At 42.6% G+C, this 57,671-nt stretch carries 50 protein-coding genes (2 of these 50 running past the window's edge); 19 read left to right on the top strand and 31 right to left on the bottom strand.

What is annotated here, in order from left to right:
* The 9 genes in view from JF50_RS02670 to JF50_RS02630 are tightly spaced (at most 40 nt apart) and all read right to left on the bottom strand, a layout consistent with a single transcriptional unit that may run on beyond the window.
* Window positions 1–249 carry the 5' end (the start) of an SDR family NAD(P)-dependent oxidoreductase gene (locus JF50_RS02670; RefSeq protein WP_039607953.1) on the bottom strand. The gene continues 471 nt to the left of window position 1, outside the view, so 249 of the gene's 720 nt are visible here — the first part of the coding sequence; its start codon is at window positions 247–249; its stop codon lies beyond the left edge, outside the window.
* Window positions 242–661 carry a 3-hydroxyacyl-ACP dehydratase FabZ gene (fabZ, locus tag JF50_RS02665; protein WP_039607952.1) on the bottom strand — a complete coding sequence of 140 codons (420 nt, stop codon included), beginning with the start codon at window positions 659–661 and terminating at the stop codon, window positions 242–244. Before fabZ ends, JF50_RS02670 begins: the two co-directional genes overlap by 8 nt.
* On the bottom strand, window positions 658–1,758 hold the full coding sequence (locus JF50_RS02660; protein WP_039607951.1) for an ABC transporter permease: 1,101 nt from the start codon (window positions 1,756–1,758) through the stop codon (window positions 658–660). Before JF50_RS02660 ends, fabZ begins: the two co-directional genes overlap by 4 nt.
* Complete coding sequence (locus JF50_RS02655; protein WP_039607950.1) at window positions 1,751–2,524, bottom strand: ABC transporter ATP-binding protein; 774 nt, start codon at window positions 2,522–2,524, stop codon at window positions 1,751–1,753. Before JF50_RS02655 ends, JF50_RS02660 begins: the two co-directional genes overlap by 8 nt.
* A 2-nt stretch (window positions 2,525–2,526) precedes the next feature.
* A complete protein-coding gene (locus JF50_RS02650) occupies window positions 2,527–4,764 on the bottom strand; it encodes a beta-ketoacyl-[acyl-carrier-protein] synthase family protein (RefSeq protein ID WP_039607949.1) in 2,238 nt (745 codons plus the stop codon).
* Window positions 4,751–6,289, bottom strand: coding sequence for an AMP-binding protein (locus JF50_RS02645; RefSeq protein ID WP_039607948.1), 1,539 nt, complete (start codon window positions 6,287–6,289; stop codon window positions 4,751–4,753). Before JF50_RS02645 ends, JF50_RS02650 begins: the two co-directional genes overlap by 14 nt.
* Window positions 6,286–6,765, bottom strand: coding sequence for a MaoC family dehydratase (locus JF50_RS02640; protein ID WP_039607947.1), 480 nt, complete (start codon window positions 6,763–6,765; stop codon window positions 6,286–6,288). Before JF50_RS02640 ends, JF50_RS02645 begins: the two co-directional genes overlap by 4 nt.
* Window positions 6,766–6,779: 14 nt before the next feature.
* Window positions 6,780–7,052, bottom strand: a complete 273-nt coding sequence (locus JF50_RS02635) for a phosphopantetheine-binding protein (RefSeq protein ID WP_039607946.1) — start codon at window positions 7,050–7,052, stop codon at window positions 6,780–6,782.
* 40 nt (window positions 7,053–7,092) lie between these two features.
* The gene (locus tag JF50_RS02630) at window positions 7,093–8,712 is read right to left on the bottom strand and encodes an HAL/PAL/TAL family ammonia-lyase (protein WP_039607945.1); all 1,620 of its coding nucleotides are present in this window, start codon (window positions 8,710–8,712) and stop codon (window positions 7,093–7,095) included.
* Between the two features lie 1,221 nt (window positions 8,713–9,933).
* Here JF50_RS02630 and JF50_RS02625 point away from each other — a divergent pair.
* On the top strand, window positions 9,934–10,818 hold the full coding sequence (locus JF50_RS02625) for a pirin family protein (protein ID WP_039607944.1): 885 nt from the start codon (window positions 9,934–9,936) through the stop codon (window positions 10,816–10,818).
* A 32-nt stretch (window positions 10,819–10,850) separates the two neighbouring features.
* Window positions 10,851–12,065 (top strand): alpha/beta fold hydrolase, encoded by a 1,215-nt coding sequence (locus JF50_RS02620; RefSeq protein WP_039607943.1) that lies wholly within the window; start codon window positions 10,851–10,853, stop codon window positions 12,063–12,065.
* A 56-nt stretch (window positions 12,066–12,121) separates the two neighbouring features.
* Here the strand turns inward: JF50_RS02620 and JF50_RS02615 are convergent, their stop codons facing one another.
* The 9 genes from JF50_RS02615 to JF50_RS02575 form a co-directional block, all read right to left on the bottom strand.
* Window positions 12,122–14,176, bottom strand: coding sequence for an alpha/beta hydrolase family protein (locus tag JF50_RS02615; RefSeq protein ID WP_152614441.1), 2,055 nt, complete (start codon window positions 14,174–14,176; stop codon window positions 12,122–12,124).
* Between the two features lie 238 nt (window positions 14,177–14,414).
* Window positions 14,415–14,948, bottom strand: coding sequence for a hypothetical protein (locus JF50_RS02610; RefSeq protein WP_039607942.1), 534 nt, complete (start codon window positions 14,946–14,948; stop codon window positions 14,415–14,417).
* 246 nt (window positions 14,949–15,194) lie between these two features.
* Complete coding sequence (locus tag JF50_RS02605) at window positions 15,195–15,956, bottom strand: SDR family oxidoreductase (protein WP_039607941.1); 762 nt, start codon at window positions 15,954–15,956, stop codon at window positions 15,195–15,197.
* A gap of 24 nt (window positions 15,957–15,980) precedes the next feature.
* Complete coding sequence (gene mmsB / locus JF50_RS02600) at window positions 15,981–16,871, bottom strand: 3-hydroxyisobutyrate dehydrogenase (protein WP_039607940.1); 891 nt, start codon at window positions 16,869–16,871, stop codon at window positions 15,981–15,983.
* A 10-nt stretch (window positions 16,872–16,881) separates the two neighbouring features.
* Window positions 16,882–18,021 (bottom strand): enoyl-CoA hydratase/isomerase family protein, encoded by a 1,140-nt coding sequence (locus JF50_RS02595; protein WP_039607939.1) that lies wholly within the window; start codon window positions 18,019–18,021, stop codon window positions 16,882–16,884.
* Window positions 18,021–18,797: an enoyl-CoA hydratase gene (locus JF50_RS02590; RefSeq protein ID WP_039607938.1), complete on the bottom strand. Its 777-nt coding sequence runs from the start codon at window positions 18,795–18,797 to the stop codon at window positions 18,021–18,023. Before JF50_RS02590 ends, JF50_RS02595 begins: the two co-directional genes overlap by 1 nt.
* A gap of 11 nt (window positions 18,798–18,808) precedes the next feature.
* On the bottom strand, window positions 18,809–19,966 hold the full coding sequence (locus JF50_RS02585) for an acyl-CoA dehydrogenase family protein (RefSeq protein ID WP_039607937.1): 1,158 nt from the start codon (window positions 19,964–19,966) through the stop codon (window positions 18,809–18,811).
* A gap of 128 nt (window positions 19,967–20,094) precedes the next feature.
* Window positions 20,095–21,585 carry a CoA-acylating methylmalonate-semialdehyde dehydrogenase gene (locus JF50_RS02580; protein ID WP_039607936.1) on the bottom strand — a complete coding sequence of 497 codons (1,491 nt, stop codon included), beginning with the start codon at window positions 21,583–21,585 and terminating at the stop codon, window positions 20,095–20,097.
* A 74-nt stretch (window positions 21,586–21,659) separates the two neighbouring features.
* A complete protein-coding gene (locus tag JF50_RS02575) occupies window positions 21,660–22,838 on the bottom strand; it encodes a thiolase family protein (protein WP_039607935.1) in 1,179 nt (392 codons plus the stop codon).
* Window positions 22,839–23,194: 356 nt separating this feature from the next.
* Between JF50_RS02575 and JF50_RS02570 the strand changes: the two genes are divergently transcribed.
* The 10 genes from JF50_RS02570 (at window position 23,195) to JF50_RS02525 (ending at window position 35,112) form a co-directional block, all read left to right on the top strand.
* Entirely contained in the window at window positions 23,195–23,590 is a 396-nt protein-coding gene (locus JF50_RS02570; RefSeq protein WP_023400459.1) for a MerR family transcriptional regulator, read from the top strand.
* Window positions 23,591–23,686: 96 nt separating this feature from the next.
* Window positions 23,687–24,862, top strand: coding sequence for an isovaleryl-CoA dehydrogenase (locus tag JF50_RS02565; protein WP_039607934.1), 1,176 nt, complete (start codon window positions 23,687–23,689; stop codon window positions 24,860–24,862).
* 11 nt (window positions 24,863–24,873) lie between these two features.
* A complete protein-coding gene (locus JF50_RS02560; protein WP_039607933.1) occupies window positions 24,874–26,481 on the top strand; it encodes a carboxyl transferase domain-containing protein in 1,608 nt (535 codons plus the stop codon).
* A 9-nt stretch (window positions 26,482–26,490) separates the two neighbouring features.
* Complete coding sequence (locus tag JF50_RS02555) at window positions 26,491–27,273, top strand: enoyl-CoA hydratase/isomerase family protein (protein ID WP_039607932.1); 783 nt, start codon at window positions 26,491–26,493, stop codon at window positions 27,271–27,273.
* Between the two features lie 10 nt (window positions 27,274–27,283).
* On the top strand, window positions 27,284–29,236 hold the full coding sequence (locus JF50_RS02550; RefSeq protein ID WP_039607931.1) for an acetyl/propionyl/methylcrotonyl-CoA carboxylase subunit alpha: 1,953 nt from the start codon (window positions 27,284–27,286) through the stop codon (window positions 29,234–29,236).
* Window positions 29,229–30,137, top strand: coding sequence for a hydroxymethylglutaryl-CoA lyase (locus JF50_RS02545; RefSeq protein WP_039607930.1), 909 nt, complete (start codon window positions 29,229–29,231; stop codon window positions 30,135–30,137). Before JF50_RS02550 ends, JF50_RS02545 begins: the two co-directional genes overlap by 8 nt.
* A 34-nt stretch (window positions 30,138–30,171) precedes the next feature.
* Entirely contained in the window at window positions 30,172–30,870 is a 699-nt protein-coding gene (locus JF50_RS02540; RefSeq protein ID WP_039607929.1) for a CoA transferase subunit A, read from the top strand.
* Window positions 30,871–30,880: 10 nt separating this feature from the next.
* Window positions 30,881–31,540 (top strand): 3-oxoacid CoA-transferase subunit B, encoded by a 660-nt coding sequence (locus JF50_RS02535; protein ID WP_039607928.1) that lies wholly within the window; start codon window positions 30,881–30,883, stop codon window positions 31,538–31,540.
* A gap of 319 nt (window positions 31,541–31,859) precedes the next feature.
* Window positions 31,860–32,708, top strand: a complete 849-nt coding sequence (gene htpX / locus JF50_RS02530) for a protease HtpX (RefSeq protein WP_039607927.1) — start codon at window positions 31,860–31,862, stop codon at window positions 32,706–32,708.
* Window positions 32,709–33,120: 412 nt separating this feature from the next.
* Window positions 33,121–35,112: a methyl-accepting chemotaxis protein gene (locus tag JF50_RS02525; RefSeq protein ID WP_039607926.1), complete on the top strand. Its 1,992-nt coding sequence runs from the start codon at window positions 33,121–33,123 to the stop codon at window positions 35,110–35,112.
* 21 nt (window positions 35,113–35,133) lie between these two features.
* Here JF50_RS02525 and arsJ read toward each other — a convergent pair whose 3' ends face one another.
* Window positions 35,134–36,342: an organoarsenical effux MFS transporter ArsJ gene (gene arsJ, locus JF50_RS02520; protein ID WP_039607925.1), complete on the bottom strand. Its 1,209-nt coding sequence runs from the start codon at window positions 36,340–36,342 to the stop codon at window positions 35,134–35,136.
* Window positions 36,343–36,346: 4 nt separating this feature from the next.
* Window positions 36,347–37,357: an ArsJ-associated glyceraldehyde-3-phosphate dehydrogenase gene (locus tag JF50_RS02515; RefSeq protein WP_039607924.1), complete on the bottom strand. Its 1,011-nt coding sequence runs from the start codon at window positions 37,355–37,357 to the stop codon at window positions 36,347–36,349.
* A 323-nt stretch (window positions 37,358–37,680) separates the two neighbouring features.
* Between JF50_RS02515 and JF50_RS27100 the strand changes: the two genes are divergently transcribed.
* The 4 genes from JF50_RS27100 (at window position 37,681) to map (ending at window position 40,767) form a co-directional block, all read left to right on the top strand.
* Entirely contained in the window at window positions 37,681–37,839 is a 159-nt protein-coding gene (locus JF50_RS27100) for a hypothetical protein (protein WP_023400447.1), read from the top strand.
* A 129-nt stretch (window positions 37,840–37,968) separates the two neighbouring features.
* Window positions 37,969–39,420, top strand: a complete 1,452-nt coding sequence (rsmF, locus tag JF50_RS02510) for a 16S rRNA (cytosine(1407)-C(5))-methyltransferase RsmF (RefSeq protein ID WP_039607923.1) — start codon at window positions 37,969–37,971, stop codon at window positions 39,418–39,420.
* Window positions 39,421–39,797: 377 nt separating this feature from the next.
* Window positions 39,798–40,004 (top strand): ParD-like family protein, encoded by a 207-nt coding sequence (locus tag JF50_RS02505; protein ID WP_039607922.1) that lies wholly within the window; start codon window positions 39,798–39,800, stop codon window positions 40,002–40,004.
* Window positions 39,985–40,767, top strand: coding sequence for a type I methionyl aminopeptidase (gene map, locus JF50_RS02500; RefSeq protein WP_039607921.1), 783 nt, complete (start codon window positions 39,985–39,987; stop codon window positions 40,765–40,767). The genes JF50_RS02505 and map overlap by 20 nt, the downstream gene beginning before the upstream one ends.
* Window positions 40,768–40,785: 18 nt before the next feature.
* Here the strand turns inward: map and JF50_RS02495 are convergent, their stop codons facing one another.
* Complete coding sequence (locus JF50_RS02495) at window positions 40,786–41,511, bottom strand: hypothetical protein (protein ID WP_039607920.1); 726 nt, start codon at window positions 41,509–41,511, stop codon at window positions 40,786–40,788.
* A gap of 324 nt (window positions 41,512–41,835) precedes the next feature.
* Here JF50_RS02495 and JF50_RS02490 point away from each other — a divergent pair, with 324 nt between their 5' ends.
* Window positions 41,836–43,029 carry a CobW family GTP-binding protein gene (locus tag JF50_RS02490; protein ID WP_200890372.1) on the top strand — a complete coding sequence of 398 codons (1,194 nt, stop codon included), beginning with the start codon at window positions 41,836–41,838 and terminating at the stop codon, window positions 43,027–43,029.
* 42 nt (window positions 43,030–43,071) lie between these two features.
* On the opposite strand, the gene JF50_RS27465 is transcribed toward JF50_RS02490, so the two are convergent.
* The 10 genes from JF50_RS27465 to JF50_RS02435 form a co-directional block, all read right to left on the bottom strand.
* Window positions 43,072–43,449: a calcium-binding protein gene (locus JF50_RS27465; RefSeq protein WP_080760076.1), complete on the bottom strand. Its 378-nt coding sequence runs from the start codon at window positions 43,447–43,449 to the stop codon at window positions 43,072–43,074.
* 93 nt (window positions 43,450–43,542) lie between these two features.
* On the bottom strand, window positions 43,543–44,646 hold the full coding sequence (locus tag JF50_RS02480) for a HEAT repeat domain-containing protein (protein WP_039607919.1): 1,104 nt from the start codon (window positions 44,644–44,646) through the stop codon (window positions 43,543–43,545).
* Window positions 44,647–44,807: 161 nt separating this feature from the next.
* Window positions 44,808–45,266 (bottom strand): RDD family protein, encoded by a 459-nt coding sequence (locus JF50_RS02475; RefSeq protein WP_080760075.1) that lies wholly within the window; start codon window positions 45,264–45,266, stop codon window positions 44,808–44,810.
* Window positions 45,267–46,007: 741 nt separating this feature from the next.
* A complete protein-coding gene (locus tag JF50_RS02470) occupies window positions 46,008–47,576 on the bottom strand; it encodes a methyl-accepting chemotaxis protein (RefSeq protein ID WP_235423389.1) in 1,569 nt (522 codons plus the stop codon).
* A 581-nt stretch (window positions 47,577–48,157) separates the two neighbouring features.
* On the bottom strand, window positions 48,158–48,985 hold the full coding sequence (locus tag JF50_RS02465) for an alpha/beta fold hydrolase (protein WP_039607918.1): 828 nt from the start codon (window positions 48,983–48,985) through the stop codon (window positions 48,158–48,160).
* Window positions 48,986–49,135: 150 nt separating this feature from the next.
* The gene (locus JF50_RS25890; protein ID WP_052262094.1) at window positions 49,136–49,963 is read right to left on the bottom strand and encodes an alpha/beta hydrolase; all 828 of its coding nucleotides are present in this window, start codon (window positions 49,961–49,963) and stop codon (window positions 49,136–49,138) included.
* Window positions 49,964–50,097: 134 nt separating this feature from the next.
* Window positions 50,098–51,798, bottom strand: coding sequence for an ATP-binding protein (locus tag JF50_RS02455; protein ID WP_052262093.1), 1,701 nt, complete (start codon window positions 51,796–51,798; stop codon window positions 50,098–50,100).
* A 604-nt stretch (window positions 51,799–52,402) separates the two neighbouring features.
* Window positions 52,403–53,767 (bottom strand): serine hydrolase domain-containing protein, encoded by a 1,365-nt coding sequence (locus JF50_RS02445; RefSeq protein WP_039607916.1) that lies wholly within the window; start codon window positions 53,765–53,767, stop codon window positions 52,403–52,405.
* A gap of 169 nt (window positions 53,768–53,936) precedes the next feature.
* The gene (locus tag JF50_RS02440) at window positions 53,937–54,659 is read right to left on the bottom strand and encodes a L,D-transpeptidase family protein (protein WP_039607915.1); all 723 of its coding nucleotides are present in this window, start codon (window positions 54,657–54,659) and stop codon (window positions 53,937–53,939) included.
* A gap of 261 nt (window positions 54,660–54,920) precedes the next feature.
* Window positions 54,921–55,367 (bottom strand): DUF4174 domain-containing protein, encoded by a 447-nt coding sequence (locus JF50_RS02435; RefSeq protein WP_039607914.1) that lies wholly within the window; start codon window positions 55,365–55,367, stop codon window positions 54,921–54,923.
* A gap of 131 nt (window positions 55,368–55,498) precedes the next feature.
* Between JF50_RS02435 and JF50_RS02430 the strand changes: the two genes are divergently transcribed.
* Window positions 55,499–57,502, top strand: a complete 2,004-nt coding sequence (locus tag JF50_RS02430) for a protein-disulfide reductase DsbD family protein (protein WP_039607913.1) — start codon at window positions 55,499–55,501, stop codon at window positions 57,500–57,502.
* A protein-coding gene (locus tag JF50_RS02425; RefSeq protein ID WP_039607912.1) for a thioredoxin family protein crosses the window boundary here: on the top strand, window positions 57,486–57,671 show its 5' end (the start). The gene runs 423 nt beyond the window's last position; the window shows 186 of its 609 coding nt (coding positions 1–186); the start codon lies at window positions 57,486–57,488; its stop codon lies off the right edge, out of view. The genes JF50_RS02430 and JF50_RS02425 overlap by 17 nt, the downstream gene beginning before the upstream one ends.

The raw sequence follows: 57,671 nt of genomic DNA, 5'->3' as shown, positions 1-57,671 counted from the left end.
TGCGTTATTAACCAAAATATCAATCCGTTTATCTCGCGCTTGAATGGACGCGATGCTGTCTAACACAAAGCCACTGTCAGATATCGACCCCTGTAGCCACATAAAATTAGGGTTAGATTGCAATTCACCAGGCACACTTGAGCGTGCAATCCCATAGACTTTTGCTCCTTCAGCGAGATACTGGCGGCAAATTTCCAACCCGATGCCTTTGGAGCAGCCGCTCACAATCACGACTTTCTCTTTAAACATCCTTTTCTCCTATTTGCTCTAAATATCGAATGGCTATGCGTGCACTTGCAACTTCTTGCTCATTAACCCAAGCTGCAACCTTAAACTTCACCAGCTCACCTAACGCAATCTCTACCAAGGCGCGAATTTCTAAAACTTGGCCAGGTAAAACAGGGGTGAGAAACTTAACCTTATCAATGCCAGCGATAACCCCTTTAGATTTTCCGGTAATGCAAAGGCCACTGGCTTGAGCCATCGCCTCCACAATCAAAACACCAGGGAACACAGGCTCATCTGGAAAGTGCCCTTCTAAACAGGGCTCGTTATAGCCAATAAACTTTTGTGCGATGATAGATTCATTCGGCTGTACCTCGACGACTCTATCAACAAACTTAAATGGCGGTTTATGCGGTAAATTATCCGGTGAAATCATTTTTCATCTCCCCAGTCGAATAAAAAGTAAATCATCACTAATAGCACCACGGTAAACCCTGCCAAGGTTTGCACTTGCACAGAGACGTCTGCAAGCGATGCACCTTGATTGGCCGTTAAACGAAATGCATCTAGAAATGCCGTAGATGGTAACCACTGAACGATGTTTTGAATCGTCTGTGGGAAGTTAGAGGTGTCAAAATAAATCCCTGATAAAAACATCAGTGGGAAATACAGTAAGTTAGAAATACCTGTGGCCACTTCCACTTTTTGACTGCGCGCACCGACCAACACACCGATTAAACACAATACAACAGAGCCCAATAACAGCACGGTTAAAATACTTAACCAATTGCCAAGAGGTTGATAGCCAAATAAAAAGTAGAAAGTCGCAAACAACGCAACCAGCTGGAATATCAATAAAAACACTCTGGCGAAGACAATCCCAATCACATAATCTAAGCGGCTAAACGGAGATAACTTCAAGCGCTTAAAAAAGCCCTGCTGGCGGTCCGAAACCAATCCATTTGAGATTGATGTGATACCAATACCGATGATCTGCAGCACGATGATGCCGGGGATCAGCCAGTCGATGTACCTAAACCCCTGAAGGTCAATCACCCCATCCAGATAAGGCTTACGAGCTTGGTCCTGAAGTGCCATGACATGGCTAAAGGCAATTGCTTGCTCATGACTATTGCGTGTTGAAAACAAACCGCTAGGCGTCAAAATCAGTACATCACCATGATTTGAAAGAATGGAAGATAACCCTTCACCCGGAGACACTTCTGAGCTTGGCTCAGCAAAATGCGCATTGATCCGTGCGATCAGTGCTGCATCTTCGATAGTGAGTATGCTGACTTTGTTATCTTTCTCAATGGCTTGATACCAATCAGCATCTATTTTTTCTTGTTCAATGACCACCACATTCACTTCTGACATTGGCTTCTCACCCGAGAAGGCTTGCACTAATAGCAAGGCCATAAAAATGGGGAAGCCAAAAGTCCAAAACAGGGTGGCTGGCTCGCGGAAAAACGGTCTGATATTAAGCAGCATGAGCTGCCAAAATGGCTTTCTTGTCAGTACATTACTAGGCATGACTTGTTTCCTGCTTAAGAATATCGTGGCCAGTGAGTTTTAAAAACACATCATTGAGCGTGGCTTTGCGCGGCTCTCTGATAACCGGATCGGTAAACGTACGGTGGATAATGGCATCAGGCGTACCTGACTCAATAACCTTGCCCTGCTCGATGATAAGTAGCTCATCACACAGGTAATCCGCCTCATCCATATAATGCGTGGTGAGAATGACCGTCATGCCTTCTTCTTTGAGTGATTTGATGATCTCCCAAAAACTCTGACGGCTGGTTGGATCAAGACCCGTGGTCGGCTCATCTAAAAAAATCAGTTCCGGTTTGCCCACTATGGTCATCGCTAAAAAAACCCGTTGCTTTTGACCACCGCTGAGGCTATCTAGCCACGCATTCGCTTTATCAGTTAAGCCAAAACGTTCAATCAACTCATCGACATCCATCGGATCTTTGTAAAAGCTGGCAAATAACCGGACCGCTTCTTTTACTTTGGTTCTGCCGTATAGGCTATTGGACTGTAACAGTCCACCGATTTTCATGCGGATCTGCTTTTCGTTGTCCTTCCAATCCATACCAAATAAGCTGACTTTGCCAGACGTTGGTTTTTTCAGACCTTGTAATATTTCCAATGTGGTTGACTTACCCGCCCCGTTTGGACCGAGTAACCCAAAGCATTGTCCCTTCTTAACTTGGAAAGATAACCCCTTTAAAACAAGCGTATTATTCTTGTTATAAGACTTCTTTAAGTCTGCTACATCAATGACCGCTGACATCTCTATTTCCCTTTTACTGTCGACACCAAACATGTCGTTGCACTGAGCTGTGTATTCACACTCATTACCAATACGGACTCAGGCTTACTGGTATTTTGCAGTGCCACTTCACGGCCCATAAACATGCGTCCGTTCAGTGCACAGGTAGCAAGGCTGATTGCATCAAGACTTTGGCACGCAATGCCCGACTCTTTATATGCTCTACCATTAATCACTTGAGTAGTTGAAAACTGTGCTTGTAGCGCTTTTGAAATCGCCTCAAATTGTCCAGCGTTAACCATTGAAAGGACTATCAAATCTGGTTTGTCAGTGAGTTGTGCTAGCGCTGCACAGTCCCATTGTTGGCTGTCTTCATCAAACACCCAACGACCTGCATTAAATTCATCCACTTGCGCAAGCGCTCGGCTCGCACGCGGGTCTTGTTCATTGACCGCGACCAGCGCATTGGCTGAACTTGCCAACCTTTGACCTGCCACTTGCATTTGCTGCCAAACTAAATCAGATGTATTGCTCTTATCCTCTGCGCTACACACTAAAGCACAGGCAATTTTGTCTTCTCTTAAATCCATGAATGCATGCCACAGTGCGTGCATACCTTCATTACCTAAGTCGCTAAAATTGGCAGAACAGCCTTTTAAATCAAATGCCAAAGCGAGGTTTCCAAGCGGCGCATTAAGCACGGTATCTGGGAACAAAGTACTCTTAACCCCTGTCGGACCATATTCTTGCAAGTCGGACAAATTACGTTGCTGTACTTGAGATGCCCCCAAAGTAGTGCCAAAGTACGCACCCATCGGCGGCTTTTCAGCGTCACTGTAGTCCACATCCGCTCCGCTAAACGCAAGGTATGATGCGCCAATGGCATATTGGCCTATGGTGCTCATGCGACGGCGATATAGCTTTGATTGGAACGGCTTTAAAGCAAACTCTCCCTCATAGCTAAGCAAAGGCTGATCCGCCCCATTGCTATAACCACCTTGCTCAGCAATACTGCCGTGGCCGAGGATATAAACTTTCTTCCCTTCAGCTTTAGGGATAGCTGTAACAGATTTACGCGCCAGCATGGTGGTATTGTGTCCACCAAACGCGGAATTGGTCGCGCCGATGCACGCAACATTGTGATCAATCAGTCCATTCACAACGATATGGTGACCTTGGCAATCTTCGCGAATATCATCGCCATTTAAGGTCGAAGGCAGTTGGCCCTTTTCGATAGCGACCAATGCAGAAATAAATTCAATGGCGCCCGCAGCACCGAGTGTGTGACCAAAATACGATTTGGAACTGGATACTGGGATAGAGGTTTTATCCTGTGGGTTCAGCGCAGCAAAAATGCCCTTTAATTCAGCACCATCATTGGCAGGTGTACCAGTCCCATGGGTATTGACGTAATCTAGGTCTTCAGGAGTAACATCACTAGAGCGCAAAGCCGTTTCAAATGAGCGCCTTACACCTGCCCCCTGCGGCTCAGGTGCGGTCGCATGATATGCATCTAAACTAGAGGCTGTGCCCGCCAATTGCATTATAGTCGGTTGATTTCGAGCCTCGGCATGATTGTAATTCTCTAGCACAAGGAAGCCTGCGCCCTCTCCTAGGCTTAAACCCATTTTTACGTCATAAGGAGAGCAAACTTCGGGCGCGACTGACTGTAAAGAATGAAAGCCGGCATAAATTGTTTTCGCCAAGGCATCGGTGCCACCGGCTATCACAATATCAACCACATCATTGTCTAAAAGCTGTTTTGCAAAGCCCAGTGCACTGCTGCTTGATGTACACGCACTGGTGAAGGTTAATACAGGACCGAGCACGCCAAAATGTTTGGCGATATTGTCACTTTGCTTGTGCGCTGGGTACTCAACAAGGCCTTCATGCTGATTTTCCATGATGCCTTGCTCAAGCTTTTCCATCCCAGTGTTGGCGTTGCCAACACATAATGCAACACGCTTGTTTACCAAGATATGACGAGAGAGATTTGCTGCACTCAGTGCCTCTTCTATCGCTTCAATGGCAAACAGGGTTGAAAAATCAGGTAAATCAGTTTGTTTATCTTGATGCTTTTCTCGCACTGAGCGAACAATACCCGCAATATCACTCGGCAAGCCAGTGACGTCAAAACAGCTTAGTGGTACAACTCCTGAGCGCTGTGATTGCATTGAGTTATATAACTCTTGTGCATTATCACCACACGAAGAAATTACACCATATCCGGTTATCACAACTTGTGATTTACACTCTGGCATTTCTTACTTTCTCCTGTAAACCCTGCAATGTCACTTTGCCCATTGCATTGGTAGGTAACTCATCAATGAATTCTATTTTGGGGATGGGTAAATCTTGGAATAGCGCTCTGACTTCATCTGTGATGTCAAAGTGCGAAGATTCTTTGGCAACAAAGGCTATCAGCTCTCCGCCGCGCACACTGTCTGCTTGCTCGATGAAATACACCCGCAAAGCATGCCCTAAAAACAACTGAGAGAGCTTGTCTTCAATGGCCTTCAATGAGTAGCGTTTGCCCTTGAACTTAAACACACTATCCTTTCGGCCCAGATGTAAAATCTTGTTATTGGCAAGTATCTCAATCTTGTCATCCAGCGGCGCACATTCGACGCCCAATGGTAAAAAGTCAGAATAAATGAGATGTTCACCATCCGATGGTTGTAAACTGACTGTCGGCAGCAACTGGTATGTTTGAATATGGTCTTGGCCCATCATGCGATAGGCTATGGCACCCGTTTCAGTGCTGCCTAGCACATCAATACCTTGCAGATCTGGCAGCTTACTTTGTACTCGCTCGGCAAACTGTGCATCCCTTTGCTCACCGAACTTCCCTCCTGAGTTAACGATATAGCAATATTGAGCCGTCAAGGCGTCTGACAAGCTTTGCCAAATACTGGGTACAATCACCGCCATCACATGATTCACTGTCTCAGGCGCTGGTCTTAGTAACGTATTTGACTGATACAACACGGGGATCTCAAGTTTGAGGGGTAACAAAAAGCTCCAAATGAACCCATACATGTGCACAGGTGATACATAGGCATCAATTAAATCAAGGCCACTAAAATCAAATAAAGTCGTCAGCTCTTCAACCTCTTGCACCATGCTTGCTAACGACTTTTCAATGCGCACAGGCACCCCTGTGCTGCCTGACGTTTCAAAGAAAATCACAGCCTTTGACGGCAAAGTCGCTAACTGCTGAAAAATGCACTTTGCGTCCAACATCGACGATGCCTCACCTTGCTTGGATAGCAATTGCGCAAAGCTCACCGCGTTTTCACCTTGTGGTTGTGCACTCATCAACGGTTTATAACCACTGAATACCGCCGCAACCGCAACCATCATCATTTTGACCGGATCCACATCCAGTACTCTTAATGGCTTGGTTTTATCAAACCCTGCGCTTTGCAGTACTGTGATCAAGTGCGCGATATGCTGCTTAAACTCTGCGCTGCTATAATGTTTACCATCTGAGGAGTAAAACTGTGCACTGTCCGTACTTGTACTTTTAGTCTCTTTTGCCGATATCGTTCGAGTCACAATACTACTCACTGTATGCGTGCCCTCGTAGTCGGCGTTATTAAACACAACACCAAATTTACGCTGACAATCAGCGTAAATTTGTAATAAGTCGACTGAATCAAGAAATAAAGGACTGCCCAATAAATCATCATCATCTGATAGCTGTGCTATTTCTGACTCTTCAAGTTCAACCGAGATTACGATTTGTCGACGTACCTGATTGACTAAGCCTTCAAAATCCTTCATTCACTTACCAATTCCTGTAATTCAATTGCTGCAACGCGTTTTTTGAACGACGCTTTAGGCGGCACGACTTCAACTTCACCACTGCAAATCAGCACTTTGTTCTGATTTACAATGGTAATGGCCAAACGTACGTGCCGATTTGGCAATTTTTCAGACACTTTAACTTGCGCATAAATGGTGTCACCGATATACAAAGGAGCATGATGGCTTACAGTCATATTGGTAACCATTGAGCCCACACCAGGCAGCTTCATGCCAATAACTTGCGCAACCATGGCTGGCGCTATCCCTGCATGGGCGATTCTGCCTGCTAACCCCATTTGCTCTGCAAATACGGTGTCGACATGCAGCGGGTTAAAATCCCCGGTGATCCCAGCAAAACTATATACATCTGCTTCGGAGATGGTTTTAGAATGTACTGCACTATCTCCTTCGTTGATTTCCCTATACGTTTTGCCAGCCGTGTAAAGAGTCATAACCACCTCAACATTTATGCTGCTAATTGCTCAGAAATAAATTCACTTAGCGTATGAATTGACGACATTTTTTGCTGTACGAGCTCACTTGGAAACTCTTTAAACTTCAGGCCATATTTTTTCTCAACCGCTGAGACCAAGTCCAACAGCTCAATACTGTCTAAATCTAAACCTGCACCGACTAGCTCTGCATGTTCATCAATTTCTTCTAGTGAGTCAGCCACTTCAAGCTCTTCAATTAAGATGTCAGTTTTAATAAAAGTGATGATGTCTTGTGTACTATTCATTGTTCTTCCTTTGCTTATAAAAAGTGAATTTAATCAGTGTTTAATCGAATAAAAAGGCAACCATTTCTTCGATTTCACCATCCAATGCGCGGTCTTGAATAACAGGTGAAAAGGTCGCCGCAAGCGAATCAAAGAAAGGACGAGACAAGGTGTTAAGCTTCTCTGCAGATTGGTCTTTATCCAGTACGTAGTAAGCCTGACGAATTGCCATCGCTTGAATCGCAATCACGGACTTCACAAGCGATAAAATAGTTTGTAAGTCACGCGCGGCAATGGTGCCCATGCTCACGATATCTTGGTTCAAGGCTTCGGTAGTACGGGAAAACACTGACATAGGGCCAGATTGTTTGAGTGCTTCAGCAACCAGTGCCGATGCGCTGATCTGCATCGCTTTAAAACCATGATTGATCCACGCTTTATCGCCTAAGTCATCAACAGCCACTAAATTATTTGGAATGCCCCCATTTAATCTGTCATCTACAAGAATGCCCAGCTCTCGCTCTAGCAATGCGCCCATATTGGCTACTTGCGGCTTAAGCGCATCACAAATTGCAGCAACATGACCGCCATAGAAGTGACCTGCGTTGAGGATTAAATCACTTTCATGATCAATCAATGGATTGTCATTAACAGAGTTGATTTCTACTTGAAGCACTGACTTTGCCCAATTCAACGTGTCTACCAAAGAACCTAATACTTGTGGAGAGCAACGAATTGAATAACTATCTTGTAAGCGGAATTTCTCTTTTAAGCCATGTTCAATCACTTGATCATCGGTTCGCTGCCTGCGTCCAAGTCTTTGCTCAGGATGAGATAAACGCTTGTAAATTAAATCAGCACAGTACCTTTGTCCTTGGTGTGGCTTTAATTCATGGACTTTAGGGTGGAATGGTGACGCTCTACCATCAATCAGTTCAACAAATAGCGCTATCAATTTACATGACACATCGATGGCAGTATCCACTTCATTAATGGTATTTGCAGCAATTGCACTCATTACTGAGGTGCCATTCATGATAGCCAAGCCTTCTTTGGCTTTGAGTTCATATGGCGCAATATTGAGCTCTTCTAGCACTTCAGCAGTAGGTCTAATCACGCCTTGGTAATATACATTTCTTTGTCCATTTAATGCTGCACCAATGTATGAAAGTGGCGTTAAATCACCGCTTGCACCCACGGATCCTTTCGCTGGGATAGCAGGAAAAATGTTGTGTTGTAAAAACAGCTCCATCTGTTTTAGCAATTCCCAACTTACCCCAGAATAACCACGTGCATTACAGTTTAAACGGATCAGCAATGTCGCCGCACAATCGCGCTCACTAAGGTACTCACCCACACCACAACCATGGTACGCCATTAGGTTCTTTTGTAGCTCTTGCGACATGATTGGTGAAATTCTATTACTCGCAGAATTACCGAACCCTGTCGTTACGCCATAAATGTCATCCCTATCAGAAATACGCTGATCTATATATCGGCGGTTATTCTCAATGAGTGATTTGTGAACCTCTCCATTCAACTGTACTTTTGGATAGTTTTCCTTGATAAATTTTTTGATATCCTCAAGTGTTAGTTGGCTTATTAAGTCTATATCTATCGTTGATACTACTTTACTTTCAGACTCAACTTTTGATTCTGAAAAAGAGAGTTCATTACTCATTTTTATTGCTTCCTTTAACAATTAAAAAAACGGTCATTTTTAATTTATATTCAAGACTTATAATCAGATTAAATATAAATAACACATGCATCATTGGGCATTATAAATAATGATCTCTGATGCAAACTTTAAGTCACTCACATAGCTCGTTACTGATCTTGATCAACTGAAAAAGCAATCATCAGTAACTGAACCATCCACCTCAAAGCGTGTGTGTCATTTTTTACACCATTACATTTAATCAATCAATAGTACCCACAAGAATTACACCAAATACATTTATTGCTATAAACTTTTACAAAATAGTGGATAAAACGATCGCTTTTAACAAAAAACATACAAGCGCTGATGGGGAAAGTTCTTCTAAAAAACGTATTCAAAGTGAAAGGCTAAGTTGAGATTTCTCTGTTCAAGCGGGTTCGTGCACTTTCAATCATGTATTAATTATTACAATAAATTTTAAAATAGAAGGTGTGTTAAGATTAATATCAAATTAATAAAAATAAGTTTGACATTTGAATTTACCGCATAAACAAACCCACAAATAGAAATTTAGAATATATACTCAATATCAACAACTAAAAAAGAAAAGACACCGTACCTATTACGGTTAATTTATTATGTCATTTACATGAATACATAACGTAGAATATTCGAGATGAAAAAGGGCGAGCTTGGCATAATTTTATATTTTTATGAATCGATACTTTTTTGTGCAAACATTTTCATTTTTACAAGTAACCATAGAAGGTACGTTCCAATAAATCCGCACAAAGTGCCGATTTTATCAACAATTAAGTTTTCATGACGCATAAAAAAAAGCTAAATAATCTCTTTATTTTTCTTTATTTATTATTTCAAGCTAAGCAACTAAAGTTTAATTATTGATCAAAAAAACCTGTAATCTGGATATTTGAGTCATATTCTAGTCATAATTCATACTTTAGGTCAGAGTAAAGCCCATTAAAAACATCACAACTCTGTCACTTTAGTGACATAATACAAAACCGCTCAGCTCACTTTATTGCACACAATGCTTAACTCACGCTCTGACGCATTATTTCTCCCTCCGTCACCAGTAGAAAACAGCAATACAATTAAGAAGAACACTCTAAAAATCCGAACAATCCATCCCAATTTTTAAGTTTTACGCCAGGGTACTTTGAAACTACTATCTGACTTATCTATTTATCACTGCTCACCTTCATGGAGTTTCAATCTGTGGCTCAAATACTTAACGCAACCACCCACGACATTGGCGGATTGACAGTCAACCGACTACTGCCACATATGAAAAAGCGTATGGTTGGTCCATTTATTTTCTTCGACCATATGGGCCCAACCCATTTTCCTGCTGGGCAAGGGATTGAAGTTCAACCTCACCCTCATATCGGCTTATCCACTTTAACTTACTTGTTTGAGGGACGTATCCTGCACCGCGACTCTCTGGGTAATAAATTAGAAATAGCCCCAGGTGACGTAAATTGGATGACCGCAGGAAGCGGCATTGTGCACTCCGAAAGAGAAAGCTTTGAAGTCCGAGGAGGTGCCCATGCCATCAATGGCTTGCAATCATGGATAGCCTTGCCAGAACAATACTCTGACATCGACCCAAGCTTTGAACATATTGGCCGACATGACCTGCCACAGATCACACATAATGGTGTCATGACGCGAGTTATAGCTGGTGAGGCTTATGGCCTTAAGTCCCCAATAACAACCTATTCAGAGATGTTTTATGTCGATGTCATTTCACCAATTCAACGTACCATCACAGTGCCAAACCCAGATCAAGAAACCGCTTTATATGTAATTTTTGGGGAAGTTACTATCTCTGGTGCCTCCTACTCGCCGGGACAATTAGTACTTTTAGAGCAACAGGACACACATATAACGACCACCAAAGATGCTCGCCTGATCTTACTGGGCGGCGATAAATGGGAAAATGTACCTTATATACACTGGAATTTTGTCTCCTTTAGTAAAGCGCGTATTGAACAAGCCAAGCAAGATTGGCGTGAAGGCAACTTTCCGTCCATACCCGATGATGACCGTGAATTTGTTCCGCTACCAACAGGCAAACCAAAAGCTCAGCCACTGCGCTAACAATTTAGCTTTAATTAATTTGAGGAAAAGTAATGAGAGAAAAAATTGAATTCGTCAGTAATGAAAACACACTTGCAGGGCTATTGGAGCGTCCAGCTCAACATATCAAAGCAGTCGCGCTGTTTGCACATTGCTTTACTTGCGGTAAAGACATTGCGGCAGCCTCCCGTATTTCAAGAGCTTTGGTAAAGCATGGCTACGCCGTGCTGCGCTTTGATTTTACAGGGCTTGGCAATAGTGATGGGGATTTTGCCAATAGTAATTTTTCATCAAATCTAGATGATTTGTATGCAGCAGCAGACTATTTGCGTCAAAACCTGCATGCACCTCAACTACTTATTGGCCACAGTTTGGGCGGCGCAGCGGTATTAGCGGCGGCGGATCAAATTGAAGAGGTTAAAGCAGTGGTTACCATTGGCGCACCTGCGAACGCCAAACATGTCGCGCACAACTTTTCAGCTCAAATTGAGCAAATAAAGCAAACTGGAGAAGCACAAGTTCAACTCGGTCGACGTACTTTTAACATCAAAAAACAGTTTTTAGACGATTTAGATACGCATAGTAAGATGCAACACACGTTAAAGAATAAGGCACTGCTTGTTATGCACAGCCCAATTGATGATGTAGTTAGCATTGAGCAAGCAGAAGCGATTTATATGGCATCTAAGCACCCTAAAAGCTTTATTTCTTTAGACAATGCAGATCATCTATTGAGCAAAACGCAGGATGCTGAATACGCTGCAACTGCAATTTCTGGCTGGGCCAGTAAATACGTTGATCCACACCCAGAAACCGAAACTGAAGCGGTTCAAAATGGCCACCTTGTTGTCAGCGAGAAAGACCATAAATTTACCTTGAATGTTATCAGTGACAGTCACAGCTGGATTGCTGATGAACCAACCCAAGCCGGCGGAAAAAACCTCGGCCCCGATCCTTATGAGCACTTACTAGCTGCTTTGGGTACATGCACCGTGATGACAATGCGCATGTATGCGACCCATAAAAACTTGCCACTCAAGCACATAAAAGTGACGTTACAGCATCAAAAAAACCATCATCAAGATTGTGACACCTGTGAGCAAAAAGACAGTTATGCTGAACTCATTACTCGCAAAGTTGAGATTGAAGGTAATTTGACACTAGAGCAAGAGCAAAGGCTGCTGGCCATTGCCGATAAATGTCCCGTGCATAAAACGCTGCATAATCACATCGAGGTCAATACACAGTTAGTCAATGATGCCCAATAAGTTTGGACACTCACTTGGCGATGCAGTGTGCATCGCCAAGTGAATATTGCAGCAATTTATTTCTCTTCAAGCCTATCTTTATACTTATCGAACCACCATAAGATATATTCTAACTTTTGTTGCAAATACGAAGGTCTTGCTGTGAGCGCGTGACTCATATGTGGCATTCGCACCATGGCTGTATCAACATTCTGTAACTTTAATGCTTGATAAAACTGCTCTGTTTCAGAAATGGGCGTGCGATAGTCTGCCTCTCCGGTGATCAATAAGCTCGGTGTTTTGATGTTATTCATATACGTGATGGGTGAGTGCTTAAGATAATGCTCTGTGTTTTCCCACGGTTTTCCATTAAACCAGTATTTTGGAAACATAGGGTAAAAATCAGAGGTCAGCACAAAGCTATACAGGTTAACCGCCGGCTTCATAATCGCAGCCGCTGCAAACTGCTGTGTTTTACCCAACATCCAAGTGCCAATCATACCACCGCCAGAGCCGCCCATAATGTATTGCCTTGTTTCATCAATAAAGCCACGTTTAATCAAGGCATCAATACCACTGATCAAATCTTCATGCTCATGATTAGGAAAGTTATTATGGATCAACTGAGCAAATTCATTGCCATACGAGTCGCTGCCTCTCGGGTTCATGTAAAGTACAACATACCCACGGGCCGCCAACATTTGCAGCTCAGCAGTAAAATGCGGACCGTAGTTCGCCATAGGGCCACCATGTATTTCCAATACCAATGGATACTTTTTAGATTTATCGAAATTGGGCGGATAGATCACCCAACCATGAATAGGCCTATCATCATATTTTGATTTACTCCACAGCGCTTCCACTTGACCAAGCGTCACAGTATCTAAAAACTTACCATTAAAATTACTGAGTGTGCTGATCTTGCCTTCGCTCAACACAGCCAATTCTGGCGGCCTTTGAGTATTGGCAATAGGAAATGCAACCATACCATTACTCGCCACATCAAACTCTCCTCCCGCGTATGGTCGACCAGAAGTCATGTTACCGAGCCTGTCAGTCAGCACTTTAAAATCACCAGCTAAATCACTATAACCTAGCTGCGTTTTTCCCTGATCATCATAACTGAAATAGATGCCTGCACTATCGTGTCGCCACTGTAAACGCGCCACACTTCTATCGAGCCCTGCGGTTAAAACAGACACTTTACCTGTCTTCAAGTCTTTTACATACAACGCTTTATTTTGATAAATCATGCCATTGTCATCATAACCCGTATAGGCAAGGTATCGGCCATCAGGGGATACGGTCGGCATGTCATCGGGGCCATCACGCTCAACAACGCTTGTTATTGCATGGGTTTTTAAATCTAGATAATGTATATCGGTATTAAAGTGTGAAAACTCAGGGCTGGCATAACGCTTTGCAGAAAAATAAATGCCTCCTCCATCCTGTGCAAAGCTGATTTTTCCGCTATGACTGTGCTCGCCTTTTGTCAGCTGCTGAGGTGCGCTCGCTGTAGTTGATTGTAGAAAAATTTGGATCGCTCCCGGCGTCAAATACCCTGCCCCATTTAAACGATATCGGGTTGACTCAATCAGTTTTGGCGCTGGGGCCCAGTTGGCATTATCTGGTTTGCCCTCCAATGGGATAGGTAGCGTCTTTGGCTGCTCAACAAACATGGTAAAAGCGACCGTTTGATTATCAGGTGACCAAGTAAGATTACTTGGCATACTCGGGTACCATGATGAGTGATGAATATGACCTGTTTGAGTATCTTTAAAATTAATACGTGCTTGACCATCTACCACTGAAACAAAAGCCAATATATTTTGATTGGGGCTTAATAATGGTGTAAAGCTCGCATCCGATTGAATATCGATAGGTTGAAATTTTTCTGTAGCCTGGTGATAAACCCAAACATGGCTAGTTTTTTGATCATTGACTCTATCAAACTGATGTTTAACGAAGTAAATATCATTGCTTACATTTGAGACATCGACCTGATCGACATATTTAAGTTCGAAGTAGTCTTCAGGTTGTAAATACTGTTCATTGGCTGCTTGCACAACATCAGTATTCAACGCACAGGTTGCTGCAACCCATATAGTTGCAATTACATTGGTTTTTTTCATAGTTATTCCTCCTGTGCTTTCTTTGTATAACGACCAATACTATCCAACCAGTGAACAAACCCTTTTATCAGAAAACAGTCAGGAGAAATAAAAGTTAAAAGATTATAAAACAGAAACTTAAGCCACATAAAAAAGTAGACCAAAGTGTAGGCACGTCATCATGACGTTAATTTTAAGTAGAATAATCAACCACGGTGACTTCTAGAAACACCATGTGTTGACCTTAGTACAAACCATATTAGTCGAGGTTAAGTTGCGTTTCGTGCAAATCCAGTGGATAAACTTTAGATATTTTATCTTCTTTGGTACATTTTACGGCAACCTTATTTGACCCTACCGTGGTGGCATTTCGACAAGTAACAAATTGCGCTTTCATACCAAACCTACGTTTATAGTCAGCAACCACTTTGTCTATTTGCTGTTGCATCTGAGGGGGTGCTTTCGCATAGAGTGCACTATAAAAATTGACCCACTCTTCAATACCTGACTCAGCAGCCACACCTAACCAGCCCATACCAATTAATGTTGATTGCTCGACGTGCAGGCCTTTCAAAAACATAAATGCCAAATAATACTGGGCATCTTTATATCCCCAAGTAGCAAGTTCGCCAAGCGCCTCAAATGCCTCAGGATATGCTTTTTGATGATAGAGTTTAATGCCCTTTTTCTCTTGCTTATGGATCGCATTAATATCTTTAATGATGGCGCGATTAGATTGACACGCGGTGAGTAGCATGCATAACACCGCAAGAGCAAGTAACTTCTGAATCATAATAAATACTCAGCTAATTTGGCCATAAAGCTTATAATTTGAACAAGCGTAACTGGTTGTGATTAAACGCGCAAAAGGGAATAAGATGTAAAATTGAGGGATTTAAACTAAAAAAGCGGCGGGACACACCCCCACCGCTTTATTCAACACACTCTCTTCTTTCGAAGATAAAGGAACATAAGTATGCGAATACTTTGAATATTAACGATATTTTGTTACAAAATAGCGAAAATATCCGATATTTTTTTAAAGTCGAATACCACCGTCAATTTCAACGACACGACCTGTAAAGAACTCATTTTCAATAATATATTGTGCTGTATGGGCTATTTCTTGTGCTTCGCCCAAACGACCCACAGGTTTCATTTTAACCAAACGGTCTTTAGCTTCTGGCTTCATCGCATCCGTCATCTTCGTACGGATAACGCCTGGTGCAATCGCGCCGACACGAATACCGTAACGACCAAGCTCTTTTGCCCATGTTGTGGTCATTGCCACGACACCTGCTTTTGCAGCGGAGTAATTAGTTTGGCCAATGTTACCAGCACGCGCCACACTCGACATGTTAATAATCACGCCACCTTGATCTGCCTCAATCATTTTTACAGCAGCCTCACGACCACATAGGAATACACCTGTTAGGTTGACATCCATCAGTGATTGGAATTGATCAAGCGACATCTTGTTAACCACTTCACCTTCTTTGACTTTAACAAACAAGCCATCACGTAAAATACCCGCATTGTTGATAAGCACAGATAGCGAGCCAAAGTCTTGTACAATTTTATCAAATACTTCTTCTACGTTGCTTTCAATACTAACATTTGCAACGTAAGTTCTAACGGTTACATCAAATTGGCTAAGCTCTTCAACTGCAGCATGCAATACTTCTTCTTGCATGTCTACAAGCGCAAGGTTTGCACCTAAGCTTGCCATTTTATGTGCCATAGCAAGACCTAAGCCTTGCGCGCCCCCAGTAATAACAACCGTTTTATTTTCTACATTCATAATTAAATTTTAAACCTTTACGTTTTAAGACTTTTCAGAGAAAAGTTTAAATATCGCACTAAAATCATCTGACCCTTTGCCTTGATTTTGCATCAGGTTATACAGATTTTTAGCCAGTGCGCCCATTGGGGTGGCTGAATTTGTCTGCTGAGCGGCCTGCATTGCAAGTCCTAAATCTTTTGCCATCAAATCCACCATGAAACCCGGTTTGTACTCATTTGAAGAAGGCACGTTGTCCAGTACATTCGGGCATGGGTTATACACTTCAAGTGTCCAATTGCGCCCAGAGCTATTGAGCATGATTTCACTCAATACTTTGGGATCTAAGCCGTGATCTACACCCATTTGGAGTGCTTCGCTGGTCCCTGCCATTAAAATTGACAGCAGCATATTATTACAAATTTTTGCGACCTGCCCGGCACCTATGTCCCCAGCATGATAGATATTTTTACCCATATCCTTCAACACTGTGTGCGCTTTGGCAAATTCTTCGTCGCGTCCACCAACAATGAAAGTCAACGTCCCAGCAGCGGCTCCTGCCACACCCCCAGACACTGGTGCATCAACAAAAGACACGCCCGCATTTGCCAGTGTTTTACCAACAAACTGAGCAGACTCTGCATCTATTGTCGAACAGTCAATAACCAGTGCCGACTTACTAAGGTAGTTGATTAATCCATCTTCGCCAGTATAAATTGAGCGAACATGTTTGCCCGCAGGCAGCATGCTGATCACAAAGTCTGCACCTGCGCAGGTATCAGATACTTTCTTAGCAGCGCTTGCGCCTTGCTCAACTAATTGATTTACCACTTCTTCATTTAAATCAAATACAGTGACATCGTGACCTGCTTTGACTAAATTTGCAGCCATTGGGCCACCCATATTGCCTAGGCCAATAAATCCAACTTTTGCCATTTTTATTTCCTTACATACTTGCTAATGGGTGGTTTTCATCATCCCACTTTGGTACAAAAAAGCCGTCAACCACCTCACTATCAACCTCAGCAATTGATTTGAAGCACCAATTTGGCTTGCCGTCTTTATCAATTAACAGTGCACGCACACCTTCTTGAAATTCACCAACCTCACCACAGTGAACGGACATACTCAGCTCTTGTGAAAAACAGGCTTTTAACGATTGACCAGCAAGGCGTTTAAGTTGCTCACTGATCAACACCGCACTTAAAGGAGAACCATGCTTTAAACCCGCTTGCGCTTTACTTAGCCATTTATTATCGCTGCTATCCATGGACAATATATGGTCAACCTGTGCGGCTAAATCAGCGTATTCAACTAACTTCTTAATGTCTTTTTCCAGTGGCTTGATGGCACTGTTCGGCAATGAATGTGCGCCCTCTTCTATCGATAATAGAAGCTGCGTCAACTTATCATGGTTGAGCACATTCGTTTTGCCCCAGTTCACTTCACTTAAGTTATGAAGCAAAATATCAAAATGATCTGCATTGATGAAATGATCAGCTAATCCGACAAACTTTGCATCATTGGCATTCACAGAGGCGCCTGTTAAACCTAAAAATAGACCAACACCTTCTGGCATTTTGTTGAGGAAATACGAGCCACCTACATCAGGATATAAACCTATGGTAATTTCAGGCATCGCAATACGAGATGTCTCAGTAACTACACGGTGACTTGCACCCGCCATTAGGCCAAGGCCGCCACCCATAATGATACCGTTACCCCATAAAAGGATAGGCTTGTCATAATTATGGATTTGATAATCTAGGCGGTACTCTTCGCTAAAGAAGGTTTCCAAGTAATTATTGTCGTCGTCAGCAGCCATCGCTTTGTACAGACTGACAATGTCACCTCCTGCGCAAAAGGCCTTTTCACCAGCGCCTTTAAGCACCACCATGGCAATACTGTCATCTGCCGACCATTCACTTAGCTGCGGCGCAAGTAAACGTATCATATCTAAGTTAAGCGCATTCAACGCTTTTGGCGCATTTAAGGTCGCAACAGCGACCTTCATGTCGTTATTACAGTGCGCCAATTGGAACACGACCGGCGCGTCTTCTTGGTTTAGTAACTGTAATTCAACCATTAGCCATTCACCCAATTTGCTTTGCGTTTCTCTAAGAATGCGTTTACGCCTTCTTTTTGATCTTGTGTATCAAATAATGTCACGAACAATTCGCGCTCAAGCGGCAGTGCACTGTCAATCGTGCCTGTACGACCTTTTTGAATAAGTGACTTACATGCTGTAACCGCAACAGGACTTTGATCTTCAACTTTTGTAGCAAGTGCCAGCGCAGCTTCTAAAGCTTGACCCTGCTCTACCACTTCTTCAACTAAGCCAATTCTCTCTGCTTTATCAGCTTTAAGACGCTCACCGCATAAAATCATACGCTTCGCCCACCCTTCACCAACCAGCCAAGATAGGTTTTGTGTGCCACCAGCACAAGGAAGCAGACCAACCTTTGCTTCAGGTAGTGCCATTTGAGCTTGTGTTTCAGCAATGCGAATATCACACGCCAACGCCACCTCTAAACCACCGCCCATTGCAAAGCCATTGATGGCCGCAATTGATACACCACGGAAGTTGCTCAGTGTTTCGAATGCTTCACCAAAGACACGCGACATATCAGCAGCAACGCCTTTGTCACCATCCGCGAATACATTTAAATCAGCACCCGCGGAGAAGAATTTTTCACCTTCGCCGGTAATAACCAACGAGTAAATCTCTTTATCCGTGTTTAATTCGTTTACCAGCTCTTTTAAGCCAACCAGCGTGTCACGTGTCCACGTGTTTGCAGGTGGATTAGACATAGTAACAATTGCAATGTGACCACGTTTTTCAAGTTTTAATTGTGCAGACATTTATTTGCTCCTTATAAAACGCTTGCAGCGCCTTCGGCTAAAATTCGACGGGCAATGATCACACGCATGATCTCGTTTGTGCCCTCTAAGATTTGGTGAACGCGCACATCACGTAAATGGCGCTCAAGTGGGTATTCTTTGATATAACCATAACCACCGTGGATCTGTAGTGCATCATCACACACCTTTGTGCCTACATCTGTCGCAAAGCGTTTTGCCATCGCACAGTAAGTGGTTTTCTCCGGGTCATTGCTATCTAGTTTAAACGCTGCCAAGCGCACCATTTGGCGTGCTGCAACCAGCTCAGTGTTCATGTCAGCAATTTTAAATTGCAGTGCTTGGAATGCTGCCAGTGGTTTACCAAACTGCTGACGTTCTTGCATATACTCTTTTGCTGTATTCAGTGCTTGCTGCGCAGTACCAATAGAGCATGTGGCAATATTGATACGACCACCATCAAGGCCTTGCATCGCAAACTTAAAGCCTTCGCCTTCTTTACCCATCAGGTTGGCTGCTGGAATTCTGACATCTTCAAAGGTAATTAAGCGTGTTGGCTGTGCATTCCAGCCCATTTTCTCTTCGGCTTTACCATAAATAACGCCAGCCGCATCCGCTGGGACAACAAATGCTGAGATCCCTTTAGGGCCTTCTTCGCCAGTACGTGCCATAACAACTAACACGTCCGTCTCACCTGCACCAGAGATAAACATTTTTGAGCCATTTAAGACATATTCATCACCTTCAAGCACCGCTTTGGTTTTAAGTGATGCCGCATCAGAACCTGAGCCAGGTTCAGTTAAGCAGTAAGATGCTAATAATTCACCCATTACCAGCTGGTCCATATATTGGCTCTTTACCGCATCGGTACAAAAACTGGCGATCATCCAAGTTGCCATGTTGTGGATAGTCAACATCGCTGTCGTCGCGGTACAGCCCATAGACAGCTGCTCAAAGATAATGCTTGAATCTAGGCGAGATAGACCTAATCCACCCGCTTCTTCTGGTGTATATAAGCCGCAAAAACCCAACTCACCCGCTTGTTTAATTACATCTTTAGGAAAAATATGCTCCTGATCCCAGCGCGCAGCATTTGGCGCAAGTTCAGTCATAGCGAATTGGTAAGCGGTTTCGGCGAATGCCTGTTGATCTTCATTCAGATTAAAGTCCATAAAAGACCTCTCTTGTTGTCGTATCAAGCGATTTTCATCACTTGTTTTTATTCTTGTTGCACCTGATCTGCGTCAGGCGGTACTACTAAAAGCCCAGCATAGGTACTGGGCTTTGGAAATATGCTGAATTAACGTAAGTTAATGCTCATATTAGGGCCGGTTACCGCTTCATCAGCAAACCAGCGAGATGTGATAGTCTTCGTCTCTGTGTAGAAACGTACACCTTGTTTACCATACGTGTGCACATCACCGTAGAAAGAGTTTTTCCAACCCGTGAATGAGAAGAAAGGAAGTGGCACAGGAATAGGAATATTAATACCAACCTGACCTACTTGAATTTCTTGTTGGAATTTACGAGCAGCAGCGCCGCTTGCTGTGAATAGCGATACACCGTTACCATACGGGCTGTTATTCACCAACGTGATTGCTTCTTCAAGCGTATCAACAAACACACAGTTTAGTACTGGACCAAAGATCTCTTCTTTGTAAATGTCCATGTCTGTTGTCACATTGGTAAATAATGTTGGACCTACCCAGTTACCGTTTTCATAACCTTCAACGGTAAAGTTAGAGCCATCAAGTAAACAAGTTGCACCTTGCTCTTTGCCCGATTCAATCAAAGACAGAATACGCGCTTTTGCCGCTGCTGACGTTTGTGGGCCATATGCAGCTTCAGGGTCATTCCACACACCTGGGCGCACTTTTTCAAGGCCCGCTTTTAAGTCATCAACCCACTCTTGTGATTTGCCGACAAATACAGCAACTGAAATACCCATACAACGCTGGCCAGCAGCCCCCACTGATGCACCAACAAGGTTATTAATTGTTTGCTCTTTGCTCGCATCAGGCATGATTACCATGTGGTTCTTAGCACCTACACAAGCTTGGACGCGTTTAAGGTTTTCCGTGCCTTTACTATAAATGTATTGACCAACACCACACGAGCCAACAAATGAGACTGCGCGGATCTCGGGGGCTTCTAAAATCTGGTCAACTTGATCTTTGCCACCGTGCACAACCTGTAACACCCCTTTTGGCGCACCGGCTTCTTCGAATAGTTCTACTAGGCGCATTGGTGTTAGTGGGTCTTGCTCTGATGGTTTTAGTACAAATGTATTTCCGCATACAATCGCCATTGGGAACATCCAAAGTGGGATCATTGCAGGGAAATTAAATGGCGTGATGCCCGCACATACACCAAGCGGTTGAATGTATGAGTATGTATCAATGTTACGTGCTACGTTTTCAACAGTTTCACCCATCATCATAGCCGGCGCATTCGCTGCTTGCTCAACGACTTCAATACCGCGCCAAACATCGCCCTTGGCATCTTCGAATGTTTTGCCAAGCTCATGACAAATGATAGTAGCGATTTCTTCTTGGTGCTCTTTTAATAATGCAGCATAGCGCATCATGATACGTGCACGCTCAGGTACAGGGACATTCTTCCAAGTTTGGAACGCCTCTTGTGCTGAATTAATAGCTGCTTGTACTTCTTGTGACGTAGCGCAAGGTACCTGTGCAAGGACTTCTTGATTTGCTGGATTAACAACGTCTAACCATTTGTCAGACTGCGACTGTGTGAATTCACCGTTGATGTATAGTGGTACCTGGTGCATTTTGCACTCCTCCCCATAAAAACTGAAAGTAGCGCCGCGTTAGAAATTAGTATAAGTGCGGCGCTTTGACGATTTTAAACTTCTACTGCTAGTGCAACCGCCTCACCACCACCGATACACAGTGATGCGATGCCTTTTGATAGACCACGATTGCGAAGTGCATGGATAAGTGTCACCAAAATACGCGCACCACTTGCGCCAATTGGGTGACCTAGCGCACATGCACCGCCATTGACGTTAACTTTTGCACTATCAAGTTGCATTTCATTGATAGCAAGCATAGTTACCATGGCAAATGCTTCATTGATTTCCCAAAGGTCTACGTCTTCTTTTGACCAACCCGCTTTATCAAGTAATGAGTTCATCGCACCCACTGGCGCAATTGTAAACTCAGCTGGCGCTTGAGAATGTGTAGCGTGCGCCACAATTTTACATAGCGGGGTTAAGCCATGTGCCTTTGCTTCAGACTCACTCATCAAAATAAGCGCTGCTGCACCATCTGAAATAGATGACGAGTTAGCCGCTGTGATGGTGCCGTCTTTTTTGAACGCTGGACGTAGTGAAGGAATTTTATCTGGACGTGCGTTACCTGGCTGCTCGTCTGTTGTTACTTCAATGTTACCTTTGCGAGTAGAAATAACATGCGGAATCACTTCATTGTCGAAGTTGCCGCTTTCAATTGCTGCGTTTGCTTTACTTAGTGAATTAAGAGCAAACTCATCCATATTTTCGCGAGTAATGCCATATTGATCAGCAGTATCTTGAGCAAAACAGCCCATTGCTTTTTTATCATATGCATCTTCAAGACCGTCAGCCATCATGTGGTCGATAACTTGATTGTGGCCCATACGCATACCACCACGCGCATTTGGCATGAAATATGGTGCATTTGTCATGCTTTCCATACCACCTGCAATCGCAGTTTTGATACTACCTGATTTAATTAAATCATGAGCGAACATGGCTGCTTTAAGACCTGAGCCACATACTTTATTAATGGTTGTTGCACCCGTTGAACGTGCAAGACCTGCATGCAATACAGCTTGGCGCGCTGGCGCTTGACCGAGACCTGCTGGCAATACACATCCCATAATGACTTCATCGATGCTGGCATCCGATAAACCAGTATCATTCATGACAGCTTTAATTGCAGTTGCACCTAAATCTGTTGCAGCTGCTCCAGATAGGCTTCCCATAAAACCACCCATAGGGGTACGTTTTGCTGCTACGATGACTACGGCTTCGTTACTCATTTAAAACTCCTGTTAACAAGCAAATTGCTTGCTTTTAGTAATCTCTTACGTCGAGCATACCTAAAATTTACGTTTACGCCAACGTAAATCTAAAAACAAGCGCTTTGCGATTTTCAAAAATGTAAAGTTTACTTGCACAGCTGTCTTGCCAAGTTGGCATTTTACTGCGCATTCCCTTGCTATATCCCATGTTTAAGAGCAAATTAACAAAGCATATAGTGCCTTATGCGAGCTAAAAGTAGTTCAAGATCCAGATTTTGCATATGCGACTAAAGCATGATGCAAAAACGACACTTTACCTTTACGTAAACTTCACTTATATTGGTCTAATCAGTTTCGAAGTAAGTGTGTAAATAATGCAAGACACCAATAAAGAACCAACCTACTCAATAAGCGAACTCGCTAAGGAATTTGACATTACCACACGAAGTATTCGTTTTTATGAAGATCAAGGATTACTTTCGCCAGAACGTAATGGTCAGACCCGTATTTATTCAAAACGAGACAAAGTGCGTCTTAAACTTATTCTGCGCGGAAAGCGACTTGGTTTTACGCTTGCCGAAACTGGCAGATTGTTTGAGCTTTATGATGCAGACAAATCCAGCGAAAAACAGCTCCATACTATGCTGCAATTAATAGAAGAAAAAAAAGCAGATTTAAGTCAGCAAATGGATGACATAAAAGTCGTCCTGATGGAACTGGTGACAGCAGAAAGACGCTGTCTCGATACATTAAAAGAATTACAAGACTAATCAGTACACAGTATTTGTTCGCTGAGGCGTTGACCAAAAGCGGCCTCAGTCACCCGCTTGGGTATAACACAAATTCTCACACAGGATGACAACAAGATGAGCACAGTATCACTCTATAAAGAACTCAATTTTGGACTTGGTGAAACCGCAGATATGATCCGTGATCATGTCAATAACTTTGCCACCAGCGAAATCGCACCATTGGCAGAAAAGACCGACCAAGAAAATAACTTTCCAAATGAGCTATGGCCAAAGTTTGGCGAAATGGGCTTACTCGGCATCACTGTGCCAGAGGAATTTGGCGGTGCGAATATGGGCTATTTAGAGCACGTAATCGCGATGGAAGAAATTAGCCGTGCAAGCGCGTCTATTGGTTTAAGCTACGGTGCACACTCTAATCTGTGTGTAAACCAAATCAACCGTAACGGCAACCAAGCACAAAAAGAAAAGTACTTACCTAAGCTAATCAGTGGCGAGCACATCGGTGCGTTGGCAATGAGTGAGCCTAACTCAGGTTCTGATGTGGTTTCAATGAAACTCAAAGCCGAGAAAAAAGGCGATAAGTACGTACTGAACGGCAACAAAATGTGGATCACCAATGGTCCTGATGCTGATGTATTTGTTATATACGCCAAAACTGAATTAGATGCAGGCCCTCGCGGTATTACCGCTTTTATCGTTGAGCGTAACTCTCCTGGTTTTTCTACTGCGCAAAAACTCGATAAGTTAGGTATGCGCGGGTCAAACACCTGTGAGCTTGTATTCGAAGACTGCGAAGTACCTGAAGAGAATATTCTGGGTACGTTGAATGAGGGCGTGAAAGTCCTAATGAGCGGACTTGATTATGAGCGCGTTGTATTAGCAGGTGGTCCACTGGGTATCATGCAAGCATGTATGGATGTGGTTGTGCCATATATTCATGAGCGTCAACAGTTCAATCAATCGATTGGCGAATTCCAATTGGTACAAGGCAAAATCGCAGATATGTATACGCAAATGAATGCGGCGCGTTCATACGTATATACCGTAGCAAAAGCGTGTGACCGTGGTGAAACCACTCGTAAAGACGCTGCTGGCGCAATTTTATATGCCGCTGAACTTGCTACCAAACTTGCTCTAGATGCGATTCAGCTACTTGGCGGTAATGGTTACATCAATGAATACTCAACAGGTCGACTTTTACGTGATGCCAAGCTTTATGAAATTGGCGCAGGTACGTCTGAGATACGTCGTATGCTGATTGGTCGTGAGTTATTCAATGAAAGCCGTTAAGGAGAAGTGGCATGACGGTATTAAATACTTCAGTTAATACGCATGACCAGCAATTTAAAGACAACCATGACGCAATGGCGTCATTGGTTGCAGATTTAAATGATAAGGTCGCAAATTTAAGTCAAGGTGGCGGCGAAGCCCTGATAGCCCGCCATCAAAGTCGCGGAAAACTATTTGTACGCGACAGAATTGATACCCTACTTGACGAAGGCTCTCCCTTTTTAGAAATTTCTCAATTTGCCGCGTTTGGCGTATACGAACAAGACATCCCATGTGCTGGTGTTGTCGCTGGGATCGGACGCGTTAAGGGTGTCGAATGTATGATTGTTGGCAACGACGCCACTGTAAAAGGCGGCACTTATTTCCCTTTGACGGTTAAAAAGCATTTAAGAGCACAAGAAATCGCAGAGTGCTGCCACTTACCATGTATATATCTAGTCGACTCTGGTGGCGCTAACTTACCTGAACAAGACGAAGTATTCCCAGATAAACTGCATTTTGGTCGCATCTTCTATAATCAGGCCCGTATGTCAGCCAAGGGCATTCCACAAATTGCCGTGGTCATGGGCTTATGTACCGCAGGTGGTGCCTATGTGCCCGCCATGGCTGATGAAAGCATCATAGTCAAAGAGCAAGGTACGATTTTCTTAGCAGGTCCGCCTTTGGTAAAAGCGGCTACTGGTGAGGAGGTCAGTGCAGAGGATTTAGGTGGTGCAGATGTCCACTGTAAAGTGTCTGGTGTGGCCGATCACTATGCAGAAAATGACGAACACGCCCTTTCAATTGCGCGCCAATGTATTGAACGACTAAACCATCAGCGCCCTACCCAACCTATTCTAAAAGACATCAAGCCACCAAGATATGATATTAGAGAGATCTACGGCATTGTCGGTACCGATCTGAAAAAGCCATTTGATGTCAGAGAAGTCATTGCACGCATCGTGGATGACTCTCAGTTTGACGAGTTTAAGCGCTACTTTGGTGAAACGCTTGTCACCGGCTTTGCCGAAATATTTGGCCGCCCTGTGGGGATCGTCGCAAATAACGGTATTTTGTTTTCAGAGTCGGCGCAAAAAGGCGCACACTTTATCCAACTGTGTGCACAACGTGATATTCCTCTGTTGTTTTTACAAAATATCACTGGATTTATGGTTGGCCAAAAATACGAAGCCGAAGGCATCGCCAAACATGGTGCCAAAATGGTTACCGCGGTGTCTTGTGCAGACGTACCTAAATTTACGGTACTGATTGGTGGCTCATACGGCGCTGGTAACTACGGCATGTGTGGTCGCGCATACGAACCCACCATGATGTGGATGTGGCCAAATGCGCGAATATCCGTCATGGGTGGCGAACAAGCCGCTGGCGTACTCACGCAAGTCCGTCAAGATGGCCTTGCGCGTAAAGGCCTGAGCATGAGCGATGACGAAGTTACTGAGTTCAAAAAGCCGATTGTCGAGCAGTATGAAAAGCAAGGTCATCCATACTATGCCAGTGCAAGACTCTGGGATGATGGCATCATCGACCCAGCAGACACACGCAACGTATTAGGTCTGGCGTTAGAAGCTGCGGCGAACGCGCCGAGTCAAGAATCTAAGTTTGGTATTTTCAGAATGTAGGGGGCGTACATGTCTGTCACTTTAAATATAACAAAGAGCAAAGTGGCGATTTTAGAATTAAGTCGTCCTGAAAAACACAATGCATTTAATGCTGAAATCATCGCAGAGCTAATCAAAACCATTGATTATGCCAATAAACTAGACATTCGCGCATTGGTTTTAAAAACCAATGGTAAGCACTTTTCAGCCGGCGCTGACTTAGCTTGGATGAAGTCAATGGCGGATAACAATTATGAAGAAAACGTCGCTGACTCTTTAGAGCTGGCAAAGCTGATGCAAGTGCTGGCTTCCTCTCCTCACCCAACGCTATGTTTGGTGCAAGGTGCCGCTTTTGGTGGCGCTCTTGGCCTTATCGCTTGTTGCGATATCGCGGTTGCCTCACCCAATGCAAAGTTTTGCTTAAGCGAAGTCAAGCTAGGCCTTATCCCTGCGGTTATCAGTCCCTATGTGATTAGAGCGATTGGCGAAAGGCAAGCAAGACGTTACTTTTTAACAGCTGAAGTCTTTCAAGCTGAGAAAGCCCTCGAGCTTGGGCTTATTCACCAGATCAGTGACAATTTAGAACGAAGTGAAGAATATTTCATTGAGCAGCTTTTAAATAACGGCCCAACTGCCGTCAAAAGTGCAAAGTCTCTGATTGATGAGGTCGCTGGTAAAGCCATCGATGAGCAACTGATCACACACACCGCAAAACGCATCGCTGAAATTCGAGTGAGTGACGAAGGACAAGAAGGTTTGAGTGCCTTTTTTGATAAACGCGCGCCTAATTGGCAACCGACGGCAAGCGAATAAGGAGAATAACATGTTAAAGAAAATCTTAATCGCTAACCGAGGTGAAATCGCCTGTCGAGTCATGCGCACCGCAAAACGCTTAGGCATGAGTACAGTCGCGGTTTATTCAGAAGCGGATGCCGATGCACTGCATGTTAAACAAGCAGATGAAGCCTATTTCATTGGTCCTGCACCAAGTAAAGACTCATACCTTGTCAGTGAACGTATTTTAGAGGTTGCCAAGCAAAGTGGCGCGGATTGTATTCACCCAGGCTACGGCTTTTTGTCAGAAAATGATGCTTTTGCGAATGCCTGTGAAGAAAACAATATTGTTTTCATTGGCCCACTTGCCAGTTCAATCGAAGCCATGGGGTCAAAAACCCGCGCAAAAGAAATCATGGCACAAGCCAATGTGCCATTAGTACCAGGCTACTACGGCCAGCAGCAAGACACCGAGTTTTTAACTTCTGAAGCTGAAAAGGTTGGCTACCCAGTCCTTATCAAAGCCGCTTTTGGCGGCGGTGGTAAAGGTATGCGCGTTGTCAGAAGTGCTGATGAGTTTTTGAGTGCATTAGAAGGCGCTAAACGTGAAGCTTTGGCAAGCTTTGGTAACGACCTAGTCTTACTAGAGCGTTTTGTCGATAAACCGCGCCATGTAGAAGTACAGGTGTTTGCTGATAACCATGGCAATTGCGTTTACTTGGGCGACAGAGATTGCTCACTGCAGCGTCGTCATCAAAAAGTCATTGAAGAAGCGCCTGCACCCGACTTAAGTGATGCGCTACGTAAAGAGATGGGGGAAGCAGCGGTTCGATGCGCACAAGCCATTAACTACCGTGGAGCCGGTACGGTTGAGTTTTTACTGTGCGGTGACGAGTTCTTCTTTATGGAAATGAATACGCGCCTGCAAGTAGAGCACCCGGTCACTGAAATGGTGACTGGACAAGACCTAGTTGAATGGCAAATTCGTGTGGCAAATAATGAGCACCTGCCACTTTCGCAAGCGCACATCACATTACGAGGCCACAGCTTCGAAGCGCGTATTTATGCAGAAGACCCTGAAGAAAACTTCATGCCCTACTCGGGTAATTTAGCGCATCTGAGCTTCCCTAAAGCACAGCGCGGAGTGCGAATAGACACTGGCGTGCAACAAGGTGATGAAATTAGTCCGTTCTATGACCCAATGATCGCCAAATTAATTGTGCATGGTCACGACAGGCGCACGGCTTTGCTTAAGCTCAGGTCTGCGCTTAACGAAGTACACCTAGCCGGTGTGAAAAGCAACATTGCGTTTTTACATCATTTAGCTGAACATCCAACCTTTATGGCTGGTGCACCTGATACGCACTTTATTGATACGCAAACAGACGAGCTGACATCATCTAAAGCGCCTAGTGATACTTTGGTGTGCTTGGCAAGCATTGCTTACCTTGCTCACAAACAAGCACCGAAACTCAATACCCCTTGGCAGCAAGTTGGCTTTAGGCTCAATCAAGCTCGTAAGCTCACCGTGCCATTTACCGAGCACTTTGTCGTTGCACAGGCGCAAGGTCATCATTGGCAAGTTCACTACCAAGACTTTGAGCATCGCGTAGAAGCCAAGCTTGAAGGTCACCAACTGATTGCGAATGTTGATGGCAAGCGCATGATCGCCGATGTGCTCATTGACGAGTCAACAATCACGGTAATGTACGGCCCTTATCAGCACACCTTCGAGCTTAAAACTAAGCACTACGTGAGCGAGCAAGAGCATCAAGAAGCACCTTTGGCTGCGCCACTGAATGGCACCGTCGTGAAACACCTACAAACAGTGGGAGCAAAAGTCAGTAAAGGGGATCCTATTGTCGTGATCGAAGCGATGAAGATGGAATATACCCTTAACGCACCATTTGATGGCACACTGGCAAGCTACTGCTTTGATGAAGGTGAGCTCGTCAGCCATGGCGCTATGCTGGCTATCGTTGAGGAAGAAGCGAATGGCTAACTACCCTACTCAAGTTAAAATTGTCGAAGTGGGTGCCCGCGATGGCTTGCAAAACGAGGCCTCGGTCAGTACACAAAGCAAAATAACGCTCTTAAATGCGCTGGCAGACGCGGGATTAAAACACCTTGAAGCGGGCGCTTTTGTCTCCCCTAAATGGGTGCCGCAAATGGCTGATTCGGCGCAAGTGATACAAGGCATTACACGCAAAGAAGACGTCGAGATAAGTGCGCTTACACCGAATCTAAAAGGGGCTGAATTGGCCCTTGAAAACCAAGTTGACGAATTTGCTATCTTCACGGCCGCCAGTGAAGCATTTACGCAAAAAAACATCAATTGCAGCATTGAAGAAAGCATTGAACGCTTTCGCCCCGTGGTTGAACTTGCACAAAAAAACAACATCAAAGTAAGAGGTTATGTCAGTTGTATTGCAGGCTGCCCCTACCAGGGAAAAGTGGAACCCGAGCAGGTTCTCGCAGTATGTAAACAATTGTTGGCACTTGGTTGTTATGAGATAAGTCTTGGCGATACCATAGGCGTCGGCACCGCAAATCAAATAGAATCGCTACTAAGCTTGCTACTCAAACATATCCCAGCACAAAGGCTTGCAGTACATTTCCATGATACTTATGGGCAAGCCCTTGCAAACATCCATAAAGCGCTTGAAATGGGCATTGCAACAATCGACAGCGCGGTTGCTGGCCTTGGAGGCTGCCCTTATGCCAAAGGAGCGTCAGGAAATGTTGCCACTGAGGATGTTATTTACTTGCTGCAAGGACTTGGCATCAGTACCGAAATTGATTTAGAAAGGCTAGCAAAAGCAGGTTGGCAAATTTGCGATGCGCTCAACAAAGCACCTATAAGTAAGGTTTCTTTGGCATTAAAAAATACGTGCCAGTCTTAACAACAAGACAATATTGACAACGAGGAGTGGGCTAATGGCCGGTTTCGATAAAGTAGTTTCTAGCTACGAAGAAGCAATGGAGGGTCTCAAAGATGGAGATACCGTTATTGCCGGTGGTTTTGGACTGTGTGGTATTCCAGAAGGCTTGATCGCTGAAATTAAGCGTAAGCAAACAAAAGAGCTGACTGTGGTGTCTAATAACTGCGGTGTTGATGATTTTGGTCTTGGTATTTTATTGCATGACCGTCAAATCAAAAAAATCATCGCATCCTATGTTGGCGAAAACGCCCTATTCGAGCAGCAGTTACTTGACGGCATCATTGACGTAGAACTCACCCCACAAGGCACCCTTGCAGAAAAAATGCGTGCTGGCGGTGCGGGTATTCCAGGTTTTTATACCGCGACTGGATATGGTACACCTGTTGCTGAAGGTAAAGAAGTTAAAGAATTTAACGGTCGCCCGTATATTCTTGAGGAATCTATTACTGGTGAATTTGCCATTGTTAAAGCCTGGAAGGCGGACCGCTATGGCAACTTAGTATTCCGTCATACCGCGATGAACTTTAACCCGATGGCTGCAACAGCTGGCAAAATTACAGTTGTTGAGGTAGAAGAAATAGTTGAGCCTGGCGAATTAGAGCCAAGCGAAATTCATACCCCAGGTATTTATGTTAACCGCGTTATCAAGGGTAACTTTGAAAAACGCATCGAACGTGTTACTACGCGCAAGTAAGGAGATCACCATGGCTTTAAATCGTGAACAAATTGCAATGCGCGTTGCGCAAGAACTTCAAGATGGTTACTACGTAAACCTGGGCATTGGCATACCAACGCTTGTTGCGAACTACGTACCTGACAATATGGAAGTGATGCTACAGTCTGAAAATGGCTTATTGGGTATGGGTCCGTACCCAGATGCTGACCAAGTTGACGCAGATATGATCAATGCGGGTAAAGAAACCGTGACAGCAGCCACAGGAGCAGCTATTTTTAATAGCGCAGAAAGCTTTGCCATGATACGTGGTGGTCATGTAGACTTAACGGTATTAGGTGCATTTGAGGTGGATCAGAGCGGCAATATTGCCTCTTGGATGATCCCGAAAAAGTTAATCAAAGGCATGGGTGGCGCGATGGACCTTGTCGCGGGCGCACAAAATATTGTTGTGACCATGACCCATGCTAGTAAACACGGCGATTCTAAATTACTTGAGTCATGTACACTACCACTGACTGGGGTAAATTGTGTGAAAAAGATTGTCACCGATCTCGCTGTGTTAGAAGTAAAAGACGGCGCATTTCATTTGCTTGAGCGCGCGCCAGGTGTTAGTGTTGATGAAATTATCAGCAAGACTGCAGGTAAATTAATCGTCGAAGGCGATATCCCTGAAATGCAGTTTGCTTAACCGTAGTTTACGTGGTCAACCTATTAGTTAAAAACTAACACAATTGTACCGACCTCATTCCCAGTGCCAAAGGCGCTGAGTTACCCAAAACCCCTCGCAAGAGGGGTTTTTTTTATCCTCTTGGTCTGATTTACCTACCCTCTTTGCAAAACAAAGGCTGTTTAAAGGCTTATTTACGCGACAACATCTTGTAACACTTCAACGTCATACTCACCCTTGAGAATATCAATATGGCCTCCATATTGATATGAGATGATGAACGCTTTTTATTCAGAAAGCGTAACAATCAGTAAGTAAATTCAATTCTAATGAGGTGACTATGAAACGCGTTGTACTTTTTTTAGCGACAAACTTAGCCATCATGGTTGTGTTGTCCATTATTTTATCCATTCTAGGGGTACCGTCTAGAAGTTATCAAGGCATGCTTACCATATCAGCATTTTTTGGTTTTGGTGGCGCGTTTATTTCACTGTATATCTCTAAATGGATGGCTAAGAAATCAACCGGTGCCTATGTGATTGACCAACCTCGTAATGAGACTGAGCATTGGTTAGTCAGTACCGTCGCATCACAGGCACAAAAAGCAGGTATCAAAATGCCAGAGGTTGCTATTTACGACAGTCCAGAGATCAACGCCTTTGCTACAGGCCCCAGCAAAAACGACTCCCTAGTTGCAGTGAGTAGTGGCTTGCTTGCTGGCATGAGCCAAAGTGAAGCAGAAGCTGTGCTTGCCCATGAGGTATCACATGTTGCCAATGGCGATATGGTGACACTGACCCTGATCCAAGGTGTAGTCAATACCTTCGTCATTTTTATTTCAAAAGTCTTGGCCAATATTGTAGATGGCTTCTTAAATGGCGATGAAGAAAATGAGGGCTTTAGTTGGACTTATATGATCTTTGACTTAATCTTCCAAATTTTATTTGGCTTCTTAGCTTCCATGATTGTTGCTTACTTTAGCCGAAAAAGGGAATATGCGGCTGATAAAGGCGCTGCAGACTTAGTCGGAGCACATAAAATGAAAGCTGCACTAGAGCGTCTGCGCAGCAATCACGAGTCTAAGCTCGAAGGCTCAATGATGGCGTTTGGTATCGCCCCAGGAAAAAGCGTGGTCGACTTATTTGCCTCTCACCCCCCTCTTGAGCAAAGAATTGCCGCACTATCTTAGCATTTTGATGTAAATTTATTGTTTAATTTATAACCATAGGCCCTGACGGGCCTTTTTAATGACGATTTACAAATAATTAAATTTAGAGTATTTGTTTGGGTATTTATATCATATTCAGTTATAAAAAATTATATATATATACCAAACACATATAAACTATTTTTCTATGTAGCATCTTAAAAGCAGCACTTAAGTCTTCTCTTTTTCCCTAAAACCGTAAAAATTGCGTTCAAATCTTATACACCCCTTATTAAAAGTATCTTTTTGGTTAATTATTAACCGACATTTAACTGTAATATTAACCTAAACCATACTTTTTGCGTGTATCTATACAAGGCCCATTTGTTTAAAATATGTAACCCACTTTATTGACATAATAGCAATATTCTAGATACTAAAGGTAAGAAGAAGTATGTTGATCAAAACTCGATTACTCATTTCATTTATGCTTATTGGTTTACTACCAGCAGGTATATTAGCGATGGTCTCTCTGTGGACAGCGTCTACAGCACTTGAACAACAGGCATATAATCAGCTTACTTCCATCAAACAAATAAAACATAAACAAATTGATGACTACCTCAGCGCAAGAAAAGGCGACTTGTCTGTTATCGCTAAAAAATGGCAGCTACTTGTTGAACAAAACCCGACACTCTCAAACTCTGAGCTTGCCCACAATTACCACACCTTGTTTGATACCTTTATCACAGAAAAAGGGTTTTACGACTTTTTCGTCATTGAACGAGATGGTTTGATAAGTTACACCGTCGCTAAAGAATCTGACTACAATACTAACTTGGTTACCGGTCCATTTAACAACTCGGGACTCGCCACTTTATTCACCCAAGTCATTTCTTCAAAAAAATTCATCTTAGCGGATTATAGTGCGTATGCACCAAGTAATAATGAGCCCGCTGCGTTTATTGGTATCCCAGTCATCATAAACGGACAAGTCAACTCTGTCCTCGCTTTACAGTTATCGATTGATGCTATCAACGCCATCATGCAGCAACGTGATGGCATGGGCGAAACAGGAGAATCATATCTTGTTGGTAATGATTTCCGTATGCGTTCTGATTCATACCTAGATCCTATTAATCATACTGTCATTGCCAGCTTCGCAGGTTCCGTTGAAGCCAACGGTGTTGATACGGTTGCGGTTAGAAGAGGTTTACAAGGTGTGTCAGATACCGAAATCATCATTGATTACAATGGTAACCCTGTATTATCAGCTTATCTACCTTATACATTTGCAGGTTTAAAGTGGGTACTCTTGGCTGAGATTGATAAAGCTGAAGCATTTGCACCTGTGTATAAACTGTATTGGATTATCGCAGCCATTTTTGTCATTACCGTTTTATCGGTTGCAGTGGCGACAGTACTCATTGCACGTTCGGTACTCAAACCGCTTGGCGGTGAGCCGATTGAAATGCGCAAAATTAGTGAGCGCATTGCCGCAGGTGACCTCAGAGAACAATTTAGTCGTGATGAAAATGCAATTGGCGTGTATGGCGCGATGAGACAGATGAATACCTATTTGACCAGTGTCATTGGCACCATAGTTGAAACCACAGCACAACTGGCTTCCACAGCAACACAGACAAGTGCTGCCAGCGAGCAAGCTAACGCCAGCTTACAAGAACAACACGCTAATATTGAGCAGGTAGCAGAAGCAATTCAGCAAACTTCTCATTCAATCGATGAAGTGGCAACCAATGCCCGTACGGTTGCTGACTTGAGTTTAGATGCAGAAAAAACATCATTGTCAGCAAACCAAACACTGAGAGACACAGTGGTACAGATGGAAGCACTCAGTACCGCTGTTGAGAACTCAGAAACAGCGATTAAGGAAGTTGAATACAATACGCAAAATATCAGCCGTGTTATCGAAGTGATCCAAGCAGTGACTGAACAGACCAACTTACTGGCTCTCAATGCTGCTATTGAGGCTGCGCGTGCAGGAGAGCACGGCCGTGGATTCGCAGTGGTTGCAGATGAAGTCAGACAACTTGCCCAAAAAACACAAGCGTCTACAGCCGATATTGAAAATATGATTGCCAGCTTGCAGTCTACTTCACAAACCGCGGTATCTGAAATGCATGCATCTGCTGAAGCAACTAAACAGACGATCACGGCAGCTAATGACAGCGCTTCGCTTCTTGAGCAAAGTGTACATCAGATCAATCAAATTGCGCTCAGTGCACAGACAATAGCGCAAGCGGCTCAAGAACAATCTGCGACCACAGAAGAGATTTCTTATAATGTTGAATCGATTAGGCAAGCTGCTATTGATAACGCCGCTGGTGCAGATCAAGTGACTAGCGCAAGTTTAGAGCTGGATAAGCAATCTAAAACGTTAAAGCAAGTCACTTCAGCCTTTAAGCTGCCACAGCAGTTAAATTAATCGCTCTTTATTGGCAAGCGCTTAATTGCGCTTGCTAAGCCCATAAGTAAACAGTGATGCCAAAACCAGCATCGCACTTGAGATCAACAAACACGCTTCAAGGCCATAAAACTGATAAACGAGGCCAGAGAGTACAGTGCCTAATAACCTGCCCATGGCATTAGCCATATAATAAAAGCCAACATCCATAGATACACCGTCACTATCCGCTATTTTGACAATCAAAAAGCTATGAAGTGATGAATTCACCGCAAACACTGCGCCAAATACCAACAGCCCAGCGATGATCACAACTTTTACTTGCCAGTCTACCCATAGACCCAACGCCAGCAACGCTGGAATAAAAGACAGCAAAACAACCCACTTGAGCGCTTGTTGATAATGACCACCCTGCTTGGCCGTGATCTTTGGCGCGTTCGCTTGAACAATGCCATAGGCAATCACCCAAGATGCCATAAAGCCGCCAACCCACCAATGATCCCAACCAAATGTTGACGCCAAAAAGACGGGCAAAGCCACCACAAACCAAACATCTCGTGACGCAAACAAGAACAACCTTGCTGCGGCCAGCAAGTTCAACTGACGACTTTTAGAAAACAGTTCATTAAATTTCGGTTTATTCTTTTTCTTACCTAAATCTTGTTTCAATAACAGTAAGCTAGATAGCCAAGTGATGGACAACATCGCTGCCATAAACCACAAAGCACCTTGAAAACCCAGTAAAGTCAGCAACAAACCACCGAGGAAAAAACCGACACCTTTTAACGCGTTTTTCGAACCTGTGAGCCGCGCTACCCACTTATATAAAGTGCTATCTTGATCCTTGGGAACAAGTAATTTTATAGCGCTTTTAGCGCTCATTTTATTGAGATCTTTAGCAATGCCAGATAAAGCCTGCGCCACCATAACATACGCTATGGTCAGTAATTGTTCATCTAGTGCTAACATAGATACAGCCACAATCTGTAGAAACAGACCTATATTCATGGTTTTGTTTAAACCAAGACGGGCACCTAGCCAGCCACCTAGTAAGTTCGTAACGACACCAAAAATCTCATAAAATAAAAACAAAGAGGCAATGGCCAGTGGGCTGTATCCCAATTGATGAAAATATAGCACCACAAGCATACGCAGCGCACCATCTGTCAAGGTAAATGACCAATAGTTGCCTGTGATCACCAGATATTGCTTTATCTCTGGTGATAGCCTTGCAATGAGTGACTGCGTCATAGCGTTAACCCCAGCGTTTGTCGATAACTAAACGAACCAGATCAGCCGTTCTATTTGCATAACCCCATTCGTTGTCGTACCAAACGTAAAGCTTTACTTGTGTACCATTTACCACCATGGTAGACGGCGCATCAATAATGGCGCTTCTCGGGTCCGTTTTATAATCTATCGATACCAGTGGACGCGTTTCATAGCCTAGTACACCAGCAAGTTCACCGCTTGCTGCATGCTCCATCCAACCGTTAATCTCTTCAACACTTGTTTCACGACTGACTTCAAACACGCAGTCCGTGATCGATGCATTGGTCAAAGGCACTCTCACAGCATGACCGTTTAATTTACCTTTAAGCTCAGGGAAAATATGCGTGATTGCTGTCGCAGAACCTGTGGTAGTTGGAATAAGGCTAGTGCCACATGAACGGGCACGTCGCAGGTCTTTATGTGGTGCATCGATGATGGTTTGAGTATTGGTAATATCATGAATCGTCGTCATTGATCCGTGTTTAATACCAATATTGTCCTGCAGTACTTTAACAACTGGCGCTAAACAGTTCGTCGTGCAAGATGCCGCGGTGACGATTGGGTGCTGCTCAACATCATAATCAGCATGGTTTACACCCATAACAACATTCAGTACCCCCTCTTCTTTTACGGGTGCAGTGACGACAACCTGTTTAACACCTTGTGCGAAAAAAGCAGCGAGTTTATCTTTGGTTTTAATCTTACCTGATGCTTCAATGACCAGATCGCACATTGACCAGTCATTCTCAGCAACAGACACTTGCTGTGTGACAGCAATACGCTGTTGCTCAATGATGATGTCACTTCCTTCACTTAACGCCTCGTATTGCCACTTACCATGCACAGAGTCAAAATTCATCAAGTGTGCCAAAGTGAGCGCATCGCCTGCTGGGTCGTTAATCTTTACCACTTCGATACCCGGTGAATTCCACAGTGCGCGCATGGTCAATCGGCCCATTCTACCAAAACCATTGATCCCAACTTTAATTGTCATCGATTTTTTCTCCCATTATTGAGCTGTTCACGCACGCCTCTGTAACGATGGTCAATACGCTCAGATCTTTAAAATTACACTACCCACTTGGCGCTAAGGCACAGCCAGAATCTAAATTGCCTGTGCCAAGCAGACAAAATTATGTCTATTGATTGAGGTAATTACAATATACGGAAAATCATATATACACTTTCACATATATTCAAGTGAATAATTGTAATGATTTTGTATCATTTTTATTAATTTTATTTGAAACTTTTTCGCGATTTACTAACATGAAATTGAAAGTAAAAAGTAATGTTAAATAGAAGGAGTTAATCACTATGAAGCTTAAAGTCACCAAGAAGCCATTGAAAAAATTGAGTTATGATAGTCTTCCACTCGATAAAAAACTGACTCCACTTGTAGGGGGTGCGGGTTTAAGCAATGGTCCAACCCAAGAATGTGAAACGTATTATCACTGCGATTCTGAAACACCATAATTAAGACAAATATGATGCAAACGTTATCACATTGACGATGACGTTTGCTTACCCCTTCCTAATTCTTACCTGCTCTAAAGCGATTAATGTTAAACTGTATTCAATCCCAGCTGTTTCGAGTATTTTAGATTGGATAAGAATACCTACATCCCAGAAGACTTTATCGAAGACGTAAAGTGCTACCTACCTGAGCATTTAAATTTAGATGACTTCATTGATCACTGCCAAAAGCCTTTGAGGCTATCTATTCGGGTTAATACATTAAAAATGTCTATAGACGAATTTGAACTCGAAGCGCAAAAACTCGGCTGGCAAATAACGCCTGTACCCTGGTGTCCTGAAGGCTTTTGGATCACTCGGAGTGAAGAAGAGCAAGCCAATCTCCCAATAGGTAATACAGCGTTACATTTAAGTGGCTGTATTTATGTGCAAGAAGCCAGCTCCATGCTTCCGCCTTTGGCACTAAGATCTGAAATAGAAAATATACAGACAGATCATTACGCCGTACTCGACATGGCAGCCGCTCCGGGCTCTAAAACGTCACAGCTTTGTGCCTTAATGGAAAACAAAGGTTTACTCGTTGCCAATGAGTTTTCATCTTCACGTTTAAAAGTCCTCGCTGCTAATATGAAACGCATGGGGATCGCTAACTGTGCATTATCACACTTTGACGGCAAGATTTTTGGTGATTACATGTATGAATGTTTTGACCACATACAACTTGATGCCCCCTGCTCAGGTGAAGGGACAGTCAGAAAAGACGCGAGTGCACTTAAAAATTGGTCTATTCAATCTAATGTCGATATTAGTAATGTACAAAAAGATCTCATCAGAAGTGCTTTTTTAGCTTTAAAGCCGGGCGGCAGTTTAGTGTATTCAACGTGCACCCTCACCCCACTTGAAAATCAGCAAGTTTGTACATTTCTACTCGAAGAATTTGCAGGTGCTGTCGAAATCATCCCACTAGACAATCTATTTGAAAATGCCAATCAGGCCACCACAAGCGAAGGGTACTTACACGTCTGGCCTCAAATTTATGACAGTGAAGGGTTCTTCATTGCTAAATTTAAGAAAATCAGCTCTGTTGAGCACCACAACCAGCAACGCAAAAAAGGCGCATTTCCATTCGAGCCCTTTGCAGCTAAAGCGCATCAAGCTTTTTCCAGCTATTTAAAAAAGCAGTTTAAGATTAAGCAGCTTCCTGGCACGCTCATGCAAAGAGATAAAGAGCTGTGGTTATTTCCAGAAAAGCTCGAAGAAGTGCAAAACAAAATCAAATATGCCCGCTTGGGTATCAAGGTCGGTTCAATACATAAAAATGGCGTTCGCCTTGAACACGAGCTTGCCACTGCCTTCGGACATTTGGCAGCAACCAATGTGCATGCACTCAGCGACAAACAAGCGACTGAGTACTTCCAAGGTAAGGATGTTCGTTTAGAAAATCCAACTAATCAAACAGGGGAAGTCATACTCACTTTATGCGGTGCCCCTGTAGGACTTGGAAAATGGCAAAAAAACAAGATTAAAAACAACCTACCTAGGGATCTTATCGCACAAGGTCAGTTAATAACTTGGGTATAACCTGATTAGAACTTTTTGACAACTTTAAGATTATTAATTTATATGACTATAACACCATGTTTTTTATATGTTTTAAAAATGTCATTCTGTTTGTAACTTTTGTAATGCATTAACTACACTTAAAGAACTTTCTACTTCTCCCTTAATGTTTTAGAAGGTGTTTAAGTTAGCGCACGGCTCCATATGAGCCTTCCCCTACGCCCAGATGCACACATTACTGGGCGTTTTTTTATGCCAAAAATTCGAGCCTAAATACGCAACAATCTCGTTTAAAAACATGTTTAAACGACATTACGGTGCTGCCGCCTATTTTGTCGTTGCATAAAAACAGAACAAACAATATAATCCATATACGTTTTGTAGTAAATCATATAAAAATGGGCATAGTTAAAATTTCCGAAGAACTCCATGAAGAGATCCGCCTTGCCAGCCAAGTTATGTCTCGCTCAATCAACTCACAAGCTGAATTCTGGCTAAAAATGGGCCGCCTAGCAGAGCAAAACCCCGACAAGCCATTCGCAGAGCTAATAAAAATAGAACTAGAACAAGTAAAAAAGAAGCAATATGAATCCTGTGATCATTAAGGACCAAGCCCAAATCATCAAGATGAAGCAGTCAGGGAAATTATTAGCCCGCGTGTTTAAAGCGCTTGATGACTTTATCCGACCTGGGCTCACAACAATGGAAGTGAATGACTTTGTTGAAGCGTATATAACGCAACAGCTTGGTGCAATTGCATCAACAAAAGGGCAATATGGCTACCCTTATGCAATCAACACATCAATTAATGAAGTCGTTTGTCACGGCATGCCAAAGGCCAATCAAAAAATTAAGTCTACCGATATCATCAACGTCGATATCACCCTTAAATATGAAGGTTACCTTGCCGATTCTAGTAAAATGTATGTCATGGCGGCAGCGCAAGGGCTTGCTAAAAAGTTGGTGCAAACCACCTATGAAGCCATGTGGCAAGGAATTAAACAAGTCAAACCGGGCGCCACGCTGGGAGATATAGGTCATGCTATTCAGTCTTACACTGAGGAGCGGGGTTATAGCATTGTCAGAGAGTTTTGCGGCCATGGTATTGGTAGCGAGATGCACGAAGGTCCAGATGTGCTTCACTTCGGCAAGCCTCATGAAGGGTTATCGTTAAAACCCGGTATGACATTTACAATCGAGCCAATGGTCAATCAAGGCCAACCTAAAGTCAAAACGCTCAAAGATGGCTGGACTGTAGTGACTCGAGACCGAAAATTATCTGCGCAATGGGAACATACTATTTTGGTGACAAACACAGGGTATGAAATTCTGACTTTAAGGGAAGAAGAGCAGCTACCAGTCAACTAAACTGGTAGTTAACCCGACTTACTGTTCGTTATGTGCCTTGCCTGCTTGTTTTAGTACATAATAAAAGTAGGCCGATACCAGAATTGCGGCAGGATTTATACCCAGTGCCCAAGGTTGATGATACTGAAAAAAGCTAAATTGCACGAGACTGCCTAACATAGGCACAACATTCAGCCCAGTATCACTAGACACAAAAATATTTAAAAACGCCCCATTTGTAAATTGATACCCAATAAATGGAGACATAAACATAGGAATTTGAATAACCCAAAATATTAAGTTGTCTTTGACTACACTGACTGTTGACTTTTCGAACAATCGCACGGCAGCCACAATGCCGAGTACATAGATCAGGATAAAAAATGCAAATAATACTGAGTTGATGATGCCTGATATATTAGATAACCCTGTAAGGATTTGTGTTATGCCCAAAAATGAGCCACCGATTGTCAGCACCGAAGTAACTCGCTTCACCCACGGATTTAACGTCACCACCACACTATCTGAGGCACTTACATCATGTTTTTTCTGACTAAGCTCATCCATGATATCAACCCCCTCCGCATCCACTTGAGGTGCGATGTCGTCTGATTTAACATCTAAGGTAGCCTGTTGTTCAGTCATCGACTCTCTGCGCGCCAACTCCTCGACAATAGTTTGATAGTTATCGGGATAAGTAACTTTATCAATATCTATATAAGCTTGGCGTAACTCTTCTAACGAATAATCAGCATAACGTCTCATTTTTACGACTCTCGTTTCCTAAAATCAACAACGAGCCACTCGAAAATAGCGACCCAGTGCGCATTTTACAATAAATACTGTTCAATGACGAAAACAGATCGACGTCACATTACGAAAAGATACTATCCATAATATTGGAGCTACCCAGCATGAGTTTTGTTGCTAGGCGTCGAAAAGGTCCTCTCAACTCTTACGTCAAAATTGGTTATGTTATATCATCCTTAAAATTACACTCACCTTTGTTATAGAGTCACACACAGCTTTATTTAGGCACATCCAATACTGTGCCTTTGGATAATGTTTGGGTGTGCAAGGATAAAATTGATGTCAATTCCAGTTACTATTTTGCATGGTTTTTTAGGTTCAGGAAAAACAACGCTTCTGCGTAGTCTGCTATCTCAATCAGCCAGTCATGGTTCAATCCCAGGTGTTGTCGTTAACGACATGAGTGAGCTTGATGTCGATGGCGTATTAATCAAAAACACAGAAGTATTTGATGATGATAGTAAGCAGTTTTTCACCATCAGTGGTTACAGCATCAGTAGTGCAAAGGGGTTAAAGGACCTCAAGGTAGCGCTCAAAACTTTAAAAAAAGACGTTCGGCCACCCTGGATCGTGATAGAAACTTCAGGGAGTAGCCACCCACTGCCGCTGATTGAGTTTTTCAAGAATAACCGCGACTACGCTCTCAAAGGCGTGATCACCCTTGTTGATGCTACGTGGCTAAAAGATGACTATCAATTTGGACAATCACTTGTACCGAAATGGCAAGAAAATTTAAGCAATGAAGTCAGAGGAATTGAAAACTTACTTGTAGAGCAAATCTTGTTTTCGAACCAGGTATTTTTGACCAAAACCGATAAAATCACCGCCAAGGCTGTTGAAACCATTGCACAAGCTCTGCATCCAATTAACCCTTACGCAGCTATCTCTGGTACTGCTTGGGGAAACATGGATGTCACACAATTCCATCAATTTCCAGATTATAACTTTTTTCTAGTCGAGCAATTAATCCCTGAATTACGCAGCACGATTAACGCGCCTTTGACACTGTCAGGTAAACAAAATCAAAAGTTAGTGTCGAAAGTGATTCGAGATGATAGGCCCTTTCACCCCACTCGCTTATGGGAAGTATGCCACAACCATTTAACGCATGGTGTATTTCGTAGTAAAGGGTTCTTTTGGTTACCCACCAGAGACGATATGTCTTTACTTTGGAGCCAAGCTAATGGCAATGTCGGATTGGAATTTGTCGGTTTTTGGCGTGCACCAATCTTAAAAGATGAAAGCCACGGTTTTACACCTGAGCATTACGATATTTTAAAGAAAAAAATTGATAAAATAGACAGTCGTTTTGGTGATAGGCGCTGTCGGCTTACTGTGATTGGCCAAAAAGACGAAGCCTCTGGGTTCGTCAAAGCACTCGAAGCCTGCTTTTTAACTGACGAAGAGCTTAACTTCTGGCGAAACGGCGGAACTTTTGAAGATCCTTGGCCAACCAATGTTGCAAAGGTCTAGCATCAAATAAGGGAGTTTCACTCCCTTATTGGTCGACCAGTATTAAAAGCTCTCGCAAGAATTATAATAAGGTGTACCTGTTATATTTTTGCATATATCATAACCGGCACCGCCATAGTAAGAATCACCTGCAGTGCCGCCATCAAGGTAGTCATTACCGTTACCACCAAACAATGTATCAGCAGCAGTTTCGCCATATAATTTATCGTTACCATTACCACCATAAATTACGTCAGCACCCGTGCCACCATAAAGACGGTCGTTACCATCATAACCGTAAATGATATCTGTACCTGTGCCACCAATAATAATGTCATCACCACCCGTACCGTAATGTGTACCACGCGCCTCTGCCGAGCTTACAAAAGAAACGGCTGCCAATGTACCAACTACCATCAGTAATTTTACAAGTTTCATCATTTTTCCTTAATTCATTTAATTGTATTTTGTTGTTTCACTTGGGTATTGGAAAATACATTCCAAATTCTGTTTTTATGAATACTGCTAGTCGCGTTAGTTATACATATTTTGATGGGCATACTCAGTGTCCTTGAGGCCACGTTGCATTACTCGTAGTTTATTCATTTCATTATCATTTAAAGTAAATTTGGCGAGTGATTTAAGCGCATATAGTCTAATTGGCGGCGGCTCATTGACATCATCAGCAACTTGCCAAAGGACTGAGCGGTTTTCATCAGATTTAAAAGCACTATCCCCCAGTGACATAACCGCACGTGCACGTGTATTAACATCAGGATCACTCAGTGCCAATTCTCTAACTGGCTGCAAATCTTGATTACTGGTTGCCCATTGAGCCATTTGATAAACACCGTGGCGACGAACATTGTGGTCTTCTGCTTGAACTACTTTTGACAAAGTACTGTGAACTCTTTGGTAATCCTCTTCACTACTGGGGGCAGGTTTTAATGCCATGATGGCAAACTGCTGCATATCTGAACCCAGATCTCCCCCTGAATCAATATGTGCTAATACCCGATCTCTCGTCTCACCTGTTACCTCATTCATTTTGGCAACCAATAATAACCCAGCGGCCCGCTGTGCTTCCTCCATCGATAAATCGAACGCCAGATCCAGCGCTGCAACTTGTGCAAGTGGGTGTCCGGATTCAGATAACACAGCACTCAGTTCCCTACCCAATAAACTGTCTGGTTCATCTATGAAGGCATCAATTAGGTGAGTGACAAGACTCGGGTCTTCTTCAAGTAGCATAAGTAAGTGACTGCGAAATACAATATGTGTATTACTTGGGCCCATTATAGCGTGCTGCAATGGCTCATTACTTTGTGCAATGTTTACCCTCAGTTGCGCCAACGTGCTTTCAAGCCGCTCACTCGATGTGACATTCTTTGAGGCGACAGTATGCTTGCCAATGGCTCGGGACTTTATTTCAACTGGTAAGATAGGCTTTGAGATTGTCGCCTGCTCATCTTCACGACTTACTTCATCCCTGGCTAAGGCGCTGACTGCTTTTTGATCACGCTCAATATTACTGCTTTTAAAGGGGTATTCAAAAAATAATAAAGAAAGCACCAATACAAGCACTATTGTCATCGAAATAATAAGGTATTTTCCCCAAGCACGGTCACTTTGCTGCATCACTGCACTCTTTTTTGATTTTATTTGCAGGCTAAATTATCGTGATTTAATGAAGGTTATATTGCACTGAAGAGAATGTTTTTTGAACAAATATAGTGAGAAAATTAAGTAAGAAGTGGCCAGTAAACAAAACTAGCCTCGTTGAATTTAACTGTAATGACTTACGTATCTCTATTTGAATAGATAACGACAGTACCCGCTATTTTGTCATGCCAACCTTGCTTTTTAGGGTCCCATGCAACCCATAAAAATCCTATTCCTAATGGGATCAGAGAGACATAATATGCTACATATCTAATGAAAGATTGTTTCGTTGTCAGGTTCTCACCTGTCTTAACATCAACAATTTTGGCATGTACCACCATTTTTCCCGGAGTTGCTGACTTATAAAGCCAAAAAAGAATAACAACGGCTAATGGTAAAATATAGCTAATTAAAAAGTTAGACTCTATCGAAGCAACACGACCAGATCCCCAATATGCTTCTCCATACACTAAATGTATTAATGGGAGTGTGATTAAGACAATGACAATGGTATCAACTATACTTGCCCAAAATCTTGGCCAAAACCCCACAAAACTATATTCTTCATTATCAATCTGACTTTCACAGCTACTCATATCTATCTCACCATAACTACAGCTATTACATCTAGTATGCTTGGTTTACATGAAGTTATATATACAAATATTGTAAAAAATAAATTATGTTCGATGAACCAACTCAATATCTGGCTGTATCGAACAACTTTAGCATAAACTAAGTGCAGCATAAGCCCGCCCAACAAAGTGAGTGAGTTTAGTATCAGTGCTATAGCTTACATTACAGACCCCCCGCTCATTGGCCGAACAAATACATCCTACTTCAAAACTAATTTTCTACTTTAGATCACCTGTTTTATTATGTGAGCGGTTTCTTTTTGAAGGTATTTTCTAGGTCTGACGAAACCATTTGATGGCACTCCACTTCCAGATACAAAGATCCCTTGCATTCTTAGCGCGTTTTATGCTGTCTATATGCTGAATGTTAGATAGTATGCTGGACGATTATTTTTTTAGTCTCATCGTCAACTCACGCCTAATAGAGATAAAGCGCCTACCGTGAGACGCCTGTGACTCTGTAAACGTTATAAGCATTACCTTATTCTTCAGCAAAATTGAGAGAGCCTATTTTGTGTTTAATGATTGGCTTACTGGTTAGTAATGTGAGCGTTACGCCTTAGCTGTTTTTAACAAAGATTTGACACCTTTATCAAAACGGGGAGCTCTGTCTTTCTCATCGACATATTAATCAAGTAGAGACTATTTCAAATTAAGTACAAGTAGCTATTTTGACTACTTGCACTCCTAAATTTTAAAACATTAAACTTCAAACTCTCCCACCATATCACTTAGCTGCTGTGACATTTCGCTAAGCTGACGACTAGAGGAGTTAGTATGCTTTGCACCGGCTTCCGTTTGCTGAGAAACAGTGACTATGCCACTGATATTATCAGCAATACTATTCATCGCATCGGACTGTACCTTCGCCGAACTCGCCACACCTTGACCAAAGCTTTGAATTTGCTTCACTGCATTGTCTATTTCAACCAAAATCTGATCACATTGCTTGCTCGTTGTTAACCCTTTCTCTGTTGAGTCTTTGCACTTTTCCATTTCGCCCACTGTCTCTGATACACCGGCATGCAACTGCTCAATGATAGACTGAATATCCTCTGTAGATTCATGTGTACGAATTGCCAATGTCCTTACTTCATCAGCTACGACCGCAAACCCTCTGCCTTGCTCACCGGCACGCGCCGCTTCAATTGCCGCATTCAACGCTAGTAAATTGGTTTGCTCGGCAACTTTTTGGATCACATCTAGCACTTCACCAATTTGCGCAGAGCTCTCTTCCAGCTTTTTCACTGACATAGAAGCGGACTCTACACGCTGAGCGACCAGTTCAATCTGATGTGCATTATCAAAAATATGCTGTTTACCTTGCTCAGTTAGCCCACTGGCATTGTCAATCAGCTTCAAAGCATTCTGGCTCTGATCGAACACACTATTTGCAGACTCTTTTAAATCCAGCACCTTATCTTGAACTGACTCGGTTTCCCTATTTTGTTGGGCAAGACCCAATTGAATTTGCTGAGTGACAGCCGATAACTCTTCAGCATGTGAAGCCAAAGATAGTGTATTCACATTAATATTATCGATCACCTGCCTAAACTGCGCATTGCTTGCATTGAATGCCACCGCCATTGCCGACAACTCATCATCTCCACGGTGTTGCAATTCAATGGTTAAATCTTTTTGGCTGGCTACCATCGACATGGTGCGTGTCAACTTGTTTAAAGGCTTAGAGATATTTTTCGCCACGATGCCTGATACAACCATCAACAAAACAATATAAATTAGAAGCTCAATAGCGATGAACATCAGCTCCTGCTGATAAGCTTCTTCAATATCTGCTGAGTAAATGCCTGTCCCTATGACCCACCCCCAGTCCGGTAGCTGCTTTATATAAGAAACTTTATTAGACACCTCCTTAGAGTTAGGTTTAGGCCAAGTATATTCGACAAACCCTGCGCCCTTCTTATTCACCTTGTCAACAAATGCACGAAACGCAAAAGAGATAAATGCTTCTTTGTGGTTTGTCATAGAGAGGCCGTTTAGCTGCGGCTTAATTGCATGAGCAACCATATCTCCCTGTGTATCAAATAGAAAGAAATAGCCCGAATCTGCATAACGGGCGGTATTTACCAACTGTTTAACCTGTGCTTGGCGTTCCCGCTCACTCACATTGAATTGCTTTGCCATTGCACTCGCTTGTGTGCTTAATGTGTCCACGAGGTTTATCGCTTGCTCTTTGCGTTCAGATATCATGTTTTCTCGAAGCTTGTTAGCCGCTGAAAACTGAATACCTATGATGATTGCTACGGCCACTAATGTGCCTAATCGTAGTTTATTCGCAACTTTAATGTTGCTTAGTAGTCGGTTGATGCTCAAAAGTACTGCCCTCAAATCTAGAGAAGATCTACCTAGGATTTTTGTAGAATATTTGCGCAAATCATACACAAAACGCAATACAAAAAAAGTCATTTTCAGCATCGTTCCAAAAACTTTTTGGATAAAAAGCATACTCATCTGATTTGTATAAAAAAATAATTTAGGACCCTTTTTTAAAACACTTATCAACAACCACAAAAACCAATACTAAATAACTAATAAAAAGGGCTTAATTAGAAAAATTAAAGAAATCAATGCGAAAAAACTAATGATTTATCATGTTAATAGTGAGTGTAAAACTCGTAGTTAAACGTTATATTTTCAGCAAGAGTTTGATGTCACTTGGAAAGAAGAAAGCGAATTAACTTGTTCTTTTTTGTATCGGTGACAGAGTGAGTCGCGCAAATTATTATTCTAATTTTATCAATAAAAATCCCTCTACCAATATCGCTTTGGTCTGCAAGCTACGGTGTCATAAAACGTACAAAATATATAAGACACCGTAACCCAAAAGCCTGCTATTTATCATCAAGCATATTCACTAAAAGCATAATAGAAGAGACAATCAAATTAGGGTCATCCAATGGCATATTATGACTAACCGTGTTCGATACTATGTGCACAGAGTTTGGGTTATCAGCAATAAGCGATGCATGAAGGTCCCGCCACACAGCTTTACCCGATTTGCTATGTCCTATCCACCAATCGCTTTCACCTTCCATACTCGAAGAAATCACCACTGTGGGTATAGATGATACCTTCCCTTTATCCAACATGTTGTTAGAAGCATACAGCTTTTGCAAAATACTCCACTCAGCGTTTTGATGCATCATTTTATTTAATTGCTGATTATCCCTTTGCGACCATTCCAAGTTCAGTTTGTTTAACTCGGCTAAAAAACCTTCATGACTGGGGTCTAGTAATATTAACCCTTTAACTTGTTCAGAAAAGGTAAACGCATACTGCCTGGCATGTAATCCACCAAAGGAATGGCCAATCAAAATCACATTATTTTTAATGTTTAAAGCAAGTAGTAGTGCCCTGAGCCGTTTATTTGAACCTTGTAATGTTACATCGGGGTTGTCCGTTGACCTGCCAATTCCTGCTCGCGAATATATTATAACTCTTTGATTTAGTGTTCTTAACATCGCAAGCAAAGGCTGCCAATAACCTGTGCCTGTCCCCACGCCTGATTCGATGACAACTGTGAACTCACCACCTCCAATATCAATATACTCTAAACTACCGCCTTTTATATTCAATATTTTTGTGTTGTCATCTCCAAATGCAGTAGCACTTGCCAATATACAGATAAAGAGAAGTAAATTTATAAACTTAAGGCACATTCAATAAAACCAATTCAGACTTATCTTATTTACCATCGATATTAACTTAAAAGCTATACAAACCCACAATAAAAAGAAAAATAATTAATAATAAAATCGTTAAAGAAAAACAACTCCCCCTATATTAATTTCGTTTTACCAATATATTTATCACCTTAAATATAAAGTCATAATGACGTCATCAATAGATTCTGCGACAACGGGGATATGTGCTTTTTCATACTCATAGCGATAAAGTTCTAATTGTGAAAACCCCGCAGTCGTTAATAGCTGTTCAAACCAATTTACGTACCTAGCATTCCCTGGTGAGGCTGTAGCAGCAACTAATATCATTCGGCTTTTTAAAACTGGATGAACAGACAATCTATCGTTTATCAACTGTGGTGTAATGTCTCTATGTGCCCAAAAGCTGCCATCAAATGACACATGATGGTGAAAAAAAGGACTATGATGATCATCAATTAACAAAGCCAATCCAACAAATAACCCGGTCAGTGAATGCCCCATAATTGTACGGTTGGTTGCGTCTGTAGAATAAGTAGATTCAATTACAGGCGCCAATTCCTGAGTCAAAAAGTCAAAATAGTCTTTCGCAAGTGGCCACTGAGAATAATCTTCTCTATGCTTGTATTGCTCATCAACATAATTCTCTACACCAACTAAAATGACTTCTAGCCTATTTTTATCAATGCTGTCAGCAACGGTCTCAAAACGCCACTCAGCATCTAATACATAAATCACAGGGAACTGTTTACCCGCATCATAATTATGGGGTAAATACACTTTTAGAGGGTAAGAAACACCGGTATAATTGGAGCTAATGGCGTTTAATTGATGGCGCTCTCCAGGCCGGAACTCTTCATTTACTTGCTCTACGGAAGGCGCAATCGCCCCGTCCTCTTTCCCACACCCTACGACGAATAAAACAGAAATAAAAAGTAAAGCCGAGATCAGTCCTTGCGTTAATAAATGAGCCAAAAGTGTTTCCTTTTCATTTCAATACGGTTTAAATTTAATCCACAATACGTTTGTCTTTAACAGCCACCAATAAACCCGGGCTATACTCGCGAATAATCATCTATTGTCCATCTCAAGTTGGCGATATCAATCAACTAGCTGACGAAACGGCTTACTACTTGATACATTGGATACATGGCAACAGGTTTTCCGATATGATCTGCAAACCCCATTGCTTTATACTGCGCAATATCTTGAGGCATCACATTGGCAGTCAAAGCGATTATTGGGATATGTGGCTCTAACTTGTGGATCAATGAAAAAGCTTCAATACCGTCCATTTCTGGCATTTGAATGTCCATTAAAACAATGTCATAGTGATCTTTTTCAAATGCGTCTACTGCCAGTTTACCATTTTCAACTAAGACAATATCAGCGCCAGTTTTACCCAGCATTTTTTCGATAACAAGCTGATTTATTTTGTTATCCTCGGCAATCAAAATCTTGATATTTGATAAATCAGGTAAGATCTCATGGCTTTTTTGCTCAGTGACTTGTGCACGCTTGGCTTGCTGCAATGGCAGAGTCACTGTGATTTGAGTACCTTGATCTTCTTCACTGGATACCGCTATCGTGCCCTTCATCAATTGGACTAAACTTGATGTAATCGCCAACCCTAATCCTGTTCCACCATACTTTCGCGTTGTCGATGAATCCGCTTGCTCAAATCGATTAAAGATAGATTTTTGCGTTTGTTGGTTCATACCAATGCCAGTATCACTCACCGTAATACTTAACGCGCTATGGCTTTGTGCTTCAATTTCAATGGTAATACCACCCGAGTTGGTAAATTTAACAGCATTAGCAACCAGGTTAAGTAAAATTTGACGCACTCTGACTGAGTCGCCCAGCCAATTGGGGGGACAATCATATTTAATCTGAGTCTCTAAGGAGATCCCCTTCTCTTGTGCTGCACTCTTTAAGTCTGACATGACAGACTCTGTAGTCTCAATGATAGAAAAAGGCGCAACCTCTAGCTCTAGTTTATGGGCTTCTATTTTCGAGAAATCCAAAATATCATTGATTACGGTCAATAGTGCTTTAGCCGAATAAACCGCTTTTGAGACCAAGTGCACAGACTCTTTATCGAGACTATTTTGCTCTAATACTTGTAATGTACCCAAAATGCCATTCATTGGCGTTCGGATCTCATGACTCATATTGGCCAAAAACTCACTTTTCGCTTTAGATGCCTGCTCCGCTCTATTTTTTGCTTCTATCAACGCTTGGTTTTGCTTACGCATTTTGTCTCGAGAGCGCTTCAGTTGGCCGGAGTACTTACGGTTAAAAAAGCCAACATTACAACAATAAAGATAAATACTTGACGCAGCGACTACTTGCGTAATGAGCGGCGACTGCTCAACGAATTCAAACCCAAGGATCAGCCCGCCGGACAATCCACCTAATACCAAACAAGCACTGCAACTATAAAACCGTTTTATCCCACCCAAAATCAAACTGTTTAAAGAGTTTACAATTAACAGAGCAAAGACAACCCATACTTGAAACCCAACAGCCGCAAACCACAGCCCATAAAAAAGTGCATCAAGATGCAAATTCATATATTCAGCAGATTTTTCATTACAGACAACTTTGCTATGAAAACGCGCGATGTGAGGCCATAAAATACAATTGGCGATAATAAAGCTTACAGATAAGGGGGTTAAGCTGGCATAAAGCGCACCGACTAACATAACCGCCATAAGCACACCACCTATGACGCGAGGCGCATAGTTTAACTTAGCCAGCGAGGGCTTTTTTTCGGAAGAGTCACTAAGTGGTTGAGCAGACGTCATGTCTAAGGCTTCTGTCCAAAAGCTATTTATCCTTTAACTTTATACACTAAAACAAACATTTTTATCTATTTTTTAACTTAATTTGTTAAAAAATTAAATTAACGCATTTTAGGTTTCGCAGACAATAACCCCCCCTATATTTTCTCCCGCCTGTTTTTAAGACGCAGTCACTACACATACAACCATTACAAAAAAATAAAGTCCGGCCAAATTAAAGCGCGTAGTGTCATCAACACAATGACACTCAACATCAGCAATACAGCAGACTTCATATACTTTTTTTTGGCGTTCGTCTTGGTTAAAATCAGCAAAAACATTATCACATACAGTACGATTTCTCCCATATGTTTCACAATCAAAGTATGCTGTGAAATATCGCTAAGCCAAAACTGGGACGAAGTGCCTGAAAAATACAAAGACCACGCTATCTGATACATCACCGCGACTGGTAGCACACATAAAAATACGGCTTTCCATAATGGATAAAGCCTCCGGGGCTGATTTTTCGTGTTACTTCCATTATCTTGGCTCAAGCTGGTTTACACCTCATGACATTAAAGAGCGAAACCTTTACGTAGCCTTGAACATGACCTACTCACTATAGTCATAACTTAACATAAGTTTCTTGTTTGCCATGGATAAGGTGTGTAGAGACAATCGACATTTGACTATTATTTTCCTGTAAAGTGAAATAATGCTCGGTGCATTCATAGGAATATGCATTGTTTTCACGAAGCATAATCCGCCGCTTCTGCTTTCCTTTATGCTGAGCATACAGCTGATTGTTTTCCATGCTAATTGTCAGGACGGATGAATCCGAGCTGTGATAATTGCCTATCAACTTATTAGCCAACGCAGTTATCTTTTCATCATCTTCAAGAAGCTTAGGTGATAACCCTAACTGAATTGCAACCATATCGAGTATCGCAAGGCCCGGGAAGTACTTATCTTGGTTGCTCATACCGGTGGCGACCAAATCGTGCTCAGGTAAATACACATGCCAAGTAAAAAAGCCTGGTACCATACCCGCATGATTGTAACTCAGCGCCCCTCCTAATTTAAAAACATTCAACCCCAAACCATAATTTGCAGTTGAGTTGTCATTAAGTCGCACTTTTTTGGTCATCAAGTTCAAGCCTTTTTCACTGACAACTTGCCCAGACATCAACGCTTTATTCCATACCTTCATATCGTGTAAAGTAGAAGCGATAGCGCCTGATGCATGGATCCAGCTACGATCAACTTTCCATGCCCTGTCTTTTGATTTTTCTGCTTTAATGTGCTTTTTCGGCTCATCAAAGTTTGTCGTATATCCAACCACGTCATTCACACGTATCCCTTGTGTGACAACAAATGTGTTATCCATTCCCAAAGGCTTAAAAAATGTATTTTTCATATATTGGTGATAAGGCATACCAGCGGCTACTTCTATTGCTTTACCTAACAGGATATAGCCTAAATTAGAATAGATATGTGTATCGCCCGAGTTAAAACTCAGCGGCAGCCTTGTAATGATCTTTATCACTTTATCTAGTGATGCGTAGTTTCCCCAAACACTGTTCACAACGGGATCACCCAAGTAATCGGATAGGCCAGAAGTGTGGGTTAATAAACTAAAAAGCGTTAGGTCTTTATATTTAGGATTAATATCAGGAATAAACTTCCCTATCGAATCTTGCAAAAACAAAGCGTTATTTTCAGCTAATTTTAAAATGGCAGCGGCCGTGAACATTTTTGTCACCGACCCTATCTGCATCACATCATCTACCTTGAGCGGTCGCTTTGTCTTAAGGTCTGCCAAACCAGCCGCACCGCTGTATATCACTTCATCGGATTGCACCAGCTGGACTATCAACCCCGGTTCATCAGCAGCACTATGGCACTGTAAAACAGCATCAAACGCTTTTTCATCCGCATTACTTGCAAATGCACATAGTCCTACACATATATTTATTACACACTTTCTCATCGTGCTCATATCCTTTGAGATTTACTCTTGTCTTAAAAAAGCTATAACGTGTAATAGAGAAAAAAGGGGTGAAAGTTTATTCGTTTTTATCGAAAAAATGACTGGGCGTGTTAAGGCCAATATATATCAGCCTTTTCAGGTACGTGGTCTACTTTTAATCAACTAAAAGCTAAGAACTGTGTTGATACCTACTAAAGTAATCAGTGATATTTGTATAGAGTTCAGAGACCCACTTTGGCTTTCCATGGGCCAAAGGCAATATATTATGTTGTCTCGGATCAATAGGTGCTATCGCAACCTTCACCGACTCCTTGCCTATTTTTGCCGTTAACACGAAGAGCTCCTCTATGACTTCGTCTCCCATCGCTAAACAACCCACTGACATTGCTTTACCATGGATAAAAATATTAGTACCTGGCGCTTCTCTCCCTTCCGCGTGGGCATGTATTAGGTCAAAGTCATTTGGATAGTTTAGCTTCATAGATAAATGAAAAGCACTGTTTGGATTTAAGTACTCCAAGCTATAAATTCCTTCAGGCACCTGTTCGTCACCCTCTTGCAGTTTTGGCCCTAATATCCCACTGGCAGCAAGCACTGGATATGTTCGAATAAATACAGGGTTATCATCATTTGATGCCCATAGCTCAAGTTGATCAGTCCCTTTGATAGCAAGCAATGTAACGCTTTTTGGCGGATATTGAACACCTGCTTGTTGGAAAAATGGACGTAGTCTTGCCTCTGACGTTGCACCATATTCTCTGATCACATCTGACACACTCTGTTTGCCAGCCACTTTGTGATACAGGGGAACCCAATAAGGCCTCATAAACAAATAAACACATACAGTGCTTACAACCACAAAAGCAAGAACGGTTAATTTAAATATACTCATGGATTACTCATTTTACGCTCCACCTCGACCGCATTATTAACTCAACAACTTAATCAAAAGTTATTGAAGCTACACGATCTACAATTTGGAACGCCATCTTAATGGTGCTTTAATTTAACCCATATTCTACCCATTCAAAAACTGGTAATAAAGCAACTTAAGTATCTGACTTTTCTCCCTGTTCAACCACTGAGTTTTTGCGTTTTTTTAAACAAATCGGATTAATTAATATACTTAAAAAAGTAATGGATTTTAACCAAGCTACTTATTAGTTAACGCGTGCCGCCTCATAGGCATGGCATCAATTCGTTCATAAATAGACTCAAAAGAGAGATCTGAAAGCAAAAATGACGCTTTAACCTTGCTATCTAGCCCAATAAGAAATGCCTGACCTATCGCATCTTTGCTACAGTAACCTGAATACCCTGATATATTGCTCAACGAGCCGCCTATTTGCCATTCGAATAATGTCATAGCGTGCTCAACAAAAATTCGAAGCTTCCTTTCAACTAACGCTTCGTTATTTACAACGTGTGTAAGACCATCTATCTGATCTAGAGATTTTGAACAAATGACGAGCAACCTATTATGCCATTGATATTGTTCCAATACTGCGCGTTCGCTTGCTAGGGATACCGAAGCCAAAAAACCTGTTACCATGATCGTGAAAACGACCAAAGTAATATTAAGTGTATTTTTAAAACGCATGTACCCTCCTTAAAACTATTTGATACGCCCTCCAGACATAGTAAGCTCATTTATATGGTCATTTTATGATCTTATTTTCGCTCTATCGGTATAACTAAAGTTAAAACAAAATAATAGGATAAAGTAGTGTCATGGTTAGACTCCTATACGTATTATTATTGATGTTTTCCGCTGCTGTGTTCGCTCAAAATACCGCGACCGGACCGCATATTGAAGTAGCACTGGTGTCAGAACATAATCAAGTACGTGTTGGCGAAACACAGTGGGTGGGAGTTTTACTGAACCCAGATAAAGACTGGCATACCTACTGGCTAAACCCCGGCGATTCAGGTGAGGCGCCCACCATACAATGGCAAAGTGATGCAGACATTGAATTTGGAGATATTCACTGGCCGCTTCCAAAGCCCATTCAAGTCGCTCACCTGGTTAACTATGGCTACGAAGGTGCGACCTTGCTCATGGTCCCTATCAACCTCAAACAGGCAACTAAAGATCGCGTCTCTATTATCGCCAATCTATCCTGGCTGGTCTGTAAAGAAGACTGCATTCCCGGCTGGGCAACATTAACGATAGATTTGCCTATCGCAGACTCTATAACGCCATCAGAACACGCAAACCTATTTGAGCAAACGCGATTAACGTTACCAAAAAAACACAAAGACACCGCACAGTTTGAACTTACAAGCACGCACCTTGGATTACAAACCACCCTACCCTATCAATCTGACTGGCACGTATTCCCTTTTAAAGGAGACGTGATTTCGCACAACGCAGATCAAGCTTGGGCGCATCAAGCAAATAGCTCACAAGTGGTCATATCCTTATCAGACTACTTTGCGACTCCAAGCGAACCACTCAACTTTTTAATCAGCGATGGTAAAAATGGCTTTTACGTTGAGGCCATCCCAAATGATACAAGTAGCGCGGATAACAATTCCCCATCACAATCCCTTTGGTTAATGCTGCTATTCGCGTTTATCGGTGGACTCATTCTTAACATTATGCCTTGTGTACTGCCAATTCTGTCCATGAAAGCGCTGTCTTTCACACAGTCCAAACATGTAAATCACTGGGGATACCCTGTCGGTGTTTTAATCAGCTTTTGGTTATTCGCGAGCATCATTCTGGTACTAAAAGAGGCTGGGAGTGCTGTTGGCTGGGGTTTTCATCTACAAGAGCCATTGCTTATCGCTGGGCTTGCGTTTTTATTCACCTTTATTGCCATGATGTTGTGGGATTTACTCCCAAAAGGCATCAATCTGGCAGGCGTGGGGCAATCGTTAACGGGCGAAAGTACCTTTACTCAGCAATTTTTCACTGGTGTACTGGCTGTTGTTGTCGCCTCTCCCTGTACGGCGCCATTTATGGCTACAGCGCTCGGTGTAGCCATGATAAGCCCAATGTTAGATACCCTCGCTATTTTTACCGCACTCGCAGTCGGGTTTGCACTGCCTATGACACTACTTTCGCTGTCGACTCGGTTTGCTAAACTACTCCCAAAGCCCGGAGCCTGGATGCAAACATTTAAGCACTTTCTCGGCTTTCCCATGCTGGCTACTGTTGTTTGGCTTACGTGGATATTTCTGTCCCAGACCAGCAGTTTTGGTCAGCTGTGGTTGTTATCAGGACTATTAGGGTTTGTATTTTTTGTTTGGGTGTCCGCAAAAGTCAATCGGGTCTGTGGTGTTATGAGTCTATTGCTTGCAATTGTGTTTGCGACGTTTTGCAGTATCAAAGGCGCACAAGCAAGCAAAGTAGTCAGCGAGCAAAAAAACAATCACTTTAGTGCACAAAAACTCACCGAGCTACGTAACAACAATCACGTGGTATTGGTGAATATGACCGCAGATTGGTGCATTACCTGTAAAGTAAACGAGCAAGTGGCTTTGAACAATGCTGATCTACAAGCATTATTTGAAGACAGTAGAGTCGACTATTTAGTGGGTGATTGGACCAACAAGAACCAAGCAATTTACGAGTATTTAGAACAGTATCAACGCTCTGGTGTGCCTTTATACGTTGTCTATGCAGGTAACCATAGCAAGCGAGTATTACCTCAGGTTTTAACACCTGACATTGTCATTAATGCTATTCAACAAGCAAAGAAGGAGATTAACCATGCAACGTCTAACTAAATGGCTCATGCTGTCTATGTTATTTGCACCACTGATGAGTGTGGCAGCAGCGAAAATAGACACAAACGCCCCTGACTTTAAACTTCAGGACTCATTTGGCAAAACCGTCAGCCTGTCTGACTTTAAGGGTAAGTATGTAGTACTTGAGTGGACAAATCACTTATGCCCA

Origin of the sequence: Pseudoalteromonas luteoviolacea, from assembly GCF_000814765.1 — a bacterium.
Taxonomy (GTDB): domain Bacteria; phylum Pseudomonadota; class Gammaproteobacteria; order Enterobacterales; family Alteromonadaceae; genus Pseudoalteromonas; species Pseudoalteromonas luteoviolacea_H.
This window is presented reverse-complemented; position numbering and strand designations above follow the sequence as displayed.

What these genes read in the sequence shown, in the direction of transcription:
- JF50_RS02620 (WP_039607943.1), top strand. Translation starts at nt 10,851, where the DNA reads ATGAGAGAAAAAATTGAATTCGTCAGTAATGAAAACACACTTGCAGGG.
- mmsB (WP_039607940.1), bottom strand. Translation starts at nt 16,871, where the DNA reads ATGGCAAAAGTTGGATTTATTGGCCTAGGCAATATGGGTGGCCCAATG.
- JF50_RS27465 (WP_080760076.1), bottom strand. Translation starts at nt 43,449, where the DNA reads ATGATGAAACTTGTAAAATTACTGATGGTAGTTGGTACATTGGCAGCC.
- JF50_RS02515 (WP_039607924.1), bottom strand. Translation starts at nt 37,357, where the DNA reads ATGACAATTAAAGTTGGGATCAATGGTTTTGGTAGAATGGGCCGATTG.
- JF50_RS02535 (WP_039607928.1), top strand. Translation starts at nt 30,881, where the DNA reads ATGGCTTTAAATCGTGAACAAATTGCAATGCGCGTTGCGCAAGAACTT.
- JF50_RS02495 (WP_039607920.1), bottom strand. Translation starts at nt 41,511, where the DNA reads ATGAGACGTTATGCTGATTATTCGTTAGAAGAGTTACGCCAAGCTTAT.
- JF50_RS02540 (WP_039607929.1), top strand. Translation starts at nt 30,172, where the DNA reads ATGGCCGGTTTCGATAAAGTAGTTTCTAGCTACGAAGAAGCAATGGAG.
- JF50_RS02570 (WP_023400459.1), top strand. Translation starts at nt 23,195, where the DNA reads ATGCAAGACACCAATAAAGAACCAACCTACTCAATAAGCGAACTCGCT.
- JF50_RS02465 (WP_039607918.1), bottom strand. Translation starts at nt 48,985, where the DNA reads ATGTGCCTTAAGTTTATAAATTTACTTCTCTTTATCTGTATATTGGCA.
- JF50_RS02545 (WP_039607930.1), top strand. Translation starts at nt 29,229, where the DNA reads ATGGCTAACTACCCTACTCAAGTTAAAATTGTCGAAGTGGGTGCCCGC.
- JF50_RS02505 (WP_039607922.1), top strand. Translation starts at nt 39,798, where the DNA reads ATGGGCATAGTTAAAATTTCCGAAGAACTCCATGAAGAGATCCGCCTT.
- fabZ (WP_039607952.1), bottom strand. Translation starts at nt 661, where the DNA reads ATGATTTCACCGGATAATTTACCGCATAAACCGCCATTTAAGTTTGTT.
- arsJ (WP_039607925.1), bottom strand. Translation starts at nt 36,342, where the DNA reads ATGACGCAGTCACTCATTGCAAGGCTATCACCAGAGATAAAGCAATAT.
- JF50_RS02605 (WP_039607941.1), bottom strand. Translation starts at nt 15,956, where the DNA reads ATGAATGTAGAAAATAAAACGGTTGTTATTACTGGGGGCGCGCAAGGC.
- JF50_RS02525 (WP_039607926.1), top strand. Translation starts at nt 33,121, where the DNA reads ATGTTGATCAAAACTCGATTACTCATTTCATTTATGCTTATTGGTTTA.
- JF50_RS02650 (WP_039607949.1), bottom strand. Translation starts at nt 4,764, where the DNA reads ATGCCAGAGTGTAAATCACAAGTTGTGATAACCGGATATGGTGTAATT.
- JF50_RS02430 (WP_039607913.1), top strand. Translation starts at nt 55,499, where the DNA reads ATGGTTAGACTCCTATACGTATTATTATTGATGTTTTCCGCTGCTGTG.
- JF50_RS02610 (WP_039607942.1), bottom strand. Translation starts at nt 14,948, where the DNA reads ATGATTCAGAAGTTACTTGCTCTTGCGGTGTTATGCATGCTACTCACC.
- JF50_RS02455 (WP_052262093.1), bottom strand. Translation starts at nt 51,798, where the DNA reads ATGACGTCTGCTCAACCACTTAGTGACTCTTCCGAAAAAAAGCCCTCG.
- JF50_RS02635 (WP_039607946.1), bottom strand. Translation starts at nt 7,052, where the DNA reads ATGAATAGTACACAAGACATCATCACTTTTATTAAAACTGACATCTTA.
- JF50_RS02565 (WP_039607934.1), top strand. Translation starts at nt 23,687, where the DNA reads ATGAGCACAGTATCACTCTATAAAGAACTCAATTTTGGACTTGGTGAA.
- JF50_RS02590 (WP_039607938.1), bottom strand. Translation starts at nt 18,797, where the DNA reads ATGTCTGCACAATTAAAACTTGAAAAACGTGGTCACATTGCAATTGTT.
- htpX (WP_039607927.1), top strand. Translation starts at nt 31,860, where the DNA reads ATGAAACGCGTTGTACTTTTTTTAGCGACAAACTTAGCCATCATGGTT.
- JF50_RS02595 (WP_039607939.1), bottom strand. Translation starts at nt 18,021, where the DNA reads ATGGTTGAATTACAGTTACTAAACCAAGAAGACGCGCCGGTCGTGTTC.
- JF50_RS02475 (WP_080760075.1), bottom strand. Translation starts at nt 45,266, where the DNA reads ATGAGTAGCTGTGAAAGTCAGATTGATAATGAAGAATATAGTTTTGTG.
- JF50_RS27100 (WP_023400447.1), top strand. Translation starts at nt 37,681, where the DNA reads ATGAAGCTTAAAGTCACCAAGAAGCCATTGAAAAAATTGAGTTATGAT.
- JF50_RS02575 (WP_039607935.1), bottom strand. Translation starts at nt 22,838, where the DNA reads ATGAGTAACGAAGCCGTAGTCATCGTAGCAGCAAAACGTACCCCTATG.
- JF50_RS02480 (WP_039607919.1), bottom strand. Translation starts at nt 44,646, where the DNA reads ATGCAGCAAAGTGACCGTGCTTGGGGAAAATACCTTATTATTTCGATG.
- JF50_RS02435 (WP_039607914.1), bottom strand. Translation starts at nt 55,367, where the DNA reads ATGCGTTTTAAAAATACACTTAATATTACTTTGGTCGTTTTCACGATC.
- JF50_RS02580 (WP_039607936.1), bottom strand. Translation starts at nt 21,585, where the DNA reads ATGCACCAGGTACCACTATACATCAACGGTGAATTCACACAGTCGCAG.
- JF50_RS02645 (WP_039607948.1), bottom strand. Translation starts at nt 6,289, where the DNA reads ATGAAGGATTTTGAAGGCTTAGTCAATCAGGTACGTCGACAAATCGTA.
- JF50_RS02445 (WP_039607916.1), bottom strand. Translation starts at nt 53,767, where the DNA reads ATGAGAAAGTGTGTAATAAATATATGTGTAGGACTATGTGCATTTGCA.
- map (WP_039607921.1), top strand. Translation starts at nt 39,985, where the DNA reads ATGAATCCTGTGATCATTAAGGACCAAGCCCAAATCATCAAGATGAAG.
- JF50_RS02440 (WP_039607915.1), bottom strand. Translation starts at nt 54,659, where the DNA reads ATGAGTATATTTAAATTAACCGTTCTTGCTTTTGTGGTTGTAAGCACT.
- JF50_RS02490 (WP_200890372.1), top strand. Translation starts at nt 41,836, where the DNA reads ATGTCAATTCCAGTTACTATTTTGCATGGTTTTTTAGGTTCAGGAAAA.
- JF50_RS02615 (WP_152614441.1), bottom strand. Translation starts at nt 14,176, where the DNA reads ATGAAAAAAACCAATGTAATTGCAACTATATGGGTTGCAGCAACCTGT.
- JF50_RS02660 (WP_039607951.1), bottom strand. Translation starts at nt 1,758, where the DNA reads ATGCCTAGTAATGTACTGACAAGAAAGCCATTTTGGCAGCTCATGCTG.
- JF50_RS02630 (WP_039607945.1), bottom strand. Translation starts at nt 8,712, where the DNA reads ATGAGTAATGAACTCTCTTTTTCAGAATCAAAAGTTGAGTCTGAAAGT.
- JF50_RS02555 (WP_039607932.1), top strand. Translation starts at nt 26,491, where the DNA reads ATGTCTGTCACTTTAAATATAACAAAGAGCAAAGTGGCGATTTTAGAA.
- JF50_RS02655 (WP_039607950.1), bottom strand. Translation starts at nt 2,524, where the DNA reads ATGTCAGCGGTCATTGATGTAGCAGACTTAAAGAAGTCTTATAACAAG.
- JF50_RS02550 (WP_039607931.1), top strand. Translation starts at nt 27,284, where the DNA reads ATGTTAAAGAAAATCTTAATCGCTAACCGAGGTGAAATCGCCTGTCGA.
- JF50_RS02640 (WP_039607947.1), bottom strand. Translation starts at nt 6,765, where the DNA reads ATGACTCTTTACACGGCTGGCAAAACGTATAGGGAAATCAACGAAGGA.
- JF50_RS02585 (WP_039607937.1), bottom strand. Translation starts at nt 19,966, where the DNA reads ATGGACTTTAATCTGAATGAAGATCAACAGGCATTCGCCGAAACCGCT.
- JF50_RS02560 (WP_039607933.1), top strand. Translation starts at nt 24,874, where the DNA reads ATGACGGTATTAAATACTTCAGTTAATACGCATGACCAGCAATTTAAA.